This is a genomic window from Thioclava marina (assembly GCF_002020135.1).
Classification (GTDB): domain Bacteria; phylum Pseudomonadota; class Alphaproteobacteria; order Rhodobacterales; family Rhodobacteraceae; genus Thioclava; species Thioclava marina.
On record NZ_MPZS01000001.1, the window covers coordinates 1,675,958 to 1,731,409 of the forward strand.

Below are 55,452 nucleotides of genomic sequence, written 5' to 3' on the forward strand. Positions count from 1 at the left end.
GAGACTCAATCGCGCCCGCGCGGATCTGCGCATGGGGGTGCCGGTCCTGCTATCGGGTCACCTCGCCGTGGCGGTCGAGACGCTCTCTCCGGAACGGCTGGAGGCGCTGCGCGCGCTGGGGCCGCTGGTGCTGGCAATCACCGCGCGGCGGGCCTCGACGCTCAAGGCGCGCGTCTATGACGAGGATGTCGCGCGGATCAAAGTGCCTGCGGAGGCAGATCTGCGCTGGCTGCGCGCCCTGGCCGATCCTGCCGATGACCTCCGCGTGCCGATGAAGGGTCCGCTCGAGGCGCTGCGCGGCGGCGATGCCGATCTTGCCCGAGCTGCGATCCGGCTCGCGAAATCCGCCCAGCTTCTGCCCGCAGCCCTTCTAGTCGAAGCGCCCGAGCCCGCGCCCTCCGATCTCACCTGCGTTTCTGCCGAAGAAGCGCTGACCGCCTCCGACATTCCGCAAGCCTTCGCCCCGGTTTCTGCCGCGCGCGTGCCTATGCGCGCCGCCGAAGCGGGCCGGCTGCATATCTTCCGCCCTGATGACGGCGCCGAAGAGCATTACGCGATCGAGATCGGCCAACCCGATCGGTCGAAACCGGTGCTCGCGCGGCTGCATTCGGCCTGTTTCACCGGCGATGTTCTGGGCTCTCTCAAATGCGATTGCGGCCCGCAGCTCGACGCGGCTCTGACGATGATGGGCCATGAGGGGACGGGCGTTCTGCTCTACCTCAACCAGGAGGGGCGCGGGATCGGGCTTGCCAACAAGATGCGCGCCTATTCGCTTCAGGATCAGGGGTTCGACACGGTCGAGGCGAACCATCGGCTCGGCTTCGAGGATGACGAAAGGGATTTTCGTATCGGCGCGGCGCTGCTGAAAAAGCTCGGCTTCTCCAGGGTCCGGCTTCTTACCAACAATCCCGCCAAGGTGAAGATGCTGGAGGCGAACGGGATCGAGGTTGTGGAGCGCGTGCCCCTCAAGGTCGGCATGAGCCGCCACAACGCCGCCTATCTCGCCACCAAGGCCGCGAAGTCGGGACATATCCTGTGATGCTGCTGACCCCGACGGGGCTCCTCTTTCACGGTCGTCGTTTTCCCGTCGAGATCGGACGCGGCGGCGTCACCTCTGACAAACGTGAAGGCGACGGGGCGACCCCTGCGGGCCGTCTCCACATTCTGCGCATGTTCTATCGTCCCGACCGGCTTTCCCCGCCCCAGCCCTGGGCCGAGCCCATCGGCCCGCGCGACCTGTGGTGCGACGCCCCGGATCATCCCGACTATAACCAGCGCGTGAAAATGCCTTTCGCGGCTTCCCATGAAGCGATGCGCCGCGCCGATCCGCTCTACGACATCGTGCTGATCACCGACTGGAACTATCCCGAGGCAATCCCGGGCAAAGGCTCCGCAATCTTCCTGCATCAGCGCCGCCGCGCGGGCTACCCCACAGCCGGCTGCCTTGCCTTCCGCCGCGACCACCTGATCTGGATCGCGCAGCGGATCGCACCGGGCGAAGCGCTCGACATCCCACTTCCTCTTGGCAAAAATATCCTCCGGGGGTCCGGGGGTGGAAAACCCCCGGCGTTCAGCATCCGCGACAAGGCTTAGGAATAATCCCGCGCGCCGAAGATGGCCGAGCCCACGCGCACATGGGTCGCCCCTGCCGCGATGGCTTTCCCGAAATCCGAACTCATCCCCATCGACAGCCCCTCGAGCCCGTTGCGCACCGCCATCTCGGCAAGCATCGCGAAATGGGGGCTGGGGTCTTCGCTTTCGGGCGGGATGCACATCAACCCCTTTACCGGTAGATCCATCTTCCGGGCTTCGGCGACGAACGCGTCAAGATCGTCAGGCAGCACACCCGCCTTTTGCGGTTCGGCACCAGTGTTCACCTGAATGAAAAGGTCGGGAGAAGAGCCGCGCGCCTGCGCGAGATTGGCAAGCTTCTTCGCAAGAGAGGGCCGGTCGAGCGTGTGGATCGCCTCGAAAAGCTCCACGGCGAGCTTCGCCTTGTTGCTCTGGAGCGGTCCGATCATATGGACTTCGCAGCCTAGGAATTCTTCGCGCCAGGCCGGCCATTTGCCCTGGGCTTCCTGAACGTAATTCTCACCGAAGAGACGATGGCCCGCGCGCAGCACGGCCTCGACCCGCTCGGGGGGCTGCACTTTCGACACGGCGATCAGCTTCACCGAGCCCGACGCACGCCCCGCAGCGCGCTCCGCCTCCGCGATTCGGGTTTTGATTTCGCTCAGTCCCATCAGGCCCTCCTTTTCCGGGGCCCAAGAAACACCGCAAACCCCAAAAAGAAAAGAGCGGGCACAAGGCCCGCTCTTCCCTTCGTTCAGATCCGTAAGGATTAGAACGAGAACTTGATGCCGAGGTCGGCAACAGCGTCGGTGCCCGACAGATCGTCATCAGCGATACCGCCTTTGACAACCGCGCCACCGCCGAGGTCGTACTCAGCGCCGATACCCCACCAGGTCACGTCCGCGTCAGCAGCCGACTTGTCGTCGAGCTTCTGGACGTAGCCGCCAACGGTGGTCGCACCGAAGACCGACGAAACGCCGAGGCCGTACCAGTTCGCGTCGGCGTCTTTGCCGAGCTGCGAAACAGCCGCTTTAACCGAGGTGTTGCCGAACTTGGCGACACCAGCGAGGGTCAGCATGTCGACGTCGACGAAATCGCCGTCAGCGACTTCGTAGCCCATGCCCACGGTGTAGTTGCCGAAGGTGTAAGCACCGGCGATCGCGTATTCCTGGCCAGCGTCAGCGCCTTTGTTCTTGCCGTCCGACATCGAGGCCGCGACCGAGAACGCACCGAAGGTGCCGGTGTACAGCAGGTTCGGGCCCGAGGTGTAAGCGCCAGCAACCGTGGTGGTGACAGCGGTGGTGCCGGTGCCGATGGTGGTGACCACCTGGTTAGCAACGCTGAAGCCGCCGTTATCGCCGGTCAGGTACGGGATGTCGTTCGAGAAGCCACCGATGGTGGTCAGGTCCGAGTAGCCAACTTCGTAGAAGTCGCCGAACAGAGCTTCCGAAGCGCCGACAACGTCACCCATTTCGACTTTGCCGAAAGCGCCCGAAACGTAAACCGAGCCTTCGAGGCCGTAAGCAGCGCCGTTCGAAGCGGCCGAGTCGCCAGCCTGGTCAGCGCGGAACGAACCGCCGAACTCGAGGCCGCCGTCGGTCTGACCCGACAGGGTGAACTTGACGCGAGCGCGGCTGTTGAAGTTCCACTCGTTGTCGGTGGTAGCGGTCTGACCGTCGTAACGGACACCCATGCGGCCGTCGCCCGAAACGGTGACTTCAGCGGCGGCAACGCCGGCGGTCAGCACGAGAGCGGTCGTCGCGAAGAGAACCTTTTTCATCGTTTTCCCTCATTGTCTTACAGATAACCCCCAACTCAGGGACATCCGAATTGGGTATGCTGCTCTTTTCCTCTCCCACCCCCAGCAATGCAACTCAAAGAGCCCCGCCGTGGCGAATAGCCTCTTTGATGGTGCAGAGTTGCCACAGTGCCGATCGCCCCGCCCCGAACCCTCGCGGGCGCGCAGGCCTGCGGGGGATGGATTTGCCTACCCGGAAAAACCTTGTCGGGCATGGGGGCTTGGGCTAGAGAAAGGGCAAGTTCAAGGACGTAAAGCCGACGGGGACCGCTTCGCATGATCACCAGAACCCTTCTGAAGAGCACGGCAATTCTGGGGCTGTGCCTCTCGCTTGCGGGCTGCGGCGGCGGGAAGCTTTTCTCCTGGGGCGGCGCGAGCGCCGCGAATCCCGACCAGCGCGCGGCGAACCAGCTTGAGCACACGCGCGGCTACAACGAACCCGTGGCCGATGACACCAACCGCACCATCGCCAAGAAATCCTCGGTCTGGGATCTTTTCGGCAACAAGGGCGATCCCAACATCACCGTCGAGGTGAACAAGTATATCTGGCAGGCTTCGCTCGAAGTGCTTGATTTCCTGCCGATTCAAGAGGTCGATCCCTTCTCCGGCGTCATCGTGACCGGCTACGGCACCCCTCCGGGCGGCGGCCGTGCCTACAAGGCGACCGTCTACGTCACCGATCCCGCACTTGATGCACGCTCGCTCAAGGTCTCGATCCAGACTCGCGGCGGCGCGGTGTCGCCCGACACCCAGCGCGCAGTCGAGGATGCGATTCTCACTCGCGCCCGCCAGCTTCGGATCCGCGACTCGAAGCTCTGATCGCGCCCCGGACAGCCGAACCGATTTTCTCATCCCCGCCCGAGCCAGCCTCCGGCGGGGATATTTCTGTCCAAATGCCCGCTGCCGCTGGACCTTGGCCCCGTGCCCAGTGTAGCAAGCACGCGCAGAATTCGACGTGATGGGGGTCTGACATGGCACGCTACGAACCGAGCCAGAGCGAGACGAAATGGCAAGAGGCCTGGAACAAGGCCGATCTCTTCGCCGCGCGCCGCGATCCGGCCAAGCCGAAATACTACGTGCTCGAGATGTTCCCCTACCCCTCGGGCCGCATCCACATGGGCCACGTGCGCAACTACACGATGGGCGACGTGGTCGCGCGCTACAAGATGGCCAAGGGCTTCTCGGTGCTGCATCCGATGGGCTGGGACGCCTTCGGGATGCCCGCCGAGAACGCCGCGATGGAACAGGGCGGCCACCCCAAGGACTGGACCTACGGTAATATTGCCGTGATGAAGGACCAGATGAAACCGCTCGGCCTCTCGATCGACTGGTCGCGCGAGTTCGCCACCTGTGACCCGGAATATTACGGCCAGCAGCAGGCGATGTTCATCGACATGCTCGAAGCAGGCCTTGTCTATCGCAAGAACGCGGTGGTGAACTGGGATCCGGTCGACATGACCGTGCTGGCCAACGAACAGGTGATCGACGGCAAGGGCTGGCGCTCGGGCGCTGAGGTCGAGCGTCGCGAACTGACGCAGTGGTTTTTCAAGATCTCGGATTACGCCGAGGAACTGCTCGACGCGCTCGACAACCTCAAGGACTGGCCCGAGAAGGTGCGCCTGATGCAGGCGAACTGGATCGGCAAGTCGCGCGGCCTGCAATTCGCCTTCTCGACGGTGGATGCGCCGGACGGCTTCGACCGACTCGAGGTCTACACGACCCGCCCCGACACGCTGATGGGCGCAAGTTTCGCCGCGATCTCGCCCGATCACCCGCTGGCCAAGCATCTCGAACGCCACGACCCCAAAGTGGCCGAGTTCGTCGCGAAATGCCGCGCGGGCGGAACGACCGAGGAAGCGATCGAGACCGCCGAGAAGCTCGGCATGGACACCGGGATCAAGGTCCGGCACCCGCTCGACACCAGCTGGGAGCTGCCGGTCTATATCGCGAACTTCATCCTGATGGATTACGGCACCGGCGCGATCTTCGGCTGCCCGGCCCATGACGCACGCGACTTCGAGTTCGCCACGAAATACGGCCTGCCGATCACGCCCGTGTTCGAGCCTGTCGAGGGAGACTACCCCGCAGCCGAATACGTCCCGCTGAAATCCGAGAAGGTCCGTTACGTCCGCGGCTTCGCGGGCGAAGAGGTGCAGACCGGCGAAGAGGGCGTCGCGACCGCCATCGCCTTCTGCGAGGAAAACGGCATTGGTCAGGGCGTGACCAAGTTCCGCCTGCGCGACTGGGGCCTGAGCCGCCAGCGCTACTGGGGCTGCCCGATCCCGGTCGTTCATTGCCAGACCTGCGGCGTGGTGCCCGAGAAAAAGGAAAACCTCCCCGTCGCGCTGCCCTATGACGAGGACGGCCAGAAGATCGACTTCTCGATCCCCGGCAACCCTCTGGATCGCCACCCGAGCTGGCGTGACTGCGCCTGCCCGAAATGCGGCGCGCCCGCCAAGCGCGAAACCGACACGATGGATACCTTCGTCGATTCGAGCTGGTATTACGCGCGCTTCACCTCGCCGCGCGCGACGACGCCGACCGATCCGGCGGAAGCCGAGTACTGGATGAATGTCGATCAGTATATCGGCGGCATCGAGCACGCGATTCTGCACCTGCTCTATTCGCGCTTCTTCGCCCGCGCGATGCACAAGACCGGCCACCTGCCCGCGAAGGCGATCGAGCCCTTCGATGCGCTCTTCACGCAAGGCATGGTCACGCATGAGATCTACATGACGCGCGACGAAAAAGGCCGCCCCGTCTATCACCTCCCCGAAGAGGTCGAGGACGGCAAGCTGAAGGCGACGGGCGCGACGGTCGAGATCATCCCTTCGGCCAAGATGTCGAAATCCAAGAAGAATGTGGTCGATCCGGTCTCGATCATCGAGAGTTTCGGCGCCGATACCGCGCGCTTCTTCGTGATGTCCGACAGTCCGCCCGAGCGCGACGTCGAATGGACCGCAGCCGGGGCTGAGGCGACCTCTAAGTTCCTCGCCCGCGTTCACCGGATCGCCGACGAGATCGCGACCTCGGACGCGCCCGCTGATGCCGCCGAGGACGCAGCGCTCCTGAAGGCCACCCACAAGACGATCGACGAGATCACCAAATCGATCGAGGGGTTTGCCTTCAACAAGGCGGTGGCGGCGCTTTACGGCCTGACCAACACGATGTCGAAATCGAAGGCCGGGACCGAGACCAAGCGCGAAGCGATGAAGCTCGTGGCGCAGCTGATGGCGCCGATGGTCCCGCATCTGGCCGAGGAAGTCTGGTCGATGCTCGGCGGTGAGGGCTTCGTGATCGCTGCCGCCTGGCCCGAGGCCGACCCGGCCCTTCTGGTCGAGGATGAGGTGACCTTGCCGATCCAGATCAACGGCAAGCGCCGGGCCGAGATCTCGGTGCCGAAAGACATGCCGAAGGAAGAGGTTGAAAAGCTGGTTCTGGCCGACGAAGCTGTGGTGAAGGCGCTGGCCGGTGGCCAGCCCAAGAAGCTGATCGTTGTACCGGGGCGGATCGTCAATGTGGTCATCTGACAGACGTGCTTTTCTGGGGCTCGCAGGGGCGGCAGCCCTCGCAGGCTGCGGCTTCACCCCGGCCTACGGGCCGCAGGGCGGTGCCGCGAAACTGCTGAACGGTGTGCAGCCCGACGCGCCCACGACCCGCGACGGGTTCGAGCTGGTCCAGCAGTTGGGCGCACGGCTCGGGCCCTCGGGCACGCCGCGCTATCGCCTCGCCTACACGATCACCACCAAGGCGATCGGCCAGGGCATCGCGCCCGACAACGCCACGACGCGCTATCAGCTCAACGGCTCTGTCGACTACACCTTGCATGACGCGGGCACCGACGCGGTTCTGCTGACGGGGCGCGTGACCTCCTTCACCTCGTGGTCGGCCACCGGAACCGTAGTCGCGACGCAGGCGGCCGAGCAGGACGCCCATCGCCGCCTGATGCGCATCCTCGCCGATCAGATCATCACGCGCCTCCTCGCCCAGGCACCGGGCTTGCCGGAATGAAACTGACCGGCGTTGCAGCGACCCGCTATTTCGCCAAACCCGAACCAGAGCGCACAGGCCTTCTGATCTTCGGGATGGATGCGATGCGCGTGGCGCTGCGCCGTCAGGAAGTGATCGTAGCCCTTATCGGTCCGCAAGGCGAAGAGGAAATGCGCCTGAGCCGCATCGCGGGCGGCGATCTGCGCAAGCAACCCTCTCTGCTTCTGGATGCGATCAAGGAGGTCGGCTTCTTTCCCGGCCCGCGCGTCGCCTTCGTCGAGGACGCGACCGACGCGATGGCCGACGCGGTCATGACGGCGCTGGATGAGTGGCGCGAAGGCGATGCGCAGATCGTGGTCACCGCCGGATCGCTCACCGCGAAGTCGAAACTGCGCAAGGCCTTCGAGGGGCACAAGAACGCCTATGCGATCGGTATCTATGACGACCCGCCAAGCCGCGAAGAGATCGAGGACATCCTGCGCCGCGCTGACCTGCGCGACATCTCGAACGAGGCGATGACCGATCTGGTCACGCTCTCGCGCGCCCTCGACCCGGGCGATTTTCGCCAGACGGTCGAGAAGATCGCACTCTACAAATTCCAAGATGACACCCCTCTGACCCCCGCCGATGTCGCCGCCTGCGCGCCCTCCTCGGTCGAGGCGGGCGTCGATGACGTTCTCTCGATCGTGGCCGAAGGGCGCGCCCCCGAGCTCGGTCCGGTGATGCGGCGGCTGGAAAGCCAGGGCGTGCAGCCCGTGCAACTCGCGATTGCGGCGATGCGCCACTTCCGCGCCCTTCATGCCGCAGCCTCGGACCCGCAGGGTCCGGGCTCCGGCATCGCACGCATCCGACCGCCGGTCTTCGGGCCGCGCCGCGACCGGATGCAGCGGCAGGCGCAAAGCTGGGGCATGTACAAGCTCGAGACCGCATTGAAGGAGCTGGTCGAGGCCGACCTGACCCTGCGCTCGGCCAGTCGCGCGCCGCAAATGGCGGTGATGGAACGCGCGCTGATGCGGCTCGCGATGCTGGCGCGGCGGTGAAAGACGCACTTGTCATCGGAGGCGGCCCGGCGGGCCTGATGGCCGCCGAGGAATTGGCCCGCGCGGGTCACGCGGTCACACTAACCGAGGCAAAACCGACGCTGGCGCGCAAATTCCTGATGGCCGGGAAATCCGGGTTGAACCTGACCAAGGATGAGCCGCGCGAGGCGTTCCTGTCGCATTACTCCCACCCGCAGATCGCCGCGATCACCCGCGAGTTCGGCCCCGAAGAGGTGCAGGACTTCGCCCGCGATCTTGGCATCGAACTGTTTACCGGCTCCACCGGCCGCGTCTTCCCGGTCGAGATGAAAGCCTCGCCGATGCTGCGCGCCTGGATCGCGCGGCTGGAGCGTCTCGGCGTCACGATCCGTACCCGCTGGCGCTGGCAGGGCTTCGACGGTGACGGGCTGGTCTTCGACACGCCCGACGGCCGCCAATGCCTTTACCCCGATGTCACTATCCTGGCGCTTGGCGGCGCGAGCTGGCCGCGCCTCGGCTCGGATGCCGAATGGGTTCCGTGGCTCGCCACCAAGGGCGTGACCGTCTCCCCGTTCCAGCCCTCCAACATGGGCTTCGCGATCGACTGGTCACCGCACATGGCCGACCTCCTCGGCCAGCCCGTCAAAGGCGCGGCGCTCATTACGCCCACCCGCCGCACCCGGGGCGAATTCGTGATCTCCACCCGCGGCATCGAGGGCGGCGGGATTTACGAGATATCGGCCGAATTGCGCGACGGCGCACCGCTTTCCCTCGACCTCGTTCCCGATCTCAGCGTCGAAGACCTCGCCACCCGCCTCGCGAAACTCCCGCCGAAACAGAGCCTGAGCAATCGCCTCCGCAAAGCTGCCAAACTCGATCCGGTCAAACTCGCCCTCGCGCTTGAATGGGGCCGACCGATGCCGAACGAACCGGCCCAACTCGCCGCGACCCTCAAATCCCTCCCCGTCCCGCTCGGCCCCCCGCGCCCGCTGAGCGAAGCAATCTCGAGCGCCGGCGGCATCGCGTGGGGCAGCCTCACGGACGATCTCGAACTCACCGACCTGCCGGGGGTCTTCGCCGCGGGCGAAATGCTCGACTGGGAGGCACCGACCGGCGGCTATCTCCTCACCGCCTGCCTCGCCTCGGGTCGTCATTCCGGACGCGCCGCCGCGAAACGCCTCGCCACTTCTTCTTGATGAAAATATCTCGGGGGGCTGGCGGCACGCCAGCGGGGGCGGCGCCCCCTCTACCCGTCCCGCCGCGCCACCGCGCGTTTATAGGCAGGGCGCGACCGCATCCGCGCGTGATATTCGCTCAACCGATGCTCGACGATCGGAAACTTCGCCATCAGCGCCCAGTCGAGGCAATGCGTCAGGATGATATCGGGAACGGTCAGATCGTCGCCGGTCACGAATTCCCCCTCGCTCATCCGGTGGATCAGCGTGTGCTGCGAGCGCTCGAACTCCCAGCGTAGCGAATTCTTGATCCCCGAAAGCCGAAGTTCCTCGGGCAGGATGAAACTGTGCCGCGCGGCGGTCCAGAGATTGGCGTCGAACTCGTCGAGCAGGAATTGCGTCACGCTGTCCTGGCGCGCGCGCTCCAATGTGCCGGGCTTGTGGGTGAAGCGCCCATGCGCATCGGAGAGATAGGTGATGATCGCGGTGGAATCGGTGATCGGCGTGCCGTCGACCACCAGAACCGGCACCTTGCCCGCCGGATTGAAGGCCACGACATCTTCCGAACGCGGCGCGGCGCGCACATGCTCATATTCCAGCCCCAGTTCCTCGAGCATCCACAGCACGCGCAAGGTGCGCGACCCGACCGTTCCGATAACCGTATACATCCTGCCTCCACGTCCATTTTGCGGCATTGGGCCACGGCTCCGGGGGAGGTGCAAGCCATCCGCGCGATTGTGACCGGAACAAGCCTGCAATTGACGCGCCGCAGCATTCGTGACGAGATGCACCCTCGCGCGGAAGGGAGATCCGCCGGGGAGACGATAGAATGACCCAAGCCAGACTGTTCACGCCGGTTCTGATCGGCGGCGCCGTGATCCTGATGCTGAGTTTCGCCGTCCGGGCGAGCTTTGGCGTGTTCCAGATCCCGATCGCGAGCGAGTTCAACTGGCCGCGCGCCGAATTTTCCCTGGCGATCGCGGTGCAGAACCTCGCCTGGGGGATCGGCCAGCCGATCTTCGGTGCGATCGCCGAGCGCTGGGGCGACCGGCTGGCGATCATTCTTGGGGCGCTGGTCTATGCATTGGGCCTCGTCTTGTCGGCCTTCGCAATCCACCCCGAGCAGCACCAATTGCTGGAAATCCTCGTGGGCTTCGGCATCGCGGGCACGGGCTTTGGCGTGATCCTCGCCGTGGTGGGGCGCGCAACCTCGGACGAGAACCGCTCGCTCGCGCTTGGCATCGCCACCGCTGCCGGTTCCGCGGGTCAGGTCTTCGGCGCGCCCATGGCGGAACTACTGCTCAGCCATTTTCCCTGGCAGACCGTGTTCCTGATCTTTGCCGCGGTGATCCTCGCCTCGCTCATCTTCCTGCCGCTGATCCGCGCCCCCGAACGCGCCAGTCGCGCGGAATTGGCCGAGAGCATGGGCACCGTTCTGATGCGTGCCTTCCGCGACCCCTCCTACACTCTGATCTTCCTCGGCTTCTTCTCCTGCGGCTATCAGCTTGGCTTCATCACCGCGCATTTCCCCGCGATGGTGACCGAGATGTGCGGCGCGGTGCCGCCCGGCTCGCTGCTGGCTGGAATCGGGATCGAGACGACCTCGGCGCTCGGCGCGGCCGCGATCTCGGTGATCGGGCTCGCCAATATCGTGGGCACGATCTATGCGGGCTGGGCGGGCAAGCGCTGGTCGAAGAAATACCTGCTCGCCGGGATCTACCTGCTGCGCACCTTCGTCGCCGCCGCATTCATCCTGACGCCGATGACGCCTGCGACCGTGCTGATCTTCTCGCTTGCGATGGGGGCGCTGTGGCTGGCCACCGTGCCGCTGACCTCGGGGCTGGTCGCGCATATCTACGGGCTGCGCTACATGGGCACGCTTTACGGGATTGTCTTCTTCTCGCACCAGGTGGGCGCGTTCCTCGGCGTCTGGCTGGGCGGCAAGCTCTATGACGCCTATGGCGATTACACGATCGTCTGGTGGGTCGGCGTCGGCGTGGGCGCATTCTCCGCGATCGTGCATCTGCCCGTGCGCGAGAACCGGACCGGCCTTCAGCCCGCCTGATCGAGCATCGCGCGCAACCCCGAACGGTAATCGGGGTAGTGCAGCGTCACGCCCAGATCGCGCTTGATCTTGTCGTTGCGCACCCGCTTGCTCTCGGCATAGAAGCTGCGCGCCATCGGGCTGAGATCCGCCTGTTCGAAGGCCACCTCGGGCGGCAGCGGCAAGCCGAGCAACTCAGCGGCAAAACCGATCACGTCCTGCGGCGGGACCGGGTCGTCGTCGCAGACATTGTAGACCGCGCCCGGATCGGGATGCTCGATCGAGGCCAGCAGCACCTGCGCGATATCCTCCACATGGATGCGCGAGAAAACCTGCCCCTCCTTGACGATCCGCCGCGCGGTGCCTTGGCGCACCTTCTCGAAGGGCCCGCGCCCGGGCCCGTAGATCCCCGCGAGGCGGAAGATATGCAGCGGCAGATCATGCGCTGCGGCCAGCGCCCTCCAGGCTGCCTCGGCCTCCACCCGCGCCCGCCCGCGTCTGGTGGAGGGGGTGAGCGGGGTCGCCTCGTCCACCCAACCACCCGCGTGATCGCCATAGACTCCGACGGTCGAGAGATAGCCGACCCACTCAAGATGCTGCGCCGCGGCAATCGCCTCATGCTGCGCAGCGAGAACCGGGTCGCCCTCGGCACCGGGCGCAACGGAAGTCAGCAGATGGCTCGCCTCATCGAGTGGCAGAGGACCACCCTCCCAGATCAGCGGCTCCACCCCTTCGGCACGCAACGCCTCGGCCTTCTCGGGACTGCGGGTCGTGCCGATCACACGCCAGCCCCGCGCCAACAGCAGGGCAGAGAGGGCGCGCGCCGAATAGCCATGCCCGATAGAGAGAAGTGTCGGCATATCGGCCCCCTTTCGCCTGTCTGTCACGCGACATTGGTAGACGCTGCGTGAGGGCATCACAACGTCTCTTGAACCTTCCCGCAGGCAATGACAGGCTTGGACATGGAACAGAAGAACAAGATCAAATCCTGGCCCGAAGCCGCAACGCGACTGATTGCCGTGGCTGCCGGGCGCGAACCCGCCGACCTCGTGATCCGCGGCGGAAAATGGGTCAATGTCCACTCGCGCGAGGTGCTCGACGGTTACGACATTGCCGTGGCCGAGGGTCGTTTTGCCGCCATTGCGCCGGACCTGTCGGGGAGCATCGGACCTGGGACCGAGGTGATCGAGGCCGAAGGGCGCTACATGGTGCCGGGGCTGTGCGACGCGCATATGCATATCGAGTCGGGCATGCTGACGCCCGCCGAATTCGCGGCCGCCGTAATCCCGCACGGCACGACCACGATGTTCACCGATCCCCATGAGATCGCGAATGTCCTTGGCCTCGAAGGCGTGCGGATGATGCATGACGAGGCGTTGATGCAGCCCGTGAACATCTTCACGCAGATGCCGTCTTGCGCGCCCTCTGCACCGGGGCTCGAAACCACGGGCTTCGAGATCACCCCCGAAGATGTGGCCGCGGCGATGCAATGGCCCGGGATCATCGGTCTGGGGGAGATGATGAACTTCCCCGGCGTGATCGCAGGCGACCGCAAGATGCTGGCAGAGATCGCGGCGACACAGAACTTCAACAAGACGGTGGGCGGGCACTATGCCTCGCCCGATCTGGGCAGCGCCTTCCGCGCCTATATCGCGGGCGGGCCGGCCGACGATCACGAGGGCACTTGCGAGGCCGATGCGATCGCGCGGGTGCGGCAAGGCATGCGCTCGATGATGCGGCTGGGCTCGGCCTGGTATGACGTGGAGACGCAAATCACCGCCGTCACCGAGAAGGGTCTCGATCCGCGCAACTTCATCCTGTGCACCGATGACTGCCATTCGGGCACGCTGGTGCATGACGGGCATATGAACCGCGTCTTTCGCCATGCGGTCGCGTGTGGGGCCGATCCGCTCGTGGCGCTGCAGATGTGCACGATCAACACCGCGACCCATTTCGGCCTGGAGCGCGAACTGGGCTCAATCACGCCCGGCCGCCGCGCCGATCTGATCCTGACCTCGGACCTCGCGACGCTTCCGGTCGAACACGTGATCGCGCGGGGCAAGACCGTCGCGAAGGATGGCAAGTTGCTGGCCGAGTGCCCGCATTACGACTGGCCCGAAAGCGCGCGCAACACCGTGCATCTGGGCAAGACCCTCATGGCTGCGGATTTCGAGATCGCAGCCCCCGAGGGCGCGAACACCGTCACCGCCAAGGTGATCGGCGTGATCGAGAACCAGGCGCCGACCAAGGCGCTGACGGCGGAGATCGACGTGACCGACGGGCTGGCCCAACCTGACACCGAAAAAGACATTGCGCAGATCGCACTGGTGGAACGCCATCAGGGCACGGGCGGGGTCACCAATGGCTTCGTGTCGGGCTTCGGCTACAAGGGTCGGATGGCAATGGGCTCGACCGTGGCCCATGACAGCCACCACATGATCGTCGTGGGAACCGACCGCGAGATGATGGCCGCCTGCGCCAACCGGCTTGGCGAGATGGGCGGCGGGGTTTCCGTCTGGAAAGACGGGGCCGAGATCGCCTCGGTGCCGTTGCCGATCGCAGGGCTGATGTCGGACGATCCGGCCGAGACGGTGGCCGCGCGCGCTGCGAAAATGGTCGAAGCCATGGCCGCCTGTGGCTGCACCCTGAACAACGCTTACATGCAGCATTCGCTGCTCGCGCTCGTCGTGATCCCCGAAATCCGCATCTCGGATCTGGGGCTCGTGGACGTGACACGTTTTGAACTGACGGACCTTTTTGAATGAATGAAACGCTCGAATTGATCACGCCCGAGGCGGCAGCCGCCGAGACCTTTACCGATGCCGCGAAGGCGGTCGCCCATCTCGAGTCGCTTTATGCCGAGGCGACGGGTTTCCTGCTCGAGAAGTTCAACGAAACACTCGAAAGCAAGACCGCGACGGCCCGCTTCCGCGCCTTCTACCCGGAGGTGCGTATCACTGTGTCCTCGCATACCAAGGCCGACAGCCGTCTGAGCTTCGGCCATGTCGCCCTGCCCGGAACCTATGCCGCGACGATCACCCGGCCCGACCTGTTTCGCAATTACCTGACCCAGCAGCTGGGCCTGCTGATCAAGAACCATGGCGTGCCGGTTCATGTCGGACCTTCGGAGACACCGATCCCGGTGCATTTCGCGGTCGCCGCCCATCCCGAGGTGACCGTGCCGCAGGAAGGCGTGCTCGATTTCAGCCTGCGCGACGTATTCGACGTGCCCGATCTTGCGGGGATGAACGACGATATCGTCAACGGCACGGCTGGGCCCAACCCCGACGGCTCGGGCCATCTGGCCCCGTTCACGGCGCAACGGGTGGATTATTCGCTCGCGCGCCTCTCGCATTACACTGCGACCGCGGCCGAGCATTTCCAGAACCACGTATTGTTCACGAACTACCAGTTCTACGTGGACGAGTTCGAGGCCGTGGCGCGGCGGATGCTGGCGGATCCGGACTCGGGCTATTCGAGTTTCGTGGCGCCCGGAAATCAGGAGATTTCCGACCCGCAGGCCAGCATTCCGGGGCTTGCGAAACTGCCGCAGATGCCGGCCTATCACCTCAAGCGTCCCGATGGTCAGGGCGTCACGCTGGTCAATATCGGTGTGGGCCCGTCGAACGCGAAAACCGCGACCGATCATATCGCGGTGCTGCGCCCCCATGCCTGGCTGATGGTCGGCCATTGCGCAGGGCTTCGCAATTCGCAGCAACTGGGCGATTTCGTACTCGCCCACGCCTATTTGCGCGAAGATCACGTGCTCGACGACGACCTGCCGGTCTGGGTGCCGATCCCGGCGCTGGCCGAGGTGCAGGTCGCCTTGCAAGAGGCCGTGGCCGAGGTCACCAAACTGGAAGGTTATGAGCTCAAGCGGATCATGCGCACCGGTACCGTGGCCACGATCGACAACCGCAACTGGGAGTTGCGCGATCAGTCCGGCCCGGTTCATCGCCTCAGTCAGTCGCGCGCCGTCGCCCTCGACATGGAAAGCGCCACGATCGCCGCGAACGGCTTTCGGTTCCGAGTCCCCTACGGCACGCTTCTATGCGTGTCCGACAAGCCGCTTCACGGCGAGCTGAAACTCCCCGGCATGGCGACCGAATTCTATCGCACGCAGGTCGCGAACCACCTGTTGATCGGGATCCGCGCGATGGAGAAACTTCGCGAAATGCCGCTGGAACGGATCCACAGCCGGAAATTGCGTAGCTTCGAGGAAACAGCGTTCCTGTGACGCAGGAAAATCCCCGCGCATATCCCGAAAAGGACTTGCCATGCTCAATAAAAACGTGTCGAACATGGCCCACCAACCGTGAAACACGGACGAAATTGACCCCGGTGCAGCGGGGCGAAGAGAGGAACGAAAATGTCGAAACCGATGACCAAGACCCAATTGGTGGCCGCCCTCGCGGAAGCGATGGACGCCGACAAGAAAACCGCTTCGGCCGCGCTCGACGCGATCTCCGCGGTCGTGACGAAAGAAGTGGCTGCCGGCGGCGCCGTGACCCTCCCGGGCATCGGCAAAGTGTACTGCAAGTCGCGCCCCGAGCGCATGGTCCGCAACCCGGCCACCGGCGAGCAGATGCAAAAGCCCGCTGACAAGCAGGTCAAGGTTACCGTGGCAAAAGCGCTCAAGGACAGCGTGAACGCCTGATCCCTTTCCTCGGGCAACTGAGGGACAGAGAGCATCAAGGGCGCCCGCGAGCAATCGGGGCGCCCTTTTCAGGTCCGGAGGACGCATGGATCTGCGCGCAATCGGAATGGGGCTGGCCTTTGCCCTGATGTGGTCGTCGGCCTTCACATCGACCCATATAATCGTCGCTGAAGCGCCCCCGCTCGCGGCACTGTCGGTGCGCTTCCTGATCTCTGGCGTGATCGGCGTCGCGCTCGCACGCGCCTTGGGCCAGAGCTGGCAGCTCAGCCGGGCGCAGTGGCGTGCGACGCTTATCTTCGGGCTGTGCCAGAACGCGCTTTATCTCGGGTTCAACTGGGTCGCGATGACGATGGTCGAGGCTTCGGTGGCGGCGATCATCGCCTCGACCATGCCGCTGATCGTGGGCGCGCTTGGCTGGATCGTGTATCGCGACCGGATCCCGCCGCTCGGTATCGCGGGGCTCGTGGCGGGTTTCGCTGGCGTGGGCATCATAATGGGGGCACGGCTGCAAGGCGGCGTGGACCCGCTGGGTCTGGGGCTGTGCTTCGCAGGCGCGCTGGCGCTGGCCGTCGCGACCCTGACCGTGCGCGGCGCGAGCGGCGGCAAAGGGGGCGTGCTGATGATCGTCGGGCTCCAGATGCTTGTGGGCGCCGCCAGCCTTGCTGTCGTCTCGCTCCTCACCGAGCATCTGAGCGTAACGGTCACCCCGAAGCTGACCATTGCCTTCATCTACACGGTGATCGTGCCGGGGCTGATGGCGACCTGGGTCTGGTTCCGTCTGGTTGGCCGCATCGGAGCGATACGCGCGGCAACCTTCCACTTCCTGACGCCGGTCTTCGGCGTGGCGATTGCAGCGTTGGTGCTGGGTGAAAAGCTCGACTGGCACGACGCGCTCGGCGTCGCGGTAATCGCGGGCGGCATCCTCGCGGTACAGATCTCGAAACAGGAAGCCCGCCGCTAGGCGCGGAAGGCTGCGGCGAAAGGCTCCGGCAGATCGAACTCCGCGAGCGCGCGCGCCCGACCCTCGGCCGACATCTTGCGCGCGGTCTTCTCGACGATCTTCAGAAGCGCCTCGGGCTCCTGACTGGGGGCGAAGGGCGCGAAATAGTGGCGCAGGAAGGTAAAGCAGATCACGTCTTCCAACGCCTGCACCTCCGCATCGCGCTTGATCCCTTCCTTGCGCAGCATCTTCTCGACCTGCGCGACCTCATCCTCGGAATAGCCCGCCTCGGCCATGATCGCTCCCACGCGGGCCGCATGACGCCGCCCCTGTTCGCGCCGCCATTCGAGATATCCCTGCCGCCCCTCGGGGAAGTCCTTGCGCGGCAGGAGCCAGCGCTCGATATGCTGCCCGCGCGCGGCGATTTGCAGCCCTTCGCTGGCGTCCGGGAAAAGCCGCTCCAGTTCCGCCGTCATCCGCTCTCCATAGAGCCGCGCCGCGGGAGCGCCGTCCTCAAGTGTCGGGTCCAGATCATTGGCGGCATCGATGGCGGCAAGCGCCTTCACAACTCTGTCGGTCATTGAGCATTCCTTCCCGCGCGGGGCTGACTTTTCTCAAGGCGTTGTGCCATGGATCAGGGCAAGCTGCCACAAGGAGGCGCATATGACCGGCTGGAGCGAATTCATTCTCGCGGGGATGCTTTTTCTTGCATCACACGCGATACCCTCGATGCCCAAACTCAAGGCAGCACTGGTGCGCGGCCTGGGCCAGCGCGGTTGGGTGATCGGGTTCAGCCTGCTCTCGACGGCTCTACTGTTCTGGGTGATCTTCGCTGCCGGACGTGCGCCTTACGTGGAACTATGGCCGCAAGAAACCTGGGCGCGCTGGCTGGTCAATATCGCGATGCCTCTGGCGATCCTGCTCGGCAGTTTCGGGGTCGGCGCGCCCAATCCTTTTGCCTTCGAGGCCCGAGCATCCGGGTTCGACCCGGTTCATCCCGGTATAGCGGGACTGACGCGCCAACCCCTGCTATGGGCCATCGCGATCTGGGCTGCGGCGCATCTGGTCGCCAATGGTGATCTCGCGCATCTGATCCTGTTCGGAGCCTTCGCGCTGTTTACGGCAATGGGCCTGCGCGCGCTCGAGGCGCGCAAGCGTCGGCAGATGGGCGAGACGGAATGGCAACGCCTGAGCGCACGGACCGGGCTGATCCCCGGCGCAGCGCTCGTCGCCGGGCGCTGGCGCCCGAAGGGTTGGCCCTCTCCGACCCGTCTCATCGTGGCGGTGCTGGTCTGGGTGACGCTCTACCACCTGCACGCGCCAGTGGTCGGGGTCAGTCCGCAACCTTAAGCAACCTTAAGCAACCTTAAGAGCCGCGCAGAACCTGCAACAGCTCCAGCGTCGCATAGCCATCGGGCGGGAGCCCGCGCGCTTTCTGAAACGCAACGATAGCCTTCGTCGTGTTCGCGCCGATCTTGCCGTCGGTTCCATCGGTGTCGAATCCCGCCGCCGTCAGGCGCTCCTGCAACTCGACCTTCTGCGTTTCGCTCAGCGGCTTTCCGGTCCGCGGCCAGTCCTGCACGAAGGGCCCCTTGCCCTTCAGCCGGTCCGACAGATGCCCGACTCCGATCACGTAGCTGTCGGCCGCATTGTAGCGCGAGATGGCGCGGAAATTGCCGAAGATCATGAAGGCCGGACCTTTTGCGCCAGCCGGAACGAGAATCGAGGCCGCGCCGTAATTCGGCACCGTGCCACCCGCGGCCGAACGCACGCCGAGCTCCGCCCAATCGGAGGGGCTCTTTTGCGTGCCCTTGCCCGTCAAGCCGTAGTTGAACCCGGAGGGCAGGATGACCTCGACGCCCCAGGGCTGCCCCTTCGACCAGCCCGAACGTGCGAGGTAAGCCGCCGTGGAGGCCAGCGCATCGGTCGGGTCGTCCGACCAGATGTCGCGCTTGCCGTCGCCGGTGAAATCGACCGCATAGGCGAGATAGGAGGTAGGGATGAATTGCGTGTGCCCCATGGCCCCGGCCCACGAACCGGTCATGTGCCGCGCATCCACATCGCCCGACTGGATGATCTTGAGCGCCGCAATAAGCTGCTTGGCGAAGAACTCGCCGCGCCGCCCGTCATAGGCCAGCGTTGCCAGCGCAGGGATGATCGCGGTCTTGCCGCGATAGGCGCCGTAACGGCTCTCCATGCCCCAGATCGCGACGACGACCTCTTTCTCGACCCCGTATTTCCGCTCGATCGCGTTCAGCTGCGGGCCATATTGGCGCAGCATCTGCTGACCGGTCGCGATCCGCTCGGGCGAGACTGCGCTGTCGAGATAGTCCCAGATCGCCTTGGTGAATTCCGACTGATAGCGGTCGCGCTCGATCACCTTGGGATTGTAGCGCGCATCGGCCATCGCGCGGTTCCAGGTGCTCTCGCTGATACCGTTGGCCATTGCCCGCGTCTTGAACCCGGCAAGCCAGGCCTCGAAGCGCGCTTCGGTCGCGGGATCGGCGGCGGGGATCGGATCGGCCACGGGCGTAGAGCCTTTCAGCATCGGGCGCGGCGAGGATTCGGGAGGGCCCGCACAGGCCGACAGCGCCGAAAACGCCATGAAAGTCAAAGGAATGATCTTGCCCGGAAATGTCATTTGCCTGCCCGCCTGTTCGCTGTTTGATAACAGTGTATCAACGCCCCGTGAGGTTTCAACGGGGCGTCGTGGCGGCAAGCGGGTTATTGCAGCGGCTTTTTGTCGTCGCCGAAATAGGGCTCCATCTGCGCGATGATCACCGAGTTTTCCTCGAGCGCACGGGCCATCAGCGCCCGCTCCTCGTCGTCGATCTCGTGGCCCTGCTTCTCGCGCTCCGCGATCGTGCCATAGCCCGTGACATCGAGCGGTGCGAGCTCCGCCTGCTTGAGGATCGCCACGGTCTCACGCACGGCCTCGGCCTCATCGACGCCCGAGGCATAGCACAACAGCCCTGCCCCCGAGGCCCCTTTCGGCAGCCCGTCATTGGGCGCGCGGCCGACCTCGACCAGCAGGGTATAGACTTGCTGGCGCGAGGGTTTCTTCGCGGGCTTCTCTGTCATCACAACCTCACAGCTTTTCCGTGGCGAGCCGCAGACCGAGCGCGATGAACAGCCCGCCAAGGGCCCGCTCCATCCACAACGCCGCGCGTCGCGAACGGCGCAGCCGCCCCAGCGCCGCATCCCCCAGCAAGATCGCGACGGGTTCGATCAACGCCGCTGCGGCTATGATCAGCACGCCGTGCAACGCCATCTGCGCGGCAACCGATCCTGCTCCCGCCACCACGAATTGCGGCAGGAACGCCATCATGAACACTGCCATCTTCGGATTCATGATGTTGACCAGCGCGCCGTCACGGAAGGTCTTGCGCAAAGACACCGAGGGCATGCCCGCGACGTTCAGGCTCGCACCGCCCGAGCGCAGCGCCTGAATGCCGAGCCAGATCAGATAGCCTGCGCCAACCCATTTCACGATGGCAAAACCGATCTGCGACGAGGCGATCAGCACCGACAACCCGGCCGCCGCCAGCGCCACATGCACCGACGCGCCCGTCCAGATCCCGAACATCGCGGCGAAGCCCGCGCGCCGCCCGCCCTGCGCAACCTTGCCCAGGATGAAGGCAAGATCCGGCCCCGGCGACAGGTTCAGCAGAACCGCCGCCGCGCCGAATGCCAGCCAATGAGCGAGCGAATAGTCGAACATCAGTCGCGCAGCAGCTCGTTGATGCCGGTCTTGGAGCGCGTCTGCGCATCGACGCGCTTCACGATCACAGCGCAGTAAAGGTTGATGCCGTTCTTCGAGGGCATCGAGCCCGAGACGACGACCGAATAGGGCGGCACTTCGCCATACATGACCTCGCCGGTCTCACGATCGACGATCTTGGTCGATTTGCCGATATAGACGCCCATGCCGAGAACCGAGCCCTCGCGCACGATGCAGCCCTCGACGACTTCCGAGCGCGCGCCGATGAAGCAGTTATCCTCGATGATGGTCGGGCCGGCCTGCATCGGCTCGAGCACGCCGCCGATGCCGACGCCGCCCGAAAGGTGCACGTTCTTGCCAATCTGCGCGCAGCTGCCCACCGTCGCCCAGGTGTCGACCATCGTGCCCTCGTCCACATGAGCGCCAAGGTTCACGAAGGAGGGCATCAGCACCACGCCCGGCGCGATATAGGCCGATTTGCGCACGATGCAGTTCGGCACGGCGCGGAAGCCCGCCGCCTTCCATTCTTTATCGCCCCAGCCCTTGAACTTGCTGTCGACCTTGTCCCACCAGTGGCTGCCCTGCGGGCCGCCGTCCTGCTGTTCCATGTCCTTGAGCCGGAAGCCCAGCAGAACCGCCTTCTTGGCCCATTGGTTCACATGCCAGTCGCCATTCTCGAGCTTTTCGGCCACGCGCAGCTCGCCGCGATCCAGCGCGTTCAGCGTATCCTCGATCGCTTCACGGGTCTCGCCACCGGTCGACGGCGTGATCGTGTCACGAGCTTCCCAGGCAGCTTCAATGGCAGTTTCGAGCGCGGCGTTCGACATGGGCAGATCCTCTTTCAGGTGGCCTTTACAGCGTTCACGCTATAGTTGGTCAAAGCCAATCGCGCAATGAGCAGGAGCCCCATGAAGGACGATCCGACGCATTCGTTCCGCCACTCGCGTGAAGACGCGCAGACCGCCCGGAACATCCCCGACACGCCCCAGACCCGTGCCCCCGCCTATCGGCTGGCCTACACGGATGTCGATTTCATGATGCGCGAAGAGTTGCGACCGGTGCGATTGCAGCTCGAACTTCTCAAGCCGCAGATGATCATGGACGAGCGCGGGATCGAGTCGACCATCGTGATGTTCGGCGGGGCGCGCATCCCCGCGCCCGAGAAGAAAGAGAGCGCCAAGACGCCCTATCTGGCCGAACTGTCGCGCTATTACGAAGAGGCGCGTCTCTTCGCCAAGACGATGACCGATCGCTCGATGGAAAGCTATGGCCGGGAATTCGTGATCTGCACCGGTGGCGGGCCGGGCGTGATGGAGGCAGGCAATCGCGGCGCGCATGAGGCAGGCGGCCAGTCGATCGGGCTCAATATCGTGCTGCCGCACGAGCAGGCGCCGAACGAATTCGTCACGCCCGATCTTGCCTTCAACTTCCACTATTTCGCGATCCGCAAGATGCATTTCCTGATGCGCGCGAAAGCCGTGACGGTATTCCCCGGCGGCTTCGGTACGCTCGACGAGATGTTCGAGGCACTCACGCTGATTCAGACGAACAGGATGTCGCGCATCCCCTTCATCCTGTTCGGACGCGACTTCTGGGCCGAGATCATCAATTGGGAGCGGCTCGCCGAAGCGGGCACGATATCGCCCGAGGATCTCGAGCTGGTCAGTTTTGTCGAGACGGCCGATGAAGCCGTCGCGGTGATCGACGGGTGGGATTATTCGAAATGCGGGTGAGCGGGCGGGCCTAAGCCTTCGCCTCAGCGCTCACTTCGGGCAGTTGCGCGCGATGTTCGACGCCAGCGCGCGCCGCCGCCACCAATGCCCGGAACAGGGCCCGCTGGCGATGTGCATAGGTCAGGTATTCCGGGTGCCACTGCACACCGAGGGCGAAGGGCTCTTCGATCCGCTCGACCGCCTGCACCATGCCGGACCCGTCACGCGCCGCCACGCGCAGCCCATCGCCCAACCGATCGACAGCTTGCGAATGCAGCGCGTTGACCCGCATCGGCTCCAACCCCGCGAGCGCGCCAAGCCGCGTGCCGGGCTCGATCCGCACATCCTTTTTCGGCAGGATCGTCGAGTGCTTGCGCGCGCCGTAATGGTTATAGGCATCCTGATGCAGGTTGCCGCCCAACGCGACGTTGAGCATCTGCGCGCCGCGACAGATTCCCAGCACCGGCTTGCCCTGCGCCATCGCTTCCTCGACAAGGCATCTCTCCAGATCATCACGCGCCGGGTCGAGCACCGCGCTCGCGACCAGCTCGCCATCGTAAAGTTCGGGCGAAATGTCATCCCCGCCACCGACGATGATGCCGTCGACATGGCGCACCTCGGCCCGACGTCCCGCGACCCAGCGCACCGAACGCCCGCCCGCGAGCCAGACGCCCAACGCAATGAACGGGTAAACCCGCCAACCGGTACGGCGCGAGGTCGAGATGCCGATCAACGGCCTCATGCGCGCGCCGCCTCGAGCAGACCCGTCTCTTTCAGAATGCCATCGCAGGTCTCGACCCATTTGTCGCCGAACGGGTGGAAACCACCTTTCGCTGCCCGCCATTCGTGGCTCAACCGATCCAGCAATTCGCGATCCGCCGCGATCTTCTCGACCAGCCACCAGCGCCGCCACTCGCTGTCGAGCGACCAGTTCGGATCGTCGATCCGGCAATCGGGCAGGCGGAAATGGAAAGCCGGTCGTGGCGAGACGGTGCCGCCTTTCCCCTCCTTCGGATCAATCAGATCGGGACGCAGTTCGCAAAAGATCGGCAGCATATCGAGCCCATGATTGCGCGACAGTGTATGCTTGCGATAGGTCGCGATTGCGCGTTCCAGCGTGGCGTCAGGTCCGAGCGTCATCAGATCCGCGATCAGTTTCCGGGGATAGGGCGCGGTAAAGGGCAGCAATTCGCGCGTCATCTCGATTGGCCATGTAGAGCGCATCCATTCCTCGATCAGCGCAAAAGCCAAGAGGGGGCGCACGATATCTTCGGCCTCGTCGGAGGCGATCTCGATATTGAGGTGAAGGCCAAAACCGTAGAGCGGTGAGCGCCCGGTTCCTTCTGCACCTTCGCTGCGCAGCAATTCAATAAAATCAGATAGTTGAAGAAGGCCTTCTCGGGGCAATGGGTCGGTCACGATCTCGACCGGGATCACCTCGCGCCCGATGCGCAGGCCGAACTCCTTGAGCGCGTTGTCCGCCTCCTTGCGCAGGAAGATATCAAGGTAGATCTGAAGATCACCGATCTTCGTCCCGCTGACCTTCCAGTCGTTGCCTTCGACCCGCTCGGCCTTTCCGTCAAGCGCATCAGCCGCGATCCGGGCGATGCGTTCTTCAGTCAGACCGGCAAACTCGATCTCCACGCCGGTGCGACGCGGTTTGCCCTTGGAGTTTTCAGGTTTCGGCAGCGGGGCGATGGCCTCTCGCGTCATGATCTCTCCGGATGCTGTCCCTCGTTGAAGATCAATGCCGAAGCCATCAGGCGAGTTCCCTTACAGCCCCGCTTCCGCCTGGATCTCGGCACGGGATTTGCGCGCACGCTCGGTCGCCGATTTCAGCTGACCGCAGGCGGCCATGATATCCTCGCCGCGCGGCGTACGGATCGGCGACGCATAGCCAGCCTTGTAGATGATGTCGGCAAAGCTCTCGATGCGCTCCCAGTCGGACCGCTCGTAGGGCGCACCGGGCCATTCGTTGAACGGGATCAGGTTGATCTTCGCCGGAATGCCGCGGATCAGCTTCACCAGACGGCGCGCATCCTCGTCGCTGTCGTTCACGCCCTTGAGCATCACGTATTCGAAGGTGATGCGTTCGGAATTGGACAGGCGCGGATAATCACGCAGCGCATTCAGAAGCGTCTCGATATTCCACTTCTTGTTGATCGGCACGAGTTTGTCGCGCACCTCGTCGGTCGTCGCGTGGAAGGAAATCGCAAGAAGGCAGCCGATCTCCTCGGCCGTTTTCGCGATCTCGGGCACCACGCCCGAGGTCGACAGCGTGATCCGGCGGCGCGACAGGCTGAGGCCTTCGCCATCCATCACGACCTGCATCGCATCGCGGACATTCTCGAAGTTATACAGCGGCTCGCCCATGCCCATCAGCACGACATTCGACACCAGCCGCGTCTCGTTCTTCGGCGTGTTCTGCTCGGGCCATTCCTCGAGATCGTCGCGCGCCACCATCACCTGGCCGACGATCTCGCCCGCAGTCAGGTTGCGCACCAGTTTCTGCGTGCCGGTGTGACAGAAGGAACAGGTCAGCGTGCAGCCGACCTGCGAACTGATGCAGAGCGTGCCGCGATTTTCCTCGGGGATATAGACCGCTTCGACCTCATGGCCGCCTGCGATCTTCAGCAGGTATTTGCGTGTGCCGTCCATCGAGACCTGTTTCGAGACGATCTCCGGCACGGTGATCTCGAACCGCTCGACCAGCATCGCACGATAGTCTTTCGCAAGGTTCGTCATCTGCGCGAAATCGCGCACGCCCCAATGGTAGATCCATTGCCAGATCTGGCCGACGCGCATCTTCGCCTGCTTCTCGGGCGTACCCGCCTCAATCAGCACGTCGCGCAGCTGGTCACGGGTGAGACCGACGAGGTTCACCTTGCCGCCTTCGGGCAGCTTGCGCGGGATCGTGTGCACGTCTTGCGTGATCGGAGCCGAAGGCTTGGTCATGGCACGTTTCCTTGAAATGAGGCGCTTCATATAGGGGATTCGGGCCTGCAATAACAGGGGGCAATGCACGCCTCCTTTTCGAACGCAAAAGCCCCGGCGCGCAGGCCGGGGCTACAGGCATCTCTCAGCGCAGCTTTACTGGCAGCGTTTCTCGGCCTCGTCCGTCGCTGCGGTGAAGCCCATCAGCGAGAAGGTATCTTCCGTCTGGGTGCCACGCCCCGAACGCGCGGTGAGTTTCACATCGGCACCCGCCTTCAGAGCGGCGATGATCTTGGCGTCCTCGTCGGGCGAACCCGCCCAGGCGCCTTCCCCGTCGGTGAAGAGCGTGAATTTCTGCCCCCCGACCTCGAGATCGACGGTCGAGCCGTCGGCGAAGGGATAGCCGCCCATGAAGGAGACCTCGGGCTTCTTGCCCGGACGATAGGTCACGAACAGCAAGATGTCGCCGCGGCGAACCTGCACGACCTTGCCGTCTTTCGTGTTCACGGTCTTCTTCGGCTTCGACACGCCCCAGCATTCCTTGGGGTTGTCGTCGACGAAAACGCTCCAATCCGTGTTTGCGGCCACGCGGTTGGTGCTTTCCTGAGCCATCGCGCCTTGTCCTGCCCCGAACATGAGCGCGGCGATCGCCGCGATCCGCAGACCCATTTTCATCATGCTTACAGCCTCCAGCTGTCGTTTTGCCTCTGCATCGCCCGGGCCGGTCGCCCTGTTTTTCGTGGCGGATGCGTTTTCCACTCGATAACACTCATTTAACCCACAAATGCCTAGGGGTAAAACCCCGCAACGGCGAGATTTCGCGCATGAACCGGAGAGAAAGATGACAGCAGCACCGATGATCGAATTGTGGCGGGGCGGAATGCTGGAATCCGAGCATCACGGTCACGCGGTGATCTACGGTCCGGGCGGCGTCGAGATGGCTTGGGGCGACCCGGATGCGGTGATCTTCCCGCGTTCTTCGGTGAAGATGATTCAGGCGCTCCCGCTGATCGAGAGCGGGGCGGCAAAGGCGGCAGGACTGACCGATCGGCAGCTCGCCTTGGCCTGCGCAAGTCACTCGGGTGCTGCGCTACATCGCGAGGCGGTCGCGGACTGGCTCGCGGCGCTCGGGCTGGGCGATGACGACCTGCGCTGCGGGGCGCATATGCCGCGCGACCGGGACGAAAAGAAGCGGTTGATCTGTTCGGACGGCACGCCTTGTCAGATGCACAACAACTGCTCGGGCAAACATGCCGGGTTTCTGACCCTCAATCGCCATCTCGGGACCGGGCCGGAATATGTCGAAGTGCTGCATCCGGTCCAGCAGGCCGTCAAGGCGGCCTTCGAAGAAGTCACCGGCGAAGACTCCCCCGGCTTCGGGATCGACGGCTGCTCGGCGCCGAACTTCGCAACGAGCGTGACGGGGCTGGCGCGTGCGATGCAGTTCTTTGCCGCAGCCAATCCCGAAGGAGACCCACGCGAGAACGCCGCGGCCCGCCTCGCCCGCGCGATGGCACAGTATCCGGAAATGGTGGCAGGCGAGGGACGCGCCTGCACAGATCTGATGCGCGCAATGGAAGGGCGTGTCGCAGTGAAGACCGGGGCGGAAGCCGTCTATGTCGCGATCCTGCCCGAGCAACAGCGCGGCATTGCTCTCAAGATCGTGGACGGCGCCACCCGCGCATCGGAAGCCGCCATCACTGCCCTTCTGGTTCGCCTTGGCGCTCTCGAGCATAGTCATCCGGTCGTCTCGCGCCTCTTGACCGGATCGCAACGGAACTGGCGCGGTCTCGTTACGGGCGAGCTGCGCCTCGCTCCGGGGTTCGGCTGATCACAGCAACAGCGACAGGCCCGAAGACCCGCTGCCCTTTAAGAGCATGAGCGCAGCATCTCCAGAGGTGATTGATCCGCTTGCATCGAGCTGACTGCGCAAGAAGAAATCGCGCGTCAGCTTCTCCAATGCCTCTGGACTGGTGAACTGCGCGGGATCGGATGAACCGAAAAGCGCTTCGGCCTTTTGCGCGTAGATCTCGACTTGTCGGTCTACGTCGAGCGACGCGACACTCGGCGGCAACCCGAAGGCGACTTGGAAAACACGGCTTAACGAGGTCGTCCCGATGATCGTGTACCATTTTGTCGTTGCGCTCGTTTCCTTGGCTGCGAGTTCAGGAAGGTCCTTTTGCAGCGCGAGCGCGAGACGCATATCCGCGTCGGTATTGCCAACAGCGACCTCGAATTGCCGGGATTCGTATTGCCCGATGATTTCTTCCGCGAAATCGGACAACACCGTGCGCGGTGTGGTGTAGTCTCCGAAGCCGAAAGCCTTCGTGAACGCAAGATAGCGCTTGTCCGAAAGCTTGTTGCCTAAAGACCCGCTATCCAGCGAGCCTTCTTCAAGCACTTTGCGGATGAAAAACCTGTTTCCGATATCCTCATCAAGCCCGAAAGCGCCCAGCGCAACGTCAAGGAGCCGGCGATCCGCAACCAGATCTTCGGCACTTGTGATCGATCCGATCCTCTCGCGGAAATACTCTTTCGCAGTCTGCACCTCCGCGGAAGCGACAAAGGCCGCTTTCTGGGTTTCCATCGTTCGGTTCAGAAACCCCCAACCTGCATAGCCGGAATAGGGCACAATGGGCTGGTAGCTCATGACGGGCGAGCCGCGAGCAGCCGCTCCTCCCTCGGCAACAGGCTGCGCAGGGCCTTGAGGGCCTGATAATGCTGATTGTCGATCACCGCCAGCGTCGCCGCGTTGAGTTGTGTTCGGCTATCGTGATCGGTGAGGACTTGGCTGAGTTGTTCGATGCCGCGCAAAAGTTGCATCTTCGCTTCCTCCGGATCGGCATCTCCCGAGAGCACAAGCTGGGCAATATAACACACACGACGCACCGGCGTGTTGACCTCGCCGGGATGGATCGCATCGCGCAGGCGCAGGATATTCGCGTTTGGCGTCATGATTGCGAGGCGTGAACGTCGCTCTCCATTCTCAATGACCGCACCGTTGATCAGGACCCGTTCTTTCGGCGCCAGTTTCAGGACGAGACCAGTCATGCCGCCCCCCCGTCCTGACGCAAGCCGCGCATGATGGCGGTGTTGATGTCGACGAGAACATCAGCCGACCCCTGTCCAGAAAGGATCTTGCGGCTATGGGATTGGGTAAATTCGTTCAGATAGAAAAGGCGCGCGCGCAACTCCGCAGGAAGGTTGTTTGCGGGATCGGCCACATCCGCTGCGAGCACGGTCCATAGCTTGCGGTTGTCGCAAATCGCCTCGGCGAGAGCTGGGAACTGCGCCGCGCCAGCGTCGGTAGCCTGTTTGAGGCGGCGTGTAACCCGGGCGAAAAGTTCGAATTCCATGCCACGCGCGGTGCGCACGGGCTGCGTTGAGTTGGCATAGGCCGTTTTGGCCAAGGTCGTCGCGTACACGGGAAATCCTTCCTGTGGCTGAATGCTGCGGTGCGCGGCTTTGCCGCGAGGAAAAGAGGCGCCGCTTACGGCGCCTCTGGATCATGTCAGCGGAACAGCGACAGGATGTTCTGCGGTTGCTGGTTCGCGATCGAAAGCGCCTGGATCCCGAGCTGCTGCTGGGTCTGAAGCGCCTGAAGACGCGCCGAAGCCTCTTCCATATCCGCGTCGACGAGCGACCCGATCCCCGCTTTCATCGAATCGGTGAGATTCGAGATGAAACTGGCCTGGGTTTCGATCCGGCTCGCCACCGAACCGAACTGCGCCGCGGCCTCGATCGAGGTCTGGATCATCGTCTCGATATTGTCGAGCGCCGCCGAAGCACCGGCATCGTTCGTAACATCGATATTATCAAGCCCTGACAGGCCGCCAGTCTGAACCGCGTTCCCGTTGACGTCATCATTCGCGGTGATCGTCACGGTCGCGTCGGTGGCGTTGTCATTGGCGATCTCGATGATCCATTGATCCGAGCCGTTCTTGGAGACCTTGGTCGTCAAATCCGCATTATTCTCGGAATCAATGGCGACCTTCAGACCTTTGACGACATCCTCCATCGTGTCGCCGTTGCTCGCCACGTAGGTCGCCGTTACCCCGTTCGAGAGCGCGAACTGATAACCGTCGCCTTCATTCACCGTCACATTCGAGAACGTGAAGGTCTCCGCGCGTTGATCGAGCATTACCGAACCTGCGCCTAGCGTGCCCGAAGACGCACCGCCCTGCGTGACTGAAATTGTCGTCTGGTCGAAGTCGCGCGTCGAGGAGAACTCCAGCGTGCCGGCATTGTTCGCAACGGTGATGCCCTCGATTTGAGCCGCGTTGATTGCATCCGCGATGGTTTGGGCCGCGGTTGTGTTGGTCGCGCTCAGATCACCAACGGCGAAACTGACCGTCGTTCCACCGATATTGAAGGACAGCGAATCGCCGCTGAAATCGCCGGCAAGACTGATATCTGCGGGCGTTCCGGCCCCATCATCGCGAATTGCCGTGGCGGACAGTGTCGTCGAGGTCGACTGCACGTTGGTCGAGAGATCGGTCAGACCCGCGCCGGTCCCGAGCGACCCGTCGGTCATCGTAAGATCCTGACGCGACACGACGATTTGCGAGGCGTTCACACTCCCGTCGGACTGGCGATCAAGCGACGAGAGCACCGAAACCGAATCCATACCCTCGATAAGGTTCAGGCCGTTGAACTGCGCCGCGCCGACAACCGATTTGATCTGGTCACGCAAGGCAACGATGTCGTCCTGGATCTTCACGCGATCGACGTTCGATTCCTGCGCAGCGACGATCTTGCCTTTCATCTCGGTCAGAAGGTCGGTGATCGTCTCCGATGCCTGACGCGCCACCGCGACGGTCGATTCGCCGAGGGCGAGGCTGTCGGAAATCCCCTTGAAGCCTTTCACATCCGATTCCATAACTTTCGAGATGGCCCATACGGCGGCATTGTCCTTCGCGGAGCCGACCGATTTCCCGGTCGAAATTTCGGACTGCGTGGTGGCGAGGTTGGAGTTGATCCCCTTGAGGGTCTGGAGCGCAACCATCGCGCTGGTATTTGTCAGAATGCTGGACATGTCTCATCCTTTCGTGGTCGGCGCTTTGCGCCGAATATTCAGAAGCCGCTGGTTCCTGCGGCGCTCATGGCGTTCTGACCTGTGCGGGGCCTTTCAGCGGGCCACGCGCCATCCGGTGGATGCGCACCCACATTGAGCTCGTCGGCGTTAAAGATCCGCTAACACGCCCTAGAGTTTTCCGGGTCGGGCGCGGAAAATTTCTAATCTGGTTAACGTGTTATGCGCGGCGCTCGAAGGCGCTTTCCTCGCGACGGATCGCGGTCTTGTGCCCCGACGCGTCATAGGAATCATACCCGCGCGCGGAGACCGTGATTGTTTTCAGACGCGATTGAGCTGCGCGCACCCCTTGCAATGCCGCTGCAAGAAGACGTTCATTTTCGATCGCCATTCGGCGCAGTTCGTGCAGCGCCTCGGCAGGGGGGGCGTCAAGGCGAGCCAACGCTTTTTGTTTGCGATCTGCAAGCCCCGTCAGCGCACCGAGATCCGCAGCCCGGATCGCCTCACGTTCGACCCGCAGAATATCCATCAACGCATGGACGGGGTCGGTTTCACGCGACATCTTGTGTCCCCCGAGCCTCGAGCGCTTTGAAAATCGTCTCGGCAAGGCCAATCCCACCCGCATTTACCATGCGTTTCGCCTTTTCCTCACGCAGGAAAGAGGTGAATTGTTCCTCACCCACACCGCCGCCAAAAGCGCCATTCATCTCCGCCAATCCGGCATGTTTGAGCATTTCCGACAGGAAGCCCGCCTCCAGCGCTTGGGCCGAGCGGCGCAATTGTGCGGAGCGCTCCGCGATGCGCAAAGATTCCGGCGCGGAAAGTGTGAAGGGAGAAAGGCCGGTTTGCATGGATTGCTCCAATTGATGCGATTTTTTCCGATCATGGGGATCTCGGGTAAAGAATCGGTAACCCCGGGACGGCAATCTCCCTTCATTCACAGACAGAAGTCGCGAGGATCATGATTCCCATTTCGCTCATCGAAACCGGTCTGGCGCCGCACCCGGACAAAGCTCCAGCGACGGCGCCGGAGTCACAAACGACTACAGAGCTGTTCGGCGTCGCGTTCGAAGAGACTGCGGCTCTTACACCGACCCTTCTCTTGCACACCGCGGAAAAGGCAATCCTCGGCGACGAATGCGCCCCCTCGGTAGCGACTGAAAAGTGTTCCGTCACCCTTGGCGCAGGTGCAAATCCCGAACCGCGGAGCGACATGAAGAACACCAGGCAGGCGGATTCTGCCACGAAGACCCCTTTGCCAGAAAACTGCGGGACGGGACCGGATTGTGATCGGTTTCGCGGGCGGATGCCGCCGCCGCAGGCGGATGCAATCCGCGCGCGCACTGAGAGGCTTTCGGAGGTTGGGGAGGACGCTGATGAGGCAAGGGGTTCGAGACCGCGCCAAAATTCAGGATCCGGGGAGGAGAATGCCGGGATGTCTGAAGCCCCCGCGCCGAGCCCTGCCCTGCCGACGCCACTCTCACCGCCCCTTGGAGAGGGACGTCTAAATGAAAGGGGGCCGCGCTCAGAGCCTGCCGGGACTGTGTCTGACAGTATTCGCATCGGAAGTGACCGCCCTCCCGGCGCAGCGAACACCGGGATAGCGCCGGAAATGCAGGATCGACGAGCGATTCTCCCGCCCCTTCTACCTGCGGGTAACCCTATGGGGGGCATGGCGTTTTTGGAAGCGTCGCGCGTCGAGCCAAGGTCAACGCCATCCATCGGCACCGAGTTGACGGAGGGCGGTTCCGACGCCGCCTCGGCACAGACTTCGCCCGAGCAGCGTTCTCAGGTGGGTCAACTCTTGAACGGAGGCGGCGGCGCAGACCTGCACGCAGGACGCAACGCCGCGTCGCTTGCAGGTGAAAGCGATCTCGGCCACCAAACCGCCGCTACGCCGGAAATGACGCGGATTACGCCAAAACAGGACATTCTAGGTGCGCACGATCCATCGCTTTCCGTGGGCACAGGTATGGCCCCGCGCGACAGCATCGAATTTGACCGTGGCGCAACATCGCGCACCGCAGTCGACATGCCGATCGCGCGGCTTATGACCCCGGAAATCCAGCCCGACGGACCCGCGCGCAATCAGATATCCGATGGGCGCCTCGGCCCTGACACCACCCGCGCTCCGCGATCGGTCGCGATCGAACCCACCAAGGCGACGTCAGGGGGGGATGCACCTTTGATGCGGCCCCAAGCCTCCTCCGATGTTACGGTGGCGCAAGCCGGGCCCAGCCCGCACTCCGGTGCAATGCCCGAAAAATTCACGGCAGAGCCGCTTGCTCCACCCCCCGCAACACATAGCGCCGATGCTGCGCAGGTGGCGCCTGCCCTGCCCGTCACGCCCAAGATCGTTGCGGACAATGACGAGCGCCTGAGCGATTTGCGCGCCTCTTCCACGGAGCCACCGCTCGCCCGCCCCGATTTGCCGCTTGCGACACTGCCCGAACCGCAACGAACGGCATCGGCGCCTCCGGCACCGGCGCTGGCGCAGTCCGTCGGCCAGCAGATCGGCGCTGCTCTTGCCCAGATGCCTGATCAGCCGATCGAAATCTCGCTTTCGCCAGAGGAGCTGGGTCGGGTGCGCCTGACGCTTCACGCCCACGATCAGGCCATGACCGTTGCGATCCAGGCGGAACGGCCCGAAACGCTGGATCTGATGCGCCGCCACATCGACAGCCTCGCGCGCGAGATGCGCGAGCTTGGATATGGCGCGCTGAATTTCACTTTCGATCAGAATAGCGACCAGAGCGCTTTTGCACAGCGAGACATGGGCGGTGATGCACAGGACGGGCCCACGCCGCCCAGTCTTGAGATGCCCGAACCGCTGCGCGCCAGCTTTGTGCCAATCCGGTCAGCCGCGTCAGGGCTCGACCTGAGGATGTGAGGACAAGACATGACCACCACCACACCGATCACCGCAAGCAGCGCCGTCACGGCGGCGGCGAACTCCACCAGGGCGGCGCAAAATGCGGGACTCAGCTCGGACTTCCAGACCTTTCTGACGATGCTGACAGTGCAGATGCAGAACCAGGACCCGTTGAACCCGATCGAAAGTTCCGATTACGCGGTGCAGCTTGCGACCTTTTCCGGCGTCGAACAGCAGGTGAAGACCAACGACCTGCTTCAGGCCCTGACGACGCAGCTTGGCCTCAATGGCATGTCGGAACTGGCAGGCTGGGTCGGCATGCAGGCCCGCACCGAAGCGCCCGCCTGGTTCGACGGGGAAAGCCCGGTGACGCTCTCGCCGAACCCCGTTCTCGGGGCCGATCAAACGATCCTCGTGGTAAGCGATGCCAGCGGAACGACGGTCGCGCGCGACACGATCCCGGTCAGCGCCGAAATACTCGCCTGGGACGGGCGCGATGGCAACGGCGCATCCCTTCCCGCAGGCCTCTATGAGTTCACTCTCGAAAGCTATTCGGGCGGCACGCTCGTCGGCACGAACACCGTCGAAACCTACAACCGGATCGTCGAGGCGCAGGGCACTGCAAGCGGCCCGGTCCTCATCCTCGAAGGCGGGAGTGCGATCTCGACCGAAGCCGTGACCGCCCTGCGCGAGGGCTAGATCAACTCGCCCAAAAGCACCCCGATCAGCAACAGGGCGGCTCCCCCCGTGGCGAGCGCGGCATAGCGCCAGCCCTTCGGATCGACCGGCGCGGGCGGCGGTTCGGTCTGACGGTGGATCGCGGCCTTGAGAAGCTCGGGGAGTTCCGGACCGAACCGGCCCAGCATCTGCACCGTACGCCGCAGATCGTTCAGCGCCGCGCGCGGCCCGAGATTCTCGCGGATATATTTCTCGACCACGGGCCGGGCGACCTCCCACATGTTGATCGTGGGGTTGAGCGAACGCGCCACCCCCTCGACCACGACCATCGTGCGTTGCAGCAAGATCAGCTGGGTCTGGGTCTGCATCCCGAAGCGCTCGGTCACCTCGAAGAGATAGGCCAGCAGCCGCGCCATCGAGATATGCTCGGCATCCATGCCGAAAATCGGCTCGCCCACGGCACGCAGCGCCAGAGCGAAATCATCCACATCGCGGTCGGCAGGCACGTAGCCTGCTTCGAAATGCACCTCGGCCACGCGGCGGTAATCGCGCTGGATGAAGCCCATCAGGATCTCGGCATAGACCCGGCGGGTATATTCGTCGATCTGCCCCATGATCCCGAAATCATAGGCAAGAATGTCGCCGTTCGCGGCCACCTTGAGGTTGCCGTGATGCATATCGGCATGGAAATAGCCATCGCGGAGCGCGTGGCTGAGAAAGAGCTGCAACACCCGCTCGCCGATCAGGTTCACATCGTGACCCGCAGCGATCAGTGCCTCGCGATCGCCCAGCGGCAGCCCCTCGGCCCAGTCGAGAACCATCACGCGTTTGGCCGAAAAGTTCCACGCAGGCTGCGGCACCCGAAAGCCCTCATCGTCCTTCGTATTCGCGCCGAATTGCGAGGCGGCAGCGGCTTCGAGCCGCAGATCCAGCTCTCCCAGAACCACCGATTCGAAATGCTTGACCACCTCGGTCGGGCGCAGCCGGCGCGAGGCGGGCGAGAGCCGTTCGATCATCCCGGCGGCGAAATGGAAGGCATCGAGATCGCGGCGGAAGGCGCGCTCGATCCCCGGGCGCAACACCTTGACCGCGACCTTCTCGCCGGTATCGGCGCGGCGCGCGGAATGGACCTGCGCGATCGACGCCGCGGCCACGGGTTCCGAGAACTCCATGAAGAGTCGATCAGCGGGGGCACCGAGCTCTTCCTCGATCATGCGCTTGGCAATCGCGGTCTCGAAGGGCGGCAGCTTGTCTTGCAGCACGCGCAGCTGGTCGGCCAGCTCATCACCCACCACGTCGGGCCGCGTCGAGAGCACCTGCCCGAACTTGATATAGGCGGGGCCGAGCGCGGTGATCGCGCGGGTGACGGGCGGCAGATTCGGATCACCCTTGTAGCCGAGCCAGGCGAAAGGCGCGCTGATCGCATAGGCCACCGCGCGCAGACGTGGCGTCGCGTTCATTGCCTCGAGTGCCTGATGCATCGCCCCCGAGCGGATGAAGGTCGCGCCAGTTCGGATCAGGCGCCAGATGTTATGCGGTCCGCGCATCGCTCAGATTTTCCAGCCCGAATGCAGCGCCGCGATCCCCATCGAGAGATTGCGGTAAGAGACGTTCTCGAACCCGGCCTCGCGGATCATCTGAGCGAAACTCTCCTGCGGCGGGAATTTGCGGATCGATTCCACGAGATACTGATAGCTGTCGCGGTCGTTCGCGACGATCTCGCCCATCTTCGGGATCACGTTGAACGAATAGAGATCATAGGCCTTCTGCATCATATCGTTCGGGATCTGGCTGAATTCCAGCACCATCAGCCGACCGCCGGGACGCAGCACACGATAGGCTTCGCTCAGCGCGTCGGGAATGCGCGTCACGTTCCGGATCCCGAAGGAGATAGTGTAAACGTCGAAGCTGTTATCGGCAAAGGGCAGAGCCATCGCATCGCCCACCACCCAATCGAGACAGTCGGCAAGGCTTTCGGCCTCGGCACGCTTGCGCCCCTCGATCAGCATCGACTCGGTCATGTCGCAGACCGTGGCATGGCCTGAGCCCGCGCGCTTGAGGAAGCGGAAGGACACGTCGCCCGTGCCGCCCGCTACGTCCAGCAGCTTCTGCCCCGGGCGCGGCGCGAGCCAGTCCATCATCGCATCCTTCCAGACGCGGTGAATGCCGACGCTCATCAGATCGTTCATGATGTCGTATTTCGACGCGACCCGCGAGAAGACGCCATGGACCATCCCGGCCTTCGCGTCCTCGTCCACGGTCTGAAAGCCGAAATGCGTGGTCTTTGATTGCTCTGCGCTCATGGGCCCTTGCCGATCCTGAATTCTCCCCCTTCTTATAGGGGCCCTTTGCCGCAAGACAATCCGATGAGGAGGAACAATGCCCGAATTGCCCGAGGTCGAGACGGTTCGTCGCGGGCTGGCGCCTGCGATGGAAGGCCACCGGATCGAACGGGCCGAGGTGAATCGCCCCGACCTGCGCTGGCCCCTGCCCGAACGCATGGCCGAACGGCTGACCGGGGCGAAGGTCGAGCGGCTGCGGCGGCGCTCGAAATACATCCTCGCCGATCTCGATACCGGGGAGAGTCTGCTCATTCATCTGGGCATGTCGGGACGGATGCTGGTCTCGGGCGTGACGCTCGGAGAGTTCCACCTCGACCACCCAGCCCCCGCGAAGCACGACCATGTCGTGCTGCACATGTCGGGCGGCGGGCGCGTGACCTTCAACGATGCGCGCCGGTTCGGGGCGATGGACCTGGTGCTGACCGACCGGGAGGCGGCGCATTGGCTGCTTGCGGGGCTCGGGCCCGAGCCCTTCGGAAATGACTTCAACGAAGAGTACCTGGTGGAGGCGCTCAAACGTCGCGCCAGCCCGATCAAGACCGCGCTGCTTGATCAGCATGTCGTCGCGGGGCTGGGCAACATCTATGTCTGCGAAGTGCTCCACCGCGCGGGCATCGACCCGCGCCGCCAGGCGAAACGGATCTCGAACGCGCGGCTGGCCTCGCTTGTACCGATCATCCGCGAGGTTCTGACCGAGGCGATCGCGGCGGGCGGATCGAGCTTGCGCGATCATCGTCAGGCCGATGGCGAGCTGGGCTATTTCCAGCACAGCTTCCACGTCTATGACCGCGAGGATGCGCCCTGCATGACCTGCGGCACACAGATCCGGCGCATCGTGCAATCGGGCCGATCGACCTATTTCTGCCCCACCTGCCAGAAGTGACGCCACGCCCAAACCCGCACAAGACGCTTGATCTGGCCTCCCCCTCTGCTAGGAGTCGCGTTCAGACACAAGGAAAGGCAAGACCGAATGGCCTACCAGACCCTGATCGTCGAGATCGAGGACTACGTTGCCCTGATCCGGCTCAACCGCCCCGAAGCCCTGAACGCCCTGAACTCCCAATTGCTGGGGGAACTGGCAGAGGCGCTGAAATCGGCGGAAGAGAATGACAAGGTGCGCTGCATCGTCATCACCGGCTCGGAAAAGGCCTTCGCGGCCGGGGCGGATATCAAGGAAATGTCGGAAAAGAGCTTCGTGGACATGTTCACGAGCGATTTCTTCGGCGTCGAGGCGGAGGCGATCAAGCGCATCCGCAAACCGATCATTGCCGCCGTGTCGGGCTACGCGCTCGGGGGCGGCTGTGAACTGGCGATGATGTGCGATTTCATCATCTGCGCGGAAAACGCCAAGTTCGGTCAGCCGGAGATCAATCTCGGCGTCATTGCCGGGATCGGCGGCACGCAGCGCCTGACCCGCTTCGTCGGCAAGTCGAAGGCGATGGACATGCACCTGACGGGTCGCTTCATGGACGCCGCCGAAGCCGAGCGCTCGGGCCTCGTGAGCCGCGTCGTACCCAATGCGAAACTGATCCCCGAGGCTATGGCCGCGGCACAGAAGATCGCGGAGAAGTCGATGCTGGCAGCCGCCGCGGCGAAGGAAGCGGTCAACCGCTCCTACGAGACGACGATGGAAGAGGGCATCCTCTTCGAGCGTCGCCTCTTTCACGCGCTGTTTGCGACCGAGGACCAGAAAGAAGGCATGGCCGCCTTCCTCGAAAAACGCGAACCGCAATTCCGCGACAAGTGATCGCGCGAAACTGAATACGCAGGCGGGGCTACGGCCCCGTTTCGCAATTATGGGCTTCCCCTTCAGGCATTTTTGCCCTAAGAGGCCCGCTTACATGCGCGTGGAGCCCGCTCAGGCTAGAATCATCCGGTTCTTCTGGAAACCCGGGGTCTGTCGTGCAATCGAAATTTGAACAGACCCGGAAAGTGGGAAACAGACCATGGCCAATACGCCCCAGTCCAAAAAGCGCGCCCGTCAGAACGAGCGTCGTCAGGACATCAACAAAGCGCGTCGCTCGCGCATCCGTACCTTCATCCGCAAAGTCGAGGAAGCGATCGCATCGGGCGACTACGCCGCCGCGACCACCGCTCTGCGCAACGCTCAACCCGAGATCGCTCGCGGCGTGACCAAGGGCGTCATCCACAAGAACACCGCCTCGCGCAAAGTCTCGCGCCTGGCTTCGCGCGTGAAGGCTCTCAACGCCTGATCCGCAAAGCAGTTGGATTCGCTAAGAAAAACGCGCCTGCTTTTCGTGCAGGCGCGTTTTTTCATGTCTAATCAAAGCGTTGACACACAACTGTTGCAGTTTTGCGCAGTCCCCTGAGATTCGTTTTCCGGAATCTCCCGTCAAGAGCAAAGGTCAGTTGCCTGTCGCCTCGAGGGCTTGCTAGCTTCACCTTGCGATTCACGTCGCCTTGGGGGACATGACGCATTTTTCGGGCGGTCGACGGGCAATAAAGTCTGCCACGACAAAGAAAAAGCCTCGCCGCAGCCCGGCAAGATGCGATTCCGATTCTCGAGGGCTCAAAACCCTCAGCTTCGGCAGGTATGCCTGCAACCGGGAGGATTCCCGGAGCGGCTGTCATGTCTTTTTGCCATGGGGAGGAGGCGGCCTGCCAGCCGCGATTCCGCATGCGCCCAGGGCGATCTCGTCGCACTTGATGTGTGTGATATATGGGCGGGAAAATGACGGACGATACCTGGGGCCGGGTCTGCGATGAACTTCAAAAAAGCGTTGGGCAGAATAACTTCACGACCTGGATCGCTCCACTGGAGCTGATCAACCTCGAAGACGGGATCGTCTCTTTCCGGGCGCCGACCAAATTCATGCGAGACTGGGTCTCGCGCAACTTCGCCGAACCGATTCTGAGCGAGCTGCGCCGTGCGGGCGTGAGCGCCGAGCGCGTTGATATTTCCGTGCCGCTGCGTCAGGTCGCCAATGGCGCCAAGCCCGCTGCGAAACCCGCCGCAATGCCGGTCAAGCCGCGCAAGCCTGCCCGCGCCGAGTCCGAACCTCTCCCCGGTGCGCCGCTCGACGCGCGTTTCACCTTTGACAGCTTCGTCGTCGGCAAGCCGAACGAACTGGCCCATGCCGCGGCCAAGCGTGTCGCCGAAGGCGGCCCCGTCACCTTCAACCCGCTTTTCCTTTACGGTGGCGTCGGCCTCGGCAAGACGCACCTGATGCACGCGATCGCGCATGAACTTCAGGTGCAGCGTCCCGATCTGCGCGTACTCTACCTCTCGGCCGAGCAATTCATGTACCGCTTCATTCAGGCGCTGCGTGACAAGCAGATCATGGACTTCAAAGAGATGTTCCGCTCGATCGACGTGCTCATGGTCGATGACGTGCAGTTCATCGCCGGCAAGGAATCGACGCAGGAAGAGTTCTTCCACACGTTCAACGCGCTCGTCGATCAGGGCAAACAGATCGTCATTTCCGCCGATCGCGCACCCGGCGAGATCAAGGACCTCGAGGAGCGCATCAAGTCGCGCCTGTCCTGTGGCCTCGTCGTCGATCTGCATCCCACGGATTACGAACTCCGCCTCGGGATTCTCCAGACCAAGACCGATGCCTATCGCACCGAATATCCCGATCTCCAGATCGCGCCCGGCGTGCTCGAATTCATCGCGCACCGCATCAGCTCGAACGTGCGTATTCTCGAAGGCGCCCTGACCCGCCTCTTTGCCTACGCCTCTCTGATCGGCCGCGAGATCACGATGGATCTGGCGCAGGAATGCCTCAAGGACCAGCTTCGCCAATCCGAGCGCAAGGTCACCGTCGAAGAGATCCAGCGCAAGGTGGCCGAGCACTACAATGTCCGCCTGTCCGATCTGGTGGGGCCCAAGCGCCTGCGCGCGATCGCCCGGCCGCGTCAGGTCGCGATGTTCCTCGCGAAATCGCTGACCACCCGGTCGCTGCCCGATATCGGGCGTCGCTTCGGGGGCCGCGATCACACCACGATCATGCACGGCATCCGCAAGATCGAGGAGCTGCGCGCGACGGATTCGCAACTCGCCGAAGATATCGAGTTGCTCCGCCGCCTCCTTGAAAGCTGATCTCGCCCGCTGGGCTTGACGCTCCGGGCAAAGCGGCCGAATGTCTGCGAAAACCGTTGTGCCGGTGGCGCAAGGTGCTACCTTGCCACCCCCGGAAAGTCGTGAGGGATCGACATGAAATTCAGCATCGAACGTGCCGCGCTGCTCAAGGCCGTATCGCAAGCGCAATCCGTTGTGGAACGCCGCAACACGATCCCGATCCTCGCCAATGTGTTGATCGAAGCTGAAGGCGACACGGTCCAATTCCGCGCCACTGACCTTGATATCGAGGTGGTCGACAAGGCTCCCGCGATGGTCGAGCGCGCCGGTGCCACCACCGTCTCGGCCGTGATGCTGCACGAGATCGTCCGCAAACTGCCCGATGGCGCGCTGGTCTCGATCTCTGACGATGCCGCGGCGGGCCGCCTGAACGTGCAGGCTGGCAAGTCGAGCTTCAACCTCGCCACGCTGCCGAAAGAAGACTTCCCGGTCATGGCGAGCTCGGAATATGTCGCCAATTTCGCCGCGAAAGCGGGCGTGCTGCGCCGCCTCTTCGACAAGTCGAAATTCGCCATCTCGACCGAGGAAACCCGCTATTACCTCAACGGCGTCTACATGCATGTCGCGACTGGCGAGGATGGCCAGGTCCTGCGCTGCGTGGCGACCGATGGTCACCGCCTCGCCCGCATCGACGCGGCCTTGCCCGACGGCGCGAATGGCATGCCCGGCGTGATCGTGCCGCGCAAGACCGTAAACGAGCTGCGTAAGCTGCTCGACGATGACGAACAGGAAATCGCCGTCTCGGTGTCGGAAACCAAGGTCCGTTTCGCCACCCCGGTGATCACGCTGACCTCGAAAGTCATCGACGGCACCTTCCCAGATTACACCCGCGTCATCCCGACCGGGAACACGCGCCAGCTTGAAGTCGATGCGACCGAATTCGCAAAGGCGGTGGATCGCGTGGCGACTGTCTCGTCCGAGCGTTCGCGTGCAGTGAAACTCGCGCTCGATGCCGACAAGCTGGTACTTTCGGTCAACGCGCCCGATGCCGGTGCCGCCGAGGAAGAACTGGTCGTGGCCTATGCCGACGAGCCGCTCGAGATCGGCTTCAACGCGAAATACCTGCTCGAAATCGCGAGCCAGGTTGATCGCGAAAATGCCGTCTTCCTGTTCAACTCCTCGGGCGATCCGACCCTGATGCGCGAAGGTGGCGACACCTCTGCCGTCTACGTGGTCATGCCGATGCGCGTGTGACGCAGGCTCCCAGCCGGACAATCTGATGCTGCGGAACCTCAAGATATTGCAGTTCCGCTCGCATCGCCGTGCCGAAATTGCCTTCGATGGACGGCCCGTGGCGATCTACGGGCCGAACGGGGCCGGCAAGACGAATATCCTGGAGGCGGTTTCTCTGCTTTCACCGGGGCGCGGCTTGCGCCGGGCGCAGGCCGATGAGCTGATGCGCCGTGCCGAGGCCGTGGGCTGGAAGCTCCAGGCGGCGACCGACACGCATGAGATCGAGACCTCCGCCTTGCCCGGTGAATCCCGTCGCGTCGAGATCGACGGAAAAGCCGCGCCGCAGGTGGCACTGGCGCAAATCCTGCGGGTGCTCTGGCTCGTGCCCTCGATGGACCGGCTCTGGATCGAAGGGGCCGAGGGGCGCAGGCGGTTTCTCGACCGGATGGTGATGAGTTTCACGCCGTCCCATGCCGAGGTCACGCTCGCCTATGAAAAGGCGATGCGCGAACGCAACCGGCTGCTGAAAGACATGGTGCGCGATCCGAACTGGTATCATGCGCTGGAAGGTCAGATGGCCGAGGCGGGTGCCGCAATCCGGGCGAACCGGGCCGAGGCGCTGGCACGGATCATGCAGGCGCAGGCCGATGCGGCCACGGCCTTCCCCGCCGCGCGGCTGGAGCTCGACAACGAGGGACCCGACGATCTGGCCGCAGCGCTTGATGCGAACCGCGCGCGCGACATGGCGGCGGGGCGCACGCTGGAAGGCCCCCATCGCGCCGACCTTCTGGCCACTTACGTCGAGAAGGACGCGCCCGCTGCGCAATGTTCCACCGGCGAGCAAAAAGCGCTTCTGATCTCGCTGATCCTCGCCAATGCGCGGGCGCTTGCGGGCGAGGATGTGGTGCTTTTGCTTGATGAGGTCGCGGCGCATCTGGACTCCGGCAGGCGCGCGGCGCTTTATGACGAAATCTGCGCGCTCGATGCCCAGGTGATGATGACCGGGACCGGGGCAGAGCTGTTCGACGCGCTCGGCCGGCGCGGTCAATATCTCGAGGTTGTCGAGGGGCCGCGGGGATCGCAGGTCGAGGAGGTCACCCCATGAGTTACCCCAAACAGCGCGTCACGCTGATCACGCTCGGCGTGGGAAATCTCGACCGGGCCAAAGCCTTTTACGCCGCGCTTGGCTGGCAGCCGCATGCGGAGCAGGAAGGCGTCGCATTCTACCAGCTGCACGGCATGGGGCTTGGCCTGTTCGGGCTGGATGATCTGGCGAAGGATCAGGGCCGCCCCGATGCGCTGCTGGGCACCGGGGCGATGACGCTGGCGCAGAATTTCGACACGCCTGAGGATGTCGATGCCGCTTTTTCCGAAGCGCTGACCGCCGGGGCAACGCCATTGAAGGCTCCCGAAAAGGTCTTTTGGGGCGGATATTCCGGTTATTACGCCGATCCCGACGGCCATGTCTGGGAACTCGCCCACAACCCTTTCTGGCCATTGGCCGATGATGGAAGCCTGACCCTGCCATGACTCTCACCTTTGCGCAGATCGCCCTTTACTCCGGCGCGCTTCTCGTTCTGTTTCTGACCCCCGGCCCTGTCTGGCTCGCGCTACTGGCGCGCGCCATGTCGGGCGGGTTCGCCGCCGCCTGGCCGCTCGCGCTTGGCGTGACGGTGGGCGACATGATCTGGCCCGCACTTGCCATCCTTGGCGTCTCCTGGCTCGTGCAGGAATTCAGCTATTTCCTCGTCGTACTGCGCTGGGTGGCGGTCGCGATGTTCATCGGCATGGGGATCCTGCTGATCCGCCACGCCGATCACAAGATCAGCTCGGACAGCCGCCTGACGCGCCCCGGCATGTGGGCCGGTTTCGTCGCCGGTCTCATCGTGATCATCGGCAACCCCAAGGCGATCCTGTTCTACATGGGGATTTTGCCGGGCTTCTTCCCGATCGCTACGATGACCTGGATCGACATCGCGATCGTCAGCCTGATCTCGGCCATCATCCCCTTCACCGGTAACATCATCCTTTCGGCCTTTGTGGACCGGATCCGGACCTTCGTGCAAAGCCGCGGCAAGCTCGCACGGCTCAACCGGATCGCGGGCGGGCTGATGATCTTCGTAGGCCTCGTGATCGCCGTGACGTGAGCCCCCAAATCTTGTGTCCAAGGCGTGACATTGCCGCGCCCAGCCGATATAAAAACGGCAGCAAAGACAGGACGCGCAGGCATGACCGACGACACCCCGAAGAAGAATAATTACGGCGCTGAATCCATCAAGGTTCTCAAGGGCTTGGAAGCCGTGCGCAAACGGCCGGGCATGTATATCGGTGACACCGATGACGGCTCGGGCCTACACCACATGGTCTACGAGGTCGTCGATAACGGGATCGACGAGGCGCTCGCGGGCCATGCGGACTATGTCCATGTGAAGATTCACGCCGACAGCTCGGTCTCGGTGCGCGATAACGGGCGCGGGATTCCGGTCGATATTCATGCCGAGGAGGGTGTCTCGGCGGCCGAGGTCATCATGACCCAGCTGCATGCGGGCGGGAAGTTCAACAACACCGACGATGACGGCAACGCCTACAAGGTTTCGGGCGGTCTGCACGGGGTCGGCGTTTCGGTGGTGAACGCGCTCTCGGACTGGCTGGAGCTGACCGTCTGGCGCGATGACAAGATCTACAAGGCCCGCTTCGAGCATGGTGAATGCGTCGAGCATGTCCATGTCGTCGGCGATGCGCCCGGCGAGAAGGGCACCGAGGTGCGCTTCCTGGCCTCCAACAAGGAGACCGACCCGGAGGGCACCTTCTCGAACCTCGAATACAGCTTCGCCACGCTCGAAAAGCGCCTGCGCGAACTGGCCTTCCTGAATTCTGGCGTCCGCATCATCATCGAGGACGAACGCCCTGCCGAGCCGGTGCATGTCGAACTGCATTACGAAGGCGGCGTTCGGGAATTCGTGAAATATCTGGATCGTTCGAAAACCGCCGTCATGCCCGAGCCGATCTACATGGTCGGCGAGGTGCGCGGCATCGGCGTCGAAGTCGCGATGTGGTGGAATGACAGCTACCATGAATCGGTGCTGCCCTTCACCAACAACATCCCGCAGCGCGACGGTGGCACCCACCTCGCTGGCCTGCGCGCGGCGCTGACCCGCACGATCACGAAATACGCGCAGGAAAGCGGCATCGCGAAGCGCGAGAAGGTCGATTTCACCGGCGACGACGCGCGCGAAGGCCTGACCTGCGTGCTCTCGGTGAAAGTGCCGGACCCGAAATTCTCCAGCCAGACCAAGGACAAGCTGGTCTCCTCCGAGGTCCGTCCGGCCGTCGAGAACCTCGTGAACGAAAAGCTCGCCGAATGGTTCGAGGAAAACCCGAACGAGGCCAAGCAGATCGTCGGCAAGATCATCGAGGCCGCGCTCGCCCGTGAAGCCGCCCGCAAGGCCCGCGAACTGACACGCCGCAAGACCGCGATGGATGTGGCCTCACTGCCCGGCAAGCTCGCCGATTGTCAGGAAAAAGACCCCGCCCTCTCCGAAGTCTTCCTCGTCGAGGGGGATTCCGCCGGCGGCTCGGCCAAGCAGGGCCGCGAGCGCAAGAACCAGGCCGTGCTGCCGCTGCGCGGCAAAATCCTCAACGTGGAGCGTGCGCGCTTCGACCGGATGCTCAGCTCCGATCAGATCGGCACGCTGATCACCGCGCTCGGCACCGGGATCGGCCGCGACGAGTTCAACATCGACAAGCTGCGCTACCACAAGATCGTCATCATGACCGATGCCGACGTGGACGGTGCGCACATCCGCACGCTGCTCTTGACCTTCTTCTTCCGTCAGATGCCCGAGATCATCGAGCATGGTTATCTCTACATCGCCCAGCCGCCGCTCTACAAAGTCTCGCGCGGCAAGTCCGAGGTCTATCTGAAAGACCAGACCGCGCTGGAAGATTACCTGATCGACATGGGTGTCGAGGGGGCCATTCTGCGCCTCAACACCGGCGAGGAAATCAGCGGTCAGGATCTCAAGCGCGTGGTCGAAGAGGCCCGCCTGATCAAGCGCATCCTCGCCACTTTCCCGACCCATTACCCGCGTCACATCCTCGAACAAGCCGCGATCGCAGGCGCGATGCTGCCCGGCAAGATCGACGCCGACGCGCAGGGCGTGGCGAATGCCGTCGCGCAGCGTCTCGACCTCGTCGCTCTGGAATACGAGCGCGGCTGGCAGGGTCGCCCGACGCAGGATCACGGCATCCGCCTCGCCCGTGTGTTGCGCGGCGTGGAAGAGGTCCGCACGCTTGACGGCGCGGTGCTGCGCTCGGGCGAAGCCCGCCGCCTCGGTTCCCAGACCGAGGATCTTCGCGAGGTCTATGACCGCCCTGCAAAACTTGCCCGCAAGGAGCGCGAGATCCTGATCCATGGCCCGCTCGAACTGCTCGACGCGATCTTGCAGGAAGGCGAAAAGGGCCTCAGCCTTCAGCGCTACAAGGGTCTGGGCGAGATGAACCCCGAGCAGCTCTGGGAAACCACACTCGACCCTTCGGCGCGCACGCTTTTGCAGGTGCGCATCGAGGACGTGGCCGAGGCCGAAGACATCTTCTCGAAGCTGATGGGCGACGTGGTCGAACCGCGCCGCGAATTCATCCAGCAAAACGCACTGACGGTGGAAAACCTCGATTTCTGAGTCGGTGTAGGGCAGCACATAATGTTTCGCGCTGCCCGTAGACATCACCCTGACGGGATCAACGCCCTTTCGCCGCATGCGGTGTGCCGCATGGGTGGTAAAGCCGCCCTCCGGGCGGAATTTGCAGATCGCGCGGCACTTCAACCGGTTGCGGCGAACAGGCGTTCGACGAATGTGATGGGCGTATGAGGCCAAACCCAGTGCCGCGCGCCTGTTCGAGATCTGCCTTTGCAGAGCCGCCTCAAAGCGTATCGCGATCGTGGATTGTGGCGAGAGAAACGGCCTCGGTCTATTTCAGAACCGAACCTTATTCAGCGCTGAGACGCCCATCGCGCAAATGGATCAGCCGGTCGAACCGGTCGAAGATCTTCTCGTCATGTGTCACGGTGAGGATGCAGGCTTCCTGTTCGACGGCGAGCTTGCGCAAGAGGTCCATCACGAGCTGAGCGCGCACGGAATCGAGCGCAGCCGTCGGCTCGTCGGCAAGGATGATCCGGGGTCGGTTCGCCAGAGCGCGCGCGATGGCGACGCGCTGTGCCTCTCCGCCCGACAGATGTGCAGGCTTTACCCCGGCGCGGTGTCCGACCTCGAGATAGTCCAGCAGTTCTCGCGCCCGCGTTTGCGCCGCCGCGGGTTTCCACCCTGCGAGATCGAGCACGACAGAGACGTTCTCCTCGGCGGTGAGGAAGGGCAAAAGGTTATGCGCCTGAAAGATGAAACCGATCTTGTCGAGCCGCAATTGGCGCAGGTTGCCACGCAGCCAGCGGCCATCAAAAACCGTCTCGCCATCGAGCACGAGCCGTCCTGCGGACGGATCGACGATGCAGCCGATGATGTTGAGCAGCGAGGTCTTGCCCGACCCCGAAGGGCCGAGCATCGCCACAACCTCACCTGCATGGATCTGCAAATCGACCGCGCGCAAAGCATCGACACGCGTTTCGCCCTCGCCGTAATGCTTGGCCACACCCGACACATCGACGAGAAGATCACCAATCGCCATTTCAACCTCCCAGCGCCGTCGCGGGATCGACCTTGAGCGCGGCGCGGATGCCGAGCCCTGACGCCACGATGCAGACGCCGACGATGATCCCGGCGAGCACCAATGCGTTGGTCGGCTCCAGCACCACCCGCCGGGGGAAATTGTCTTTCACCAGCAAGATCAACGACAGCCCGATCGCCCAGCCGGAGGTGCCCAGGATCAGCGCCTGCTGAACGATGAGACCGAGGATGGTGCGATCCGGTGCGCCGATCAGCTTGAGCGTCGCGATCTGTTTCAGCTTCTCCATCGTCATTGTGTAGATGATCAGCGCGATCACCACTGCCGAAACGGTGAGCAGGATCCCCAGGAACAGCCCGATCTGTCGGCGCGCGCGATCGACGACCGAAGCGAGCAGGAGCTCTTCTTGCTGCGCTTGGGTCAGAGCGCCCAGATGTTTCCATTGCCGGATCGTCGCAGCCACCCGCGCGACATCTGCATCTGGCTCGATCCGTGCGATGACTGCCGCGACATTGCTGGCGTCAGGCGAGGCCGCTCCACGGGCCGCGCGGACCCGCTCGGCTGCGGGATCGAGTTCGCTCTGCAGGGCCATCGCGTCGGAAAGCGTCATGAAAACTGCGGGATCACCACCGGAATTCATCGCGTCTTCCGTTAGCCCGACGACGGTAAACCGGTTGCGTCCAAGACGGATCGTGTCGCCCACCTCAAGCCCTGACTTTCGATCGGCCACCAATTCGTAATGACTGCGCCCAAGCCCACGCCCCTCGGTGACGGTGGACGGACCTCCGGGACGACCCCGTTCGTAACCGATGACATATAGCCGGAGCGTCTGCGTCCCGTGCTGCGCTTCGATGGTCTGGTAAGTGATCGCGCCCGCCTCGGCGATCCCCGGAAGACGCGCGACCGCATCGCGTGTCGCGGCAGGCAGCGAAGACGCCTCGGCAAAGGGCCCCTGCGTATTGGCCTCGACGACCCAGAGATCCGCGCGCGGCGCTTTCACCGCGGCCAGCGCATCCGAGACGAGACCGTTATAGATCCCGATCATCGCCAGCACGACAGTCATCAGCAACCCCAGCCCGAAGCAGGTCAGGATAAAGCGAAAGAGACTGTGCCGAATGTCCTTGAGCGCGAGGTTCATGCGCCCGCCCCGATGCGAACCTTGCGGCCTTCGACCGCATCTTTGGGAACTGGCGAGACGATTTTCGCCCCTTCCGGCAATCCGCCCGTCACTTCGGAGCGCCCCAGATCGTCGCGCGCACCGAACTCCAGGGTTGCCTGTGCCAGCGCCCCATCCTGCGCGATCCAGACCGTTCCCGACGCGCCATCAAAGCCGATGATATCGACCTCGGGCACCATCAAGGCCCGATCGCGATGACCAGTCGTGACCAGAGCCTCGGCCTGTTCGCCCAGATACATTTCGGCGGGGCAATCCGTGCAAGCGAGCCAGACCTTGCGCTCCTCGTTGACGCGGTCGCTTTCCAACCCGATCCGCACGATGTTGCCATGAAACTCTTGTTGCGGGCGCGAACGAAGACGGATGGCGCCCACCTGCCCCAGCGCAAGCTGGCCCGCGCGCTCCTCGTCGATATAGGCCTGAATCCAGATCGTCTGCGGATCGATCAGGCTGAAGATCGTGTCACCCGCCTTGACCACCGTGCCAGCCTCGGCCTTGCGCGCAATGATCAGGGCATCATAGGGCGCGGCCAGAACGTGCTTTTCGAGAAGCGTGCGGGCCGATTGCAGATTGGCGTCCGCCTCCGCCGCCTGAGCCCGCAGCACCATCAGTTCGGTTTCGGCCACAGCGAGATCGGCGCGCGCCACATCGAGATCGCGCTGGGTTTCCTCCGCGCTTTGCTTCGAGGCCCGGTCCGTTCGTGCAAGTTCCTGCTGGCGCGTATTGGCCGCCTCGCGTTGTGACAATACCGCCTGAGCGCGTGGCAGGGCCGCTTCCGCCTTGGCGAGCGCCGCGCGTGCCGCTTCCACCCCGGCCTCGGCTTGGGCCACGCGCGCCTGTTGTTCCTCGGGATGCAGACGCGCCAGTTCCTGCCCGGCCAGAACGCGATCGCCCGCATCTGCGGACAGGCTCTGCACGGCGCCACCCAGCTCGAAGCCAACCTCGCTCAGCACACGTGCCTCGACGGTTCCCAGACCATAGAGTCGCAAAGTGACATCGGTCTCCGGCGAGAGCACCTGCACCGGCAGCGGGCGATGGCGCATCACCCAGATCCCACCTGCCAGAGCAATTGCGGCAACCCCGACGACAAACCAGCTCTTGCGCATCTCTCAGCGATCCTTCCTGCATTCGAGGAGGCGCAGCTGCACATCGAGCAGCGCGAGCCCCGTCTCTTCCATTGATGTGGTGCGCGGCCCGAGCGCCCAGCGGATCGCGGCGCCCTGAACGAGCGAACTCAGCAGGTAGGCGATATCGCGCGGCCGGAGATCGGCCGCTATCCGGCCCTGTGACTGTGCGGCGGCGAGGTCTGCCGCGAGCGTTTCGTGAAACACGCCGAGGCGCTCTCGGAAGGCGCCGCGCAGAACCTCGTTCTCGGTGGTCAATTCCCGCGAGAACAGAAGCATCGGGATCGCGGGCGTGCGCGCGATCACCCCAAGCTGGGCCGCCACCAGCGCGCGCACCCGTTCCAGCGGATCCGAAACATCTTCAAGTGCTGCCTCCCAAGCCGTCGCCAGCGTGTCGGTGACATGCTCGGCGACCGCGCCCCAAAGCTCTGCCTTGGACGGAAAGTGCCGGAACAGAGCCGCTTGGGTCAGCCCGATCTGTTTTGCAACCGCATTCGTTGTCACGCGATCGGGGCCGATCTGGTCGGCCATTTCGAGAACGGTCGAGACGATTTCGGCTTTTCTCAAACCTGCTGACTTCCGCATCGGACACCTTTAGTAAGTTATCACTCACTTACTAAATGCAGCATCCCAAGACGTCAATGGGGGCTTCGAACAGGTCGCCGCCCCGGTTACTTCCGTGACAAATACTTTCGGAATCTTCGGGGTAAGAGGCAGCCTTGTTGAGACCTCAGGCGCCGACAAGGCCGCGTGCATCCTCGAACCACTCGTCGATCGCCTTGAGGGAGAAAGGAAGGCGGCAACCATATCCACCAGTGAACGCGTCGAAGGCCGCTTCATTCAGGCCGTTGATCCCAACGAGGACAGGAATGCCCTGGAAGATAGCTTCGGCAATCACAGGCCGAAACCCGCGCCCCTCCGCCTCCATCTTGCCGAACTTGTTGACGACGAGCAGATCGGCCCCGCCCGCGAGACTGCGCGACACTGCGGCGACAGAGGCTTCGAGCGCCGCCGGATCAAGACGACATCCGCGCGATCCTCCCCCCAGAGCCTGCGAAATCGCCAGTACTGGGCCGTCCGGAAGAACCTGGATATCCATATCGCAGGCATGGCTTTTGGGTCGATCAATATTGACCTGCACAACGCCACGCACACGAAGCCCGCGCGCAAGCGCCTGCCGGGCAAATCGCGCCATCAGGAAGTCTGCGTCGCCCCGCCCGGGGCTTTGGATAGCGGCGATAGGAAACATCTCGTGTCCTTTCCGTTCAATCATCTGCCCACATTCAGCGCGGCTCGTCTTCACCGAAGACACTCGCGCGCGTGATTGTGCAGTCGAGGTCGGCGAGCACGCCATCCTTGAGACCATAGATCAATCCATGAACCTTGACCGGCTTCCCTGCGGCCCAGGCTCGCTGGAGAATTGGCGTCTCTGCGATCCGGCGCACCCCCTCGACCACGTTGAGTTCGGCCAGACGGTCGCGCCTCGCCTCGATATCGGGCAACTGCGCAAGATCAATCGCATAGGCGCGCGCGAGCCGGCGGATCGGCTCGAGCCAATGGTCCGTCAGGCCGCCCAGCATCTCCTCGGTCGCCGCTTTGACACCGCCGCAGCCGTAATGACCGCACACGATAATCTCGCGAATACCGAGGCTTTCGACGGCGAATTCGAGCGCACTCAGCAAGTTCATGTCCGAGGAATGCACGACATTGGCGACATTGCGATGGACGAAGACTTCGCCGGGGTCGAGCCCGGCCACCACATTTGCCGGAACGCGGCTGTCGGCGCAGCCCACCCAGAAAAACTCCGGGTTCTGCCGGGTGGCGAGACGGGCGAAGTAGCCCGGCTCCTCCGCCTTGCGGTGTTCCGACCAAGTGCGGTTGCGCGTGAAGAGATCGCTCAGCATCGCTTTCGTTCCTACGCCGCCAGATCGACCCCGGAGATCTCGGCACGCGCGGCAAGCTCTGCCACATAGGCGCGCACTGCACGCGTCCAGGCCGCCTTCTCCATCGCCTCAGAAATGCGCGGACGCACGGTCTCGTATGGAAGGGGCGCGCCTTCGGCGACCGCATCGAGACGGATCACATGCCAGCCGAAGCGACTGAGAACGGGCTCCGCGGTGATCTCTCCTTCACCAAGCGCACGCAGGACCCTCTCGAACTCGGGAACGGTGTCGCCCGGACCGAGTTGGCCGAGGAAGCCACCCTCGCCCCGCGAGGAGCAATCACTGTTTTCCTTGGCCAGACGCGCGAAGCTCTTGGGCTTTTCGACGGCCTCCGTCGCCAGGGCACGCGCGCGGGTCTCAGCCGCCCCGCGTTGCGCCTCGTCGCGCGGATCGCAAGCGATCAGGATATGCGCCGCTTCCCAAAGGGGCGGGGCGCGGAACCGCGTGGGATCACGCTCCCATTCGGCACGGATCGCGTCCTCGGAGGGCGGCGTCACCTCGACGGCATCTTCGAGAAGCGCACGGATCAAAGCCTCGTCATCGGTCTCGATCTGCCCCGGAGCGACCTCCTGAGGGTCGGCGTCAATCGCGCGTCGTTCCGCTTCTTGCAGAAGCAGCGCGCGAACCGCGAGCGCATTGGCCGCCTTGCGCCAGGCGATACCGGGTTTGTCACTCGGACCGTTATGGTGCTGGGCTTCCGCGGCTATTGCCGCGGAAGGGATCGTCTGGCCGTTCACGACCACATCGGGAAAGAGCGGTTTCGTCATCGCACTCACTCCGCCGCACGGACCGACTTGGCCGCCTTGAGACGCGCCTTGGCGACATCCGCATCGCTGCGCGGCGGCAGCGGTGCATTCCGACGCGAACGGACGATCTGGTAGCCCGGGCGCAGGAAGAGATACCGCAGCGGAGCGAAGATGCCCGAAGCGATATGGACAAGCCGCGTGAAGGGCGTCAGCAGGAAAATCGTGAGCCCGAGCACGATATGGAGCTTGAAGACAAGCGCCGCGCCCGCGACATAGTCCGCAGCGCCCGGCTGGAAGGTCCAGATCATCTGCGCCCAGGTCATGAACTTGACCATCTCGTGACCGTCGGAGTGCTGCCAGCTCACCGGAACCGTCCCGAGGCCGAGCAGAAGCTGTACCAGCAGGAGCACGAGGATCGCGATATCGGCAAAGCTCGATGTCAACCGGATACGCTGGTCGGTCCAGCGGCGATAGAGCAGCATCCCGCCGCCGATCGTCGCCATCACGCCCGCGATCCCGCCCGCCACGATTGCGAGGATCTGTTTGGCGCCATGGCTGACATGGAGCATGTCGAAGACCCAGATTGGCGTCAGAAGGCCGACGACATGGCCTGCGAAGATCACCAGAACGCCGACGTGGAACAGGATCGACGCGATGGCGAAATGGCGCGTTCGCAGCAACTGGCTCGACGAGGTTTTCCAGGTGAAGGGATCGCGATCGTAACGTGCGATCGAACCCAGGAAGAGCACGGAAAGTGCGATGTAGGGGTAGATGCCAAAGAGAAACGTATTCATCTGAGCCTCCGTCATTCCGCCGCGGTTTTCGCGTGGCGCAGTTTGGGCGGATCCATCTGCGCGAGCATGTCGCGCACCTGCGGACAGCCTGCATTCGGGTCGGGACCGAAGGTGACCTCGGTTTCTTCCCAGATCTTGTCGATCTCCTCGAGATCGTCGGGGGACGGATCAGGCCGCGCGAGGATCTCGGCCACGGCCTCCTCGTCAGCCACCTCACCCGACATTTGCACGAGCGCCGCGAAGATCGCCGCGTAGGCGCTTTCGCGCTTGCCCAGCCGCTCGCCGATCGCAGCGAGGATATGGGCCGCATCGGCGAGCATGTCGCGTGCTTCCTCGGCCGGTCGAGTCGCAAGGAACTCGAGCAGCACGGGAAGGTGGTCGGGCAGTTCGCTCGTGGCCGGCTCGAAACCGGCCGCACGATAGGTTTCGAGCAGGTCGACCATGGCGCCGCCACGATCACGGCTTTCTCCATGGACATGTTCGAAGAGGTTCAGCGACAGGCTGCGCGAGCGGTCGAAGAGCATCACGTAGTCCTCTTCGAGCGCGTAGATGTCACGCGCGCCGAGCTCTTCGATCAGCGGGCGCAGGTCCCGCCGCGCTGCCGCCGTGAGCCGCGTCTCGGAGGCGAGAACGCCCCCGATCTCCGGCATTGCCTGTTGCAACTCCTGCGTCGGATAGCTCAGCAGGACCGAGAAGGCCTTGAGCGTGCGATCATTGAGTTGACGGTCCATCACTGCACCTCCTGCGGCATCTTGAGCGGACGTTTGGAGCCCCCGAAGAGCGAGCCCTTCGAGATCCCGGTCGAGCAGCCGTTGCAATCGGTGAACCCGGTGCCAACGCGTAGATCGTAAGCGTCCTCGACCTGTTCGCGATGGGTTGTCGGGATCACGAAACGGTCCTCGTAATCGGCCAGCGCCATGATCTTGTACATGTCTTCGATCACCCGTCCCGAGAGACCGACACGCGCGGCGATCCCCTCGTCGCGAACCCCGTCGACGGTCTTGGCGCGCATGTAGGAACGCATCGCAAGCATCCGCTCGAGCGCGGTCGCGATCGGGGCCTCGTCACCGGCGGTCAGCATGTTGGCGAGGTAGCGCAGCGGGATACGCAGGCTCTTCACGTCCGGCATCGCGCCGTCCATGCCGATCGCGCCCGCTTCGGCGGCGTTCTGGATCGGCGAGAGCGGCGGGATATACCAGACCATCGGCAGCGTGCGGTATTCGGGGTGCAGTGGGAAGGCGACCTTCCACTCCATCGCCATTTTCCAGATCGGGCTTTGCTGCGCCGACTTGATCCACTCTTCCGGAACGCCGTCGGCGCGCGCGGCCTCGATCACGACCGGATCGTTGGGGTCGAGGAATACGTCGAGCTGCGCATCATAGAGCTTCTGCTCGGACGGCACGTTCGCGGCCTCCTCGATCTTGTCGGCATCGTAGAGCATCACGCCCAGATACCGGATCCGGCCCACGCAGGTTTCCGAACACACGGTCGGGTTGCCGCTTTCAATCCGCGGATAGCACAAGGTGCACTTCTCGGATTTGCCGGTCGACCAGTTGTAATAGACCTTCTTGTAGGGACAGCCCGAGACGCACATCCGCCAACCGCGGCATTTGTCCTGGTCGATCAGGACGATGCCGTCCTCCTCGCGCTTGTAGATCGCGCCCGAGGGGCAGGAGGCCGCGCAAGCCGGGTTGAGGCAATGCTCGCACAGGCGCGGCAGATACATCATGAAGGTGTTCTCGTATTCCCCGTAGATCTCCTTCTGGACGCCTTCGAAGTTGTAATCCTTCGAGCGTTTCGAGAATTCGCCGCCCAGGATTTCCTCCCAGTTCGGCCCCTTCTCGATCTTCTCGATCCGCTCGCCGGTGATCTTGGAGCGCGGGCGGGCGGTCGGGAAAGCCGTCATCTCGGGCGCGTTGGCGAGATGCTCGTAGTCGAAATCGAACGGCTCATAGTAGTCGTCGATCGCGGGCAGGTCGGGGTTGGCGAAGATATTCGCCACGATCCGCCATTTCGAACCCTGCCGCGGGATCAGCTTGCCGGAACGGGTGCGTTTCCAGCCACCGTTCCAGCGTTTCTGATTTTCCCAGTCGGTCGGATAGCCGGTGCCAGGCTTGGTCTCGACGTTGTTGAACCAGGCGTATTCGACACCGTCGCGGCTGGTCCAGACGTTCTTGCAGGTCACGGAGCAGGTGTGACACCCGATGCATTTGTCGAGGTTCAGCACCATGCCG

57 protein-coding genes (2 of these 57 only partly in view) are annotated in these 55,452 nt (G+C 63.6%); 26 read left to right on the forward strand and 31 right to left on the reverse strand.

The features are described from left to right. Both ribA and BMG00_RS08095 read left to right on the forward strand, forming a co-directional pair. A protein-coding gene (gene ribA / locus BMG00_RS08090) for a GTP cyclohydrolase II (RefSeq protein WP_078573891.1) crosses the window boundary here: on the forward strand, positions 1-1,039 show its 3' portion. The gene continues 38 nt to the left of window position 1, outside the view; only the last 1,039 of its 1,077 coding nucleotides appear in the window; the start codon falls outside the window, past its left edge; its stop codon occupies positions 1,037-1,039. Then, on the forward strand, positions 1,039-1,593 hold the full coding sequence (locus tag BMG00_RS08095) for a L,D-transpeptidase family protein (protein WP_078573893.1): 555 nt from the start codon (positions 1,039-1,041) through the stop codon (positions 1,591-1,593). The genes ribA and BMG00_RS08095 overlap by 1 nt, the downstream gene beginning before the upstream one ends. Here BMG00_RS08095 and BMG00_RS08100 read toward each other — a convergent pair. Both BMG00_RS08100 and BMG00_RS08105 read right to left on the reverse strand, forming a co-directional pair. After that, on the reverse strand, positions 1,590-2,243 hold the full coding sequence (locus BMG00_RS08100) for a YggS family pyridoxal phosphate-dependent enzyme (RefSeq protein WP_078573894.1): 654 nt from the start codon (positions 2,241-2,243) through the stop codon (positions 1,590-1,592). The genes BMG00_RS08095 and BMG00_RS08100 overlap by 4 nt on opposite strands. A gap of 98 nt (positions 2,244-2,341) precedes the next feature. Beyond that, positions 2,342-3,352 (reverse strand): porin, encoded by a 1,011-nt coding sequence (locus BMG00_RS08105; RefSeq protein ID WP_078573896.1) that lies wholly within the window; start codon positions 3,350-3,352, stop codon positions 2,342-2,344. Between the two features lie 294 nt (positions 3,353-3,646). Here BMG00_RS08105 and BMG00_RS08110 point away from each other — a divergent pair, with 294 nt between their 5' ends. The 5 genes from BMG00_RS08110 (at position 3,647) to BMG00_RS08130 (ending at position 9,575) form a co-directional block, all read left to right on the forward strand. Then, the gene (locus BMG00_RS08110) at positions 3,647-4,189 is read left to right on the forward strand and encodes a DUF3576 domain-containing protein (RefSeq protein ID WP_078573898.1); all 543 of its coding nucleotides are present in this window, start codon (positions 3,647-3,649) and stop codon (positions 4,187-4,189) included. A 152-nt stretch (positions 4,190-4,341) separates the two neighbouring features. Next, a complete protein-coding gene (leuS, locus tag BMG00_RS08115; RefSeq protein ID WP_078573900.1) occupies positions 4,342-6,900 on the forward strand; it encodes a leucine--tRNA ligase in 2,559 nt (852 codons plus the stop codon). Continuing rightward, complete coding sequence (gene lptE, locus BMG00_RS08120; protein ID WP_078526255.1) at positions 6,887-7,381, forward strand: LPS assembly lipoprotein LptE; 495 nt, start codon at positions 6,887-6,889, stop codon at positions 7,379-7,381. Before leuS ends, lptE begins: the two co-directional genes overlap by 14 nt. Beyond that, positions 7,378-8,400, forward strand: a complete 1,023-nt coding sequence (holA, locus tag BMG00_RS08125) for a DNA polymerase III subunit delta (protein WP_078526257.1) — start codon at positions 7,378-7,380, stop codon at positions 8,398-8,400. Before lptE ends, holA begins: the two co-directional genes overlap by 4 nt. Beyond that, positions 8,397-9,575 (forward strand): TIGR03862 family flavoprotein, encoded by a 1,179-nt coding sequence (locus BMG00_RS08130; RefSeq protein WP_078573902.1) that lies wholly within the window; start codon positions 8,397-8,399, stop codon positions 9,573-9,575. Before holA ends, BMG00_RS08130 begins: the two co-directional genes overlap by 4 nt. 50 nt (positions 9,576-9,625) lie before the next feature. Here BMG00_RS08130 and BMG00_RS08135 read toward each other — a convergent pair whose 3' ends face one another. After that, entirely contained in the window at positions 9,626-10,222 is a 597-nt protein-coding gene (locus BMG00_RS08135; protein WP_078526261.1) for a glutathione S-transferase family protein, read from the reverse strand. Between the two features lie 161 nt (positions 10,223-10,383). Between BMG00_RS08135 and BMG00_RS08140 the strand changes: the two genes are divergently transcribed. Next, positions 10,384-11,619, forward strand: a complete 1,236-nt coding sequence (locus BMG00_RS08140) for an MFS transporter (RefSeq protein WP_078573903.1) — start codon at positions 10,384-10,386, stop codon at positions 11,617-11,619. Here the strand turns inward: BMG00_RS08140 and BMG00_RS08145 are convergent. Further along, positions 11,607-12,458 (reverse strand): SDR family oxidoreductase, encoded by an 852-nt coding sequence (locus BMG00_RS08145; protein ID WP_078573905.1) that lies wholly within the window; start codon positions 12,456-12,458, stop codon positions 11,607-11,609. The two genes, BMG00_RS08140 and BMG00_RS08145, sit on opposite strands and share 13 nt — an antisense overlap. A 102-nt stretch (positions 12,459-12,560) precedes the next feature. On the opposite strand from BMG00_RS08145, the gene ade reads away from it, so the two are divergent. The 4 genes from ade (at position 12,561) to BMG00_RS08165 (ending at position 17,216) form a co-directional block, all read left to right on the forward strand. Further along, on the forward strand, positions 12,561-14,363 hold the full coding sequence (ade, locus tag BMG00_RS08150; protein WP_078573906.1) for an adenine deaminase: 1,803 nt from the start codon (positions 12,561-12,563) through the stop codon (positions 14,361-14,363). Continuing rightward, complete coding sequence (locus BMG00_RS08155) at positions 14,360-15,835, forward strand: AMP nucleosidase (RefSeq protein ID WP_078573908.1); 1,476 nt, start codon at positions 14,360-14,362, stop codon at positions 15,833-15,835. The genes ade and BMG00_RS08155 overlap by 4 nt, the downstream gene beginning before the upstream one ends. 132 nt (positions 15,836-15,967) lie before the next feature. Further along, positions 15,968-16,255, forward strand: a complete 288-nt coding sequence (locus BMG00_RS08160; RefSeq protein ID WP_038075280.1) for an HU family DNA-binding protein — start codon at positions 15,968-15,970, stop codon at positions 16,253-16,255. A gap of 85 nt (positions 16,256-16,340) precedes the next feature. Then, positions 16,341-17,216: a DMT family transporter gene (locus tag BMG00_RS08165; RefSeq protein ID WP_078526271.1), complete on the forward strand. Its 876-nt coding sequence runs from the start codon at positions 16,341-16,343 to the stop codon at positions 17,214-17,216. Here the strand turns inward: BMG00_RS08165 and BMG00_RS08170 are convergent. Then, positions 17,213-17,776 carry a DUF4202 domain-containing protein gene (locus BMG00_RS08170; RefSeq protein WP_078573910.1) on the reverse strand — a complete coding sequence of 188 codons (564 nt, stop codon included), beginning with the start codon at positions 17,774-17,776 and terminating at the stop codon, positions 17,213-17,215. The two genes, BMG00_RS08165 and BMG00_RS08170, sit on opposite strands and share 4 nt — an antisense overlap. An 82-nt stretch (positions 17,777-17,858) precedes the next feature. Here BMG00_RS08170 and BMG00_RS08175 point away from each other — a divergent pair, with 82 nt between their 5' ends. Next, entirely contained in the window at positions 17,859-18,545 is a 687-nt protein-coding gene (locus BMG00_RS08175; RefSeq protein ID WP_078573912.1) for an NnrU family protein, read from the forward strand. Between the two features lie 16 nt (positions 18,546-18,561). Here BMG00_RS08175 and BMG00_RS08180 read toward each other — a convergent pair whose 3' ends face one another. The 4 genes from BMG00_RS08180 to dapD all read right to left on the reverse strand — a co-directional run bounded on the left by BMG00_RS08180 (position 18,562) and on the right by dapD (position 21,743). Next, complete coding sequence (locus tag BMG00_RS08180) at positions 18,562-19,743, reverse strand: lytic murein transglycosylase (protein ID WP_425444005.1); 1,182 nt, start codon at positions 19,741-19,743, stop codon at positions 18,562-18,564. Positions 19,744-19,919: 176 nt separating this feature from the next. After that, positions 19,920-20,276: a hypothetical protein gene (locus tag BMG00_RS08185; protein ID WP_078526278.1), complete on the reverse strand. Its 357-nt coding sequence runs from the start codon at positions 20,274-20,276 to the stop codon at positions 19,920-19,922. A gap of 7 nt (positions 20,277-20,283) precedes the next feature. Further along, entirely contained in the window at positions 20,284-20,916 is a 633-nt protein-coding gene (locus tag BMG00_RS08190; RefSeq protein ID WP_078573915.1) for a LysE family translocator, read from the reverse strand. After that, a complete protein-coding gene (gene dapD / locus BMG00_RS08195) occupies positions 20,916-21,743 on the reverse strand; it encodes a 2,3,4,5-tetrahydropyridine-2,6-dicarboxylate N-succinyltransferase (protein ID WP_078526280.1) in 828 nt (275 codons plus the stop codon). The genes BMG00_RS08190 and dapD overlap by 1 nt, the downstream gene beginning before the upstream one ends. An 81-nt stretch (positions 21,744-21,824) precedes the next feature. On the opposite strand from dapD, the gene BMG00_RS08200 reads away from it, so the two are divergent. Further along, a complete protein-coding gene (locus tag BMG00_RS08200; protein WP_078526281.1) occupies positions 21,825-22,649 on the forward strand; it encodes an LOG family protein in 825 nt (274 codons plus the stop codon). 10 nt (positions 22,650-22,659) lie between these two features. Here the strand turns inward: BMG00_RS08200 and BMG00_RS08205 are convergent, their stop codons facing one another. The 4 genes from BMG00_RS08205 to BMG00_RS08220 form a co-directional block, all read right to left on the reverse strand. Then, the gene (locus BMG00_RS08205) at positions 22,660-23,370 is read right to left on the reverse strand and encodes a gamma-glutamyl-gamma-aminobutyrate hydrolase family protein (protein ID WP_078573917.1); all 711 of its coding nucleotides are present in this window, start codon (positions 23,368-23,370) and stop codon (positions 22,660-22,662) included. Next, a complete protein-coding gene (locus BMG00_RS08210; RefSeq protein ID WP_078526283.1) occupies positions 23,367-24,341 on the reverse strand; it encodes an amidoligase family protein in 975 nt (324 codons plus the stop codon). The genes BMG00_RS08205 and BMG00_RS08210 overlap by 4 nt, the downstream gene beginning before the upstream one ends. 60 nt (positions 24,342-24,401) lie before the next feature. After that, positions 24,402-25,583, reverse strand: coding sequence for a dual-specificity RNA methyltransferase RlmN (gene rlmN / locus BMG00_RS08215; protein ID WP_078573918.1), 1,182 nt, complete (start codon positions 25,581-25,583; stop codon positions 24,402-24,404). A 135-nt stretch (positions 25,584-25,718) separates the two neighbouring features. Beyond that, complete coding sequence (locus BMG00_RS08220) at positions 25,719-26,237, reverse strand: invasion associated locus B family protein (RefSeq protein ID WP_420604811.1); 519 nt, start codon at positions 26,235-26,237, stop codon at positions 25,719-25,721. Between the two features lie 166 nt (positions 26,238-26,403). Here BMG00_RS08220 and BMG00_RS08225 point away from each other — a divergent pair, with 166 nt between their 5' ends. Beyond that, positions 26,404-27,393: an asparaginase gene (locus BMG00_RS08225; RefSeq protein ID WP_078573920.1), complete on the forward strand. Its 990-nt coding sequence runs from the start codon at positions 26,404-26,406 to the stop codon at positions 27,391-27,393. Here BMG00_RS08225 and BMG00_RS08230 read toward each other — a convergent pair whose 3' ends face one another. The 6 genes from BMG00_RS08230 to BMG00_RS08255 all read right to left on the reverse strand — a co-directional run bounded on the left by BMG00_RS08230 (position 27,394) and on the right by BMG00_RS08255 (position 31,445). Then, positions 27,394-28,212: a DUF1217 domain-containing protein gene (locus BMG00_RS08230; RefSeq protein ID WP_078573921.1), complete on the reverse strand. Its 819-nt coding sequence runs from the start codon at positions 28,210-28,212 to the stop codon at positions 27,394-27,396. Further along, positions 28,209-28,613: a flagellar biosynthesis repressor FlbT gene (gene flbT / locus BMG00_RS08235; protein WP_078526292.1), complete on the reverse strand. Its 405-nt coding sequence runs from the start codon at positions 28,611-28,613 to the stop codon at positions 28,209-28,211. The genes BMG00_RS08230 and flbT overlap by 4 nt, the downstream gene beginning before the upstream one ends. Then, entirely contained in the window at positions 28,610-28,987 is a 378-nt protein-coding gene (gene flaF / locus BMG00_RS08240) for a flagellar biosynthesis regulator FlaF (RefSeq protein ID WP_078573923.1), read from the reverse strand. Before flaF ends, flbT begins: the two co-directional genes overlap by 4 nt. A gap of 86 nt (positions 28,988-29,073) precedes the next feature. Continuing rightward, entirely contained in the window at positions 29,074-30,597 is a 1,524-nt protein-coding gene (locus BMG00_RS08245; protein ID WP_078573925.1) for a flagellin N-terminal helical domain-containing protein, read from the reverse strand. Positions 30,598-30,814: 217 nt separating this feature from the next. Next, positions 30,815-31,156: a hypothetical protein gene (locus BMG00_RS08250; RefSeq protein WP_078573927.1), complete on the reverse strand. Its 342-nt coding sequence runs from the start codon at positions 31,154-31,156 to the stop codon at positions 30,815-30,817. Then, positions 31,146-31,445, reverse strand: coding sequence for a rod-binding protein (locus BMG00_RS08255; RefSeq protein ID WP_078573929.1), 300 nt, complete (start codon positions 31,443-31,445; stop codon positions 31,146-31,148). Before BMG00_RS08255 ends, BMG00_RS08250 begins: the two co-directional genes overlap by 11 nt. An 821-nt stretch (positions 31,446-32,266) precedes the next feature. Here BMG00_RS08255 and BMG00_RS17610 point away from each other — a divergent pair. Beyond that, a complete protein-coding gene (locus BMG00_RS17610) occupies positions 32,267-33,484 on the forward strand; it encodes a flagellar hook-length control protein FliK (protein ID WP_158521699.1) in 1,218 nt (405 codons plus the stop codon). Positions 33,485-33,493: 9 nt separating this feature from the next. Then, positions 33,494-34,165, forward strand: coding sequence for a flagellar hook capping FlgD N-terminal domain-containing protein (locus BMG00_RS08265; protein ID WP_078526307.1), 672 nt, complete (start codon positions 33,494-33,496; stop codon positions 34,163-34,165). Here the strand turns inward: BMG00_RS08265 and ubiB are convergent. After that, a complete protein-coding gene (gene ubiB, locus BMG00_RS08270) occupies positions 34,162-35,691 on the reverse strand; it encodes a 2-polyprenylphenol 6-hydroxylase (RefSeq protein ID WP_078526309.1) in 1,530 nt (509 codons plus the stop codon). The two genes, BMG00_RS08265 and ubiB, sit on opposite strands and share 4 nt — an antisense overlap. A 3-nt stretch (positions 35,692-35,694) precedes the next feature. Continuing rightward, on the reverse strand, positions 35,695-36,447 hold the full coding sequence (gene ubiE / locus BMG00_RS08275) for a bifunctional demethylmenaquinone methyltransferase/2-methoxy-6-polyprenyl-1,4-benzoquinol methylase UbiE (RefSeq protein WP_078573932.1): 753 nt from the start codon (positions 36,445-36,447) through the stop codon (positions 35,695-35,697). A 76-nt stretch (positions 36,448-36,523) separates the two neighbouring features. Between ubiE and mutM the strand changes: the two genes are divergently transcribed. From mutM to gyrB, 9 genes are all read left to right on the forward strand, one after another. Continuing rightward, positions 36,524-37,369, forward strand: coding sequence for a bifunctional DNA-formamidopyrimidine glycosylase/DNA-(apurinic or apyrimidinic site) lyase (mutM, locus tag BMG00_RS08280; protein ID WP_078573934.1), 846 nt, complete (start codon positions 36,524-36,526; stop codon positions 37,367-37,369). Between the two features lie 87 nt (positions 37,370-37,456). Continuing rightward, positions 37,457-38,233, forward strand: a complete 777-nt coding sequence (locus BMG00_RS08285) for an enoyl-CoA hydratase (RefSeq protein ID WP_038075337.1) — start codon at positions 37,457-37,459, stop codon at positions 38,231-38,233. Positions 38,234-38,432: 199 nt separating this feature from the next. Next, the gene (rpsT, locus tag BMG00_RS08290; protein ID WP_078526315.1) at positions 38,433-38,699 is read left to right on the forward strand and encodes a 30S ribosomal protein S20; all 267 of its coding nucleotides are present in this window, start codon (positions 38,433-38,435) and stop codon (positions 38,697-38,699) included. A gap of 479 nt (positions 38,700-39,178) precedes the next feature. After that, on the forward strand, positions 39,179-40,549 hold the full coding sequence (gene dnaA / locus BMG00_RS08295) for a chromosomal replication initiator protein DnaA (protein ID WP_078573935.1): 1,371 nt from the start codon (positions 39,179-39,181) through the stop codon (positions 40,547-40,549). Between the two features lie 114 nt (positions 40,550-40,663). After that, on the forward strand, positions 40,664-41,782 hold the full coding sequence (gene dnaN, locus BMG00_RS08300) for a DNA polymerase III subunit beta (RefSeq protein ID WP_078526317.1): 1,119 nt from the start codon (positions 40,664-40,666) through the stop codon (positions 41,780-41,782). A 25-nt stretch (positions 41,783-41,807) separates the two neighbouring features. Continuing rightward, positions 41,808-42,866, forward strand: a complete 1,059-nt coding sequence (gene recF, locus BMG00_RS08305) for a DNA replication/repair protein RecF (protein ID WP_078573937.1) — start codon at positions 41,808-41,810, stop codon at positions 42,864-42,866. Beyond that, positions 42,863-43,291 (forward strand): VOC family protein, encoded by a 429-nt coding sequence (locus BMG00_RS08310; protein WP_078573939.1) that lies wholly within the window; start codon positions 42,863-42,865, stop codon positions 43,289-43,291. The genes recF and BMG00_RS08310 overlap by 4 nt, the downstream gene beginning before the upstream one ends. After that, positions 43,288-43,908 carry a LysE family translocator gene (locus tag BMG00_RS08315; protein WP_078573940.1) on the forward strand — a complete coding sequence of 207 codons (621 nt, stop codon included), beginning with the start codon at positions 43,288-43,290 and terminating at the stop codon, positions 43,906-43,908. Before BMG00_RS08310 ends, BMG00_RS08315 begins: the two co-directional genes overlap by 4 nt. Positions 43,909-43,989: 81 nt before the next feature. Continuing rightward, positions 43,990-46,440 carry a DNA topoisomerase (ATP-hydrolyzing) subunit B gene (gene gyrB, locus BMG00_RS08320; protein WP_078573942.1) on the forward strand — a complete coding sequence of 817 codons (2,451 nt, stop codon included), beginning with the start codon at positions 43,990-43,992 and terminating at the stop codon, positions 46,438-46,440. 307 nt (positions 46,441-46,747) lie between these two features. On the opposite strand, the gene BMG00_RS08325 is transcribed toward gyrB, so the two are convergent. The 10 genes from BMG00_RS08325 to narH form a co-directional block, all read right to left on the reverse strand. Continuing rightward, positions 46,748-47,440 carry an ABC transporter ATP-binding protein gene (locus BMG00_RS08325; RefSeq protein WP_078526327.1) on the reverse strand — a complete coding sequence of 231 codons (693 nt, stop codon included), beginning with the start codon at positions 47,438-47,440 and terminating at the stop codon, positions 46,748-46,750. Position 47,441: 1 nt separating this feature from the next. Then, the gene (locus tag BMG00_RS08330; protein ID WP_078573943.1) at positions 47,442-48,575 is read right to left on the reverse strand and encodes an ABC transporter permease; all 1,134 of its coding nucleotides are present in this window, start codon (positions 48,573-48,575) and stop codon (positions 47,442-47,444) included. Beyond that, a complete protein-coding gene (locus tag BMG00_RS08335) occupies positions 48,572-49,717 on the reverse strand; it encodes an efflux RND transporter periplasmic adaptor subunit (RefSeq protein ID WP_078573944.1) in 1,146 nt (381 codons plus the stop codon). Before BMG00_RS08335 ends, BMG00_RS08330 begins: the two co-directional genes overlap by 4 nt. A gap of 3 nt (positions 49,718-49,720) precedes the next feature. After that, positions 49,721-50,302 (reverse strand): TetR/AcrR family transcriptional regulator, encoded by a 582-nt coding sequence (locus tag BMG00_RS08340; RefSeq protein WP_245794968.1) that lies wholly within the window; start codon positions 50,300-50,302, stop codon positions 49,721-49,723. 163 nt (positions 50,303-50,465) lie between these two features. Next, entirely contained in the window at positions 50,466-50,984 is a 519-nt protein-coding gene (locus tag BMG00_RS08345) for a DUF2478 domain-containing protein (RefSeq protein WP_093469939.1), read from the reverse strand. A 34-nt stretch (positions 50,985-51,018) separates the two neighbouring features. Then, positions 51,019-51,639, reverse strand: coding sequence for a carbonic anhydrase (locus BMG00_RS08350; RefSeq protein ID WP_078526337.1), 621 nt, complete (start codon positions 51,637-51,639; stop codon positions 51,019-51,021). 11 nt (positions 51,640-51,650) lie between these two features. Next, the gene (locus BMG00_RS08355) at positions 51,651-52,445 is read right to left on the reverse strand and encodes a peptidylprolyl isomerase (protein ID WP_078573949.1); all 795 of its coding nucleotides are present in this window, start codon (positions 52,443-52,445) and stop codon (positions 51,651-51,653) included. 5 nt (positions 52,446-52,450) lie between these two features. Next, positions 52,451-53,218: a respiratory nitrate reductase subunit gamma gene (narI, locus tag BMG00_RS08360; RefSeq protein ID WP_078574278.1), complete on the reverse strand. Its 768-nt coding sequence runs from the start codon at positions 53,216-53,218 to the stop codon at positions 52,451-52,453. Positions 53,219-53,229: 11 nt separating this feature from the next. Beyond that, positions 53,230-53,949, reverse strand: coding sequence for a nitrate reductase molybdenum cofactor assembly chaperone (gene narJ, locus BMG00_RS08365; protein WP_078526343.1), 720 nt, complete (start codon positions 53,947-53,949; stop codon positions 53,230-53,232). After that, positions 53,949-55,452, reverse strand: the 3' portion of a protein-coding gene (gene narH / locus BMG00_RS08370; RefSeq protein ID WP_078526345.1) for a nitrate reductase subunit beta. Its footprint extends 20 nt past the window's final position; only the last 1,504 of its 1,524 coding nucleotides appear in the window; its start codon lies off the right edge, out of view; it ends in the stop codon at positions 53,949-53,951. The genes narJ and narH overlap by 1 nt, the downstream gene beginning before the upstream one ends.

What these genes read in the sequence shown, in the direction of transcription:
- BMG00_RS08105 (WP_078573896.1), bottom strand. Translation starts at nt 3,352, where the DNA reads ATGAAAAAGGTTCTCTTCGCGACGACCGCTCTCGTGCTGACCGCCGGC.
- BMG00_RS08095 (WP_078573893.1), top strand. Translation starts at nt 1,039, where the DNA reads ATGCTGCTGACCCCGACGGGGCTCCTCTTTCACGGTCGTCGTTTTCCC.
- ubiE (WP_078573932.1), bottom strand. Translation starts at nt 36,447, where the DNA reads ATGAGCGCAGAGCAATCAAAGACCACGCATTTCGGCTTTCAGACCGTG.
- BMG00_RS08255 (WP_078573929.1), bottom strand. Translation starts at nt 31,445, where the DNA reads ATGCAAACCGGCCTTTCTCCCTTCACACTTTCCGCGCCGGAATCTTTG.
- dnaA (WP_078573935.1), top strand. Translation starts at nt 39,179, where the DNA reads ATGACGGACGATACCTGGGGCCGGGTCTGCGATGAACTTCAAAAAAGC.
- BMG00_RS08180 (WP_425444005.1), bottom strand. Translation starts at nt 19,743, where the DNA reads ATGCTGAAAGGCTCTACGCCCGTGGCCGATCCGATCCCCGCCGCCGAT.
- BMG00_RS08285 (WP_038075337.1), top strand. Translation starts at nt 37,457, where the DNA reads ATGGCCTACCAGACCCTGATCGTCGAGATCGAGGACTACGTTGCCCTG.
- BMG00_RS08160 (WP_038075280.1), top strand. Translation starts at nt 15,968, where the DNA reads ATGTCGAAACCGATGACCAAGACCCAATTGGTGGCCGCCCTCGCGGAA.
- BMG00_RS08210 (WP_078526283.1), bottom strand. Translation starts at nt 24,341, where the DNA reads ATGACGCGAGAGGCCATCGCCCCGCTGCCGAAACCTGAAAACTCCAAG.
- BMG00_RS08345 (WP_093469939.1), bottom strand. Translation starts at nt 50,984, where the DNA reads ATGTTTCCTATCGCCGCTATCCAAAGCCCCGGGCGGGGCGACGCAGAC.
- dapD (WP_078526280.1), bottom strand. Translation starts at nt 21,743, where the DNA reads ATGTCGAACGCCGCGCTCGAAACTGCCATTGAAGCTGCCTGGGAAGCT.
- BMG00_RS08245 (WP_078573925.1), bottom strand. Translation starts at nt 30,597, where the DNA reads ATGTCCAGCATTCTGACAAATACCAGCGCGATGGTTGCGCTCCAGACC.
- BMG00_RS08140 (WP_078573903.1), top strand. Translation starts at nt 10,384, where the DNA reads ATGACCCAAGCCAGACTGTTCACGCCGGTTCTGATCGGCGGCGCCGTG.
- BMG00_RS08165 (WP_078526271.1), top strand. Translation starts at nt 16,341, where the DNA reads ATGGATCTGCGCGCAATCGGAATGGGGCTGGCCTTTGCCCTGATGTGG.
- lptE (WP_078526255.1), top strand. Translation starts at nt 6,887, where the DNA reads ATGTGGTCATCTGACAGACGTGCTTTTCTGGGGCTCGCAGGGGCGGCA.
- recF (WP_078573937.1), top strand. Translation starts at nt 41,808, where the DNA reads ATGCTGCGGAACCTCAAGATATTGCAGTTCCGCTCGCATCGCCGTGCC.
- BMG00_RS08265 (WP_078526307.1), top strand. Translation starts at nt 33,494, where the DNA reads ATGACCACCACCACACCGATCACCGCAAGCAGCGCCGTCACGGCGGCG.
- BMG00_RS08205 (WP_078573917.1), bottom strand. Translation starts at nt 23,370, where the DNA reads ATGAGGCCGTTGATCGGCATCTCGACCTCGCGCCGTACCGGTTGGCGG.
- ade (WP_078573906.1), top strand. Translation starts at nt 12,561, where the DNA reads ATGGAACAGAAGAACAAGATCAAATCCTGGCCCGAAGCCGCAACGCGA.
- BMG00_RS08310 (WP_078573939.1), top strand. Translation starts at nt 42,863, where the DNA reads ATGAGTTACCCCAAACAGCGCGTCACGCTGATCACGCTCGGCGTGGGA.
- gyrB (WP_078573942.1), top strand. Translation starts at nt 43,990, where the DNA reads ATGACCGACGACACCCCGAAGAAGAATAATTACGGCGCTGAATCCATC.
- BMG00_RS08315 (WP_078573940.1), top strand. Translation starts at nt 43,288, where the DNA reads ATGACTCTCACCTTTGCGCAGATCGCCCTTTACTCCGGCGCGCTTCTC.
- BMG00_RS08190 (WP_078573915.1), bottom strand. Translation starts at nt 20,916, where the DNA reads ATGTTCGACTATTCGCTCGCTCATTGGCTGGCATTCGGCGCGGCGGCG.
- flbT (WP_078526292.1), bottom strand. Translation starts at nt 28,613, where the DNA reads ATGACTGGTCTCGTCCTGAAACTGGCGCCGAAAGAACGGGTCCTGATC.
- BMG00_RS08135 (WP_078526261.1), bottom strand. Translation starts at nt 10,222, where the DNA reads ATGTATACGGTTATCGGAACGGTCGGGTCGCGCACCTTGCGCGTGCTG.
- BMG00_RS08145 (WP_078573905.1), bottom strand. Translation starts at nt 12,458, where the DNA reads ATGCCGACACTTCTCTCTATCGGGCATGGCTATTCGGCGCGCGCCCTC.
- BMG00_RS08325 (WP_078526327.1), bottom strand. Translation starts at nt 47,440, where the DNA reads ATGGCGATTGGTGATCTTCTCGTCGATGTGTCGGGTGTGGCCAAGCAT.
- BMG00_RS08335 (WP_078573944.1), bottom strand. Translation starts at nt 49,717, where the DNA reads ATGCGCAAGAGCTGGTTTGTCGTCGGGGTTGCCGCAATTGCTCTGGCA.
- BMG00_RS08185 (WP_078526278.1), bottom strand. Translation starts at nt 20,276, where the DNA reads ATGACAGAGAAGCCCGCGAAGAAACCCTCGCGCCAGCAAGTCTATACC.
- rlmN (WP_078573918.1), bottom strand. Translation starts at nt 25,583, where the DNA reads ATGACCAAGCCTTCGGCTCCGATCACGCAAGACGTGCACACGATCCCG.
- BMG00_RS08330 (WP_078573943.1), bottom strand. Translation starts at nt 48,575, where the DNA reads ATGAACCTCGCGCTCAAGGACATTCGGCACAGTCTCTTTCGCTTTATC.
- holA (WP_078526257.1), top strand. Translation starts at nt 7,378, where the DNA reads ATGAAACTGACCGGCGTTGCAGCGACCCGCTATTTCGCCAAACCCGAA.
- BMG00_RS08155 (WP_078573908.1), top strand. Translation starts at nt 14,360, where the DNA reads ATGAATGAAACGCTCGAATTGATCACGCCCGAGGCGGCAGCCGCCGAG.
- BMG00_RS08200 (WP_078526281.1), top strand. Translation starts at nt 21,825, where the DNA reads ATGAAGGACGATCCGACGCATTCGTTCCGCCACTCGCGTGAAGACGCG.
- ubiB (WP_078526309.1), bottom strand. Translation starts at nt 35,691, where the DNA reads ATGCGCGGACCGCATAACATCTGGCGCCTGATCCGAACTGGCGCGACC.
- BMG00_RS08230 (WP_078573921.1), bottom strand. Translation starts at nt 28,212, where the DNA reads ATGAGCTACCAGCCCATTGTGCCCTATTCCGGCTATGCAGGTTGGGGG.
- mutM (WP_078573934.1), top strand. Translation starts at nt 36,524, where the DNA reads ATGCCCGAATTGCCCGAGGTCGAGACGGTTCGTCGCGGGCTGGCGCCT.
- BMG00_RS08225 (WP_078573920.1), top strand. Translation starts at nt 26,404, where the DNA reads ATGACAGCAGCACCGATGATCGAATTGTGGCGGGGCGGAATGCTGGAA.
- dnaN (WP_078526317.1), top strand. Translation starts at nt 40,664, where the DNA reads ATGAAATTCAGCATCGAACGTGCCGCGCTGCTCAAGGCCGTATCGCAA.
- BMG00_RS08350 (WP_078526337.1), bottom strand. Translation starts at nt 51,639, where the DNA reads ATGCTGAGCGATCTCTTCACGCGCAACCGCACTTGGTCGGAACACCGC.
- BMG00_RS08170 (WP_078573910.1), bottom strand. Translation starts at nt 17,776, where the DNA reads ATGACCGACAGAGTTGTGAAGGCGCTTGCCGCCATCGATGCCGCCAAT.
- BMG00_RS08355 (WP_078573949.1), bottom strand. Translation starts at nt 52,445, where the DNA reads ATGACGAAACCGCTCTTTCCCGATGTGGTCGTGAACGGCCAGACGATC.
- BMG00_RS08110 (WP_078573898.1), top strand. Translation starts at nt 3,647, where the DNA reads ATGATCACCAGAACCCTTCTGAAGAGCACGGCAATTCTGGGGCTGTGC.
- BMG00_RS08250 (WP_078573927.1), bottom strand. Translation starts at nt 31,156, where the DNA reads ATGTCGCGTGAAACCGACCCCGTCCATGCGTTGATGGATATTCTGCGG.
- leuS (WP_078573900.1), top strand. Translation starts at nt 4,342, where the DNA reads ATGGCACGCTACGAACCGAGCCAGAGCGAGACGAAATGGCAAGAGGCC.
- rpsT (WP_078526315.1), top strand. Translation starts at nt 38,433, where the DNA reads ATGGCCAATACGCCCCAGTCCAAAAAGCGCGCCCGTCAGAACGAGCGT.
- BMG00_RS08100 (WP_078573894.1), bottom strand. Translation starts at nt 2,243, where the DNA reads ATGGGACTGAGCGAAATCAAAACCCGAATCGCGGAGGCGGAGCGCGCT.
- narI (WP_078574278.1), bottom strand. Translation starts at nt 53,218, where the DNA reads ATGAATACGTTTCTCTTTGGCATCTACCCCTACATCGCACTTTCCGTG.
- narJ (WP_078526343.1), bottom strand. Translation starts at nt 53,949, where the DNA reads ATGGACCGTCAACTCAATGATCGCACGCTCAAGGCCTTCTCGGTCCTG.
- BMG00_RS17610 (WP_158521699.1), top strand. Translation starts at nt 32,267, where the DNA reads ATGGCGTTTTTGGAAGCGTCGCGCGTCGAGCCAAGGTCAACGCCATCC.
- BMG00_RS08220 (WP_420604811.1), bottom strand. Translation starts at nt 26,237, where the DNA reads ATGAAAATGGGTCTGCGGATCGCGGCGATCGCCGCGCTCATGTTCGGG.
- BMG00_RS08175 (WP_078573912.1), top strand. Translation starts at nt 17,859, where the DNA reads ATGACCGGCTGGAGCGAATTCATTCTCGCGGGGATGCTTTTTCTTGCA.